Genomic DNA, 41,450 nt, shown 5'->3' with positions numbered 1-41,450 from the left:
CGCTCGGGCCGGTGCCCAGCCGCAGGGTCAGGTCGGCGCCCGCCCCGGGGCCGCTGCCCCGCAGGCTTCCGCCGCCGCTTCCTCCCCGCCCCTGCCCCAGCGGCCCGGAGCCCCCCAGGCCACGTCCGTGCCGCTGACCAGTGGGCCCGGTGGCGGGCAGTCCTCGTGGGCGCAGCAGGTGCACCAGCTGGCGGGGGCGGGCGACGAGCAGCCCGTCGCGCCCTGGAAGCCGCCGGTCGAGGACCCGTTCCAGGCGGCGGCGCGACGGCAGGCGGCGGCCCGCCCGGCCGGTCTCGGCAAACGGCTGGCCGCGCGGCTCGTCGACTCGGTCGTCGTCGCGGGCGTGACCGCGGTGGCCGCCGTACCGCTCGGTGCCAAGGCGGTCGACCACATCAACGACAAGATCGACGCGGCCAAGCTCTCCGGCCGCACGGTCACCGTCTGGCTGCTGGACGGCACCACGGGGACGTACCTCGGCATCGTCCTCGCCGTACTGCTGCTCTTCGGTGTCGTCTACGAGGTCCTGCCCACGGCCAAGTGGGGCCGCACCCTGGGCAAGAAGCTGTGCGGTCTGGAGGTACGGGACATCGAGGCCCACGAGCCCCCGGCCTTCGGCCCGGCCCTGCGCCGCTGGCTCGTCTACAGCGTCCCCGGCCTGGTCGGTGTCGGTCTCGTGGGCGTGGTGTGGTGCCTGTTCGACCGGCCGTGGCACCAGTGCTGGCACGACAAGGCGGCGCACACGTTCGTGGCCGGCTGACCGGAGCGACGCGGACCGCACCCGGCCGGGCGGTCGAGGTCATCCGTACGGCCCGCCCCGGGTGCGGGGCGGGTCCGCTCGCGGTGCACTCGGCGCATGAGCACCGAACCGCCCCCCGGCTCCGGACCGCAGCCACCGCCCCCCGGCGGGCAGCCGCCACCCCCGGGCGGCGGCCCCGAGGGCGGAGGGCCGTACGGCGGAGGTCAGGAAGGCGGCGGCCCGTACGGCCCCGGTGGTCCCCATGACGGTGGAGGCGGCCCGTACGGACCCGGTGGGCCCTACGGCGGCGGCCCGTACCCCGGCGACCCCCTCGCCGGCATGCCCCCGCTCGCCGACAGCGGCAGGCGCACCCTCGCCCGGATCATCGACCTGATCCTGGTGGGGATCGTCGTCGCGCTGATCACCTGGGCGCTGCGGATCAACGAGTACGCGGTGAACGCCGAGAACGTGCAGGTCGGCAAGTCCGTGGCGCAGTCGGTCGTCGGAGTGGTGCTCTACACGGCCTACGACACCTTCATGATCGCCAGAACCGGGCAGACCCTCGGCAAGAAGTGGCTCGGCCTGCGCGTGGCCAACCTGGCCGGCGGCTCCACCCCGTCCGTCCCGATCTCGCTGGCACGCGCCGCGGTGCTGTGGGTCCCGTGCTGGTTCTGCTGCGCCTGCCTCTGGCTGGTGATCTGCGGCGGCTGGAGCTTCTTCGACCGCCCCTACAAGCAGGGTCTGCACGACAAGACGGCCAGGACGGTGGTGGTCAGCACCGGCTGACCGCGCGTCCGGGGACGGGAGGGGTCGGGAGGGGTCAGGAAGCCGTCCGTCCCCGCACCGGCTCCACCCCCGCCGAGACCGGCTCCCGCCGTACCCGCACCGGAGGCGTCACCCGTCCGGCGGCCGGCTCCACCGTGCGCGCCTTCGTCAGCGGCACCGTCATGGCGACCAGGAGGCCCAGCGCGAGCGCAGATACGGCGATGACCACGACTCCGGGGCCCGAATTCGTCCGGGACAGCAGCAACATGGCGAGCGTCGAGAAGATCACGGTGCAGGAGCCGTAGGCGAGCTGTGCGGTGGTCGGACGAGGCATGGCAATCGGTCCTCGGAAGTGGGGGTCTCCCCCCTGTGCCTCTCGCTCGGGGGAGGGTGCGGACAGGGATCTGCGGGTGTGACAAGGATGTCGGCCTGGTTTTCCACCGGCTTCCGGGCGTTCCGCCGGTCGACTCTACCGCCTGTGTGCCCGAGCGGAACCACAGGTAAGCGTGACCTGACCCAGGGTGCCGGTGCACAGGGGGCGCACGGAGTCATGAGGTCCACGAAGTGGACGGATTCGCGCGCCCGTTCGGGGTCCGTTCCGCTCGTACGGTCCCGCCGGCCCGCCGCCGTCCCCATGTCCGTAAAGCGAACGCGTGCTCCATATAGTGCAGTTGACCTGTCCAAGTCAAGGTCTGTATTTTCTCGTCAACCTCTAGTCAAATGACGTCACTTGACTACACGCGTTGCTCGCGCGCGGACATTTCCTTGCTACCAGGTTCCCTTCCGCGTGCCCGAACGCGTCAGGGAAGGACATCAAGTGACCAGTAGACCCTGGACGTTCAGAACAGCCGCGATCGGTGTCGCGATCGCGACGGCCACCGCCACGTTCTCGACGTTCGCCGTCGCGGAGGCCGCCCCGACGGCCGGCTCCGCCTCCGTGGACCGGCACGACCCACAGCCGGTCGAGCAGCACGCGCACGACCTGGACGGCCCGCTGAGCCAGACTCAGAAGGCCCAGCGCCAGGAAGCCCTGAACCAGGTCCTCGCCGGCAAGGCCGAGGTCCAGAAGCGGCACGGTTCGAAGGTCGTCGAGCTCAAGGGCAAGAAGGGCGACACCAAGTACGTCGAGCTGGGCCGCGAGAAGACCGACAGGATCTTCACCATCCTGGTCGAGTTCGGCGACAAGACCGACCCGCGGTACGGCGGCACGCCCGGCCCGCTGCACAACCAGATAGCCGAGCCGGACCGCAAGAAGGACAACAGCACGGACTGGAAGGAGGACTACAACCGGCAGCACTACGAGGACCTGTACTTCGGCACCGGCAAGAACGTCGAGTCGGTCAAGAAGTACTTCGAGACCCAGTCCTCGGGTCGCTACTCGATCGAGGGCGAGGTCTCCGACTGGGTGAAGGTCCCCTACAACGAGGCCCGTTACGGCTCCAACAAGTGTGTCCCCGACAACTGCGCCTGGTACGTGGTGCAGGACGGCGTCAACGCCTGGGTCGACCAGCAGAAGGCGGCCGGCCGGACCGACGCCCAGATCAGGGCCGACCTCGCCCAGTACGACCAGTGGGACCGCTACGACCACGACGGCGACGGAAACTTCAACGAGCCGGACGGCTACATCGACCACTTCCAGATCGTGCACGCCGGTGAGGACGAGTCCGCCGGCGGCGGCGCCCAGGGCGAGGACGCGATCTGGGCCCACCGCTGGTACGCCTTCGGCACCGACGCCGGCGCCACCGGCCCCGAGTTCAACAAGCTCGGCGGCGCGCAGATCGGCGACACCGGCATCTGGGTCGGCGACTACACCATCCAGCCGGAGAACGGCGGCCTCGGCGTCTTCGCCCATGAGTACGCCCACGACCTCGGCCTGCCGGACGCGTACGACACCGCGGGCGGCGAGAACTCCTCCGGCTTCTGGACGCTGATGTCCTCCGGTTCCTGGCTCGGGCGCGGCAAGGACGCCATCGGCGACCTGCCCGGCGACATGAGCGCCTGGGACAAGCTGCAGCTGGGCTGGCTGAACTACGACATCGCCAAGGCCGGCGTGAAGTCCGCGCACAAGCTGGGTCTGGCCGAGTACAACACCAAGCACCGGCAGGCCGTGGTGGTCACCCTGCCCGACAAGCCGGTCACCACCGAGGTCGTCACCCCGGCCCAGGGCACCATGCAGTGGTGGAGCGGCAGCGCCAACAACCTGAGGAACACGCTGACCCGGTCCGTGGACCTCACCGGCAAGTCGTCGGCCGGCCTCACCCTCGACGGGTGGTACGACATCGAGGCCAACTACGACTTCCTCTACGCCGAGGTCTCCACCGACGGCGGCGCCAACTTCACCGCGCTGGACGGCACGGTGGACGGCCGGCCGATCCCGCGCGACGGCAGCGACAAGCCGGTGCTGACCGGCTCGGTCGACGGCTGGAAGAAGCTGTCGTACTCCCTGGACGACTACGCCGGCCAGAAGATCCAGTTCCGCTTCCGCTACCAGACCGACGGCGGTGTGGCGCTGAAGGGCTTCGCGGCCGACCGGATCACCCTGACCGCGGACGGCGCGGTGCTCTTCGCGGACGACGCCGAGAGCGCGGACGCGGCGTGGACGGCGAACGGCTTCTCCCGGATCGGCGCGTCCTTCACCAAGGACTACAAGCAGTACTACATCGCCGAGAACCGGCAGTACGTGTCGTACGACACCTCGCTGAAGACGGGCCCGTACAACTTCGGCTTCCTCGGCACCGACCGTCCGGACTGGGTGGAGCACTTCCAGTACCAGAACGGCCTGCTGATCTGGAAGTGGGACACCTCCCAGGTCGACAACAACACCAGCAGGCACCCGGGCGTCGGTCTGGCCCTGCCGGTCGACTCGCACCCGGCCGCGCTGAAGTGGTCCGACGGCACGCTGATGCGCAACCGCATCCAGGCCTACGACGCGACGTTCAGCACGTACGGCACGGACGGCATGACGCTGCACAAGTCGGGCGTGAAGACGAAGATCAAGTCCTCGAAGGGGGTCTCGGTCTTCAACGACCACACCAACACCTACTGGGACCCCGCGAACCCGGGCGGCAGTGTCAGGGTCACTGACACCAACACCAAGATCAAGATCACCAAGGAGGCCAAGGACGGCTCCACGATCGAGATCGAGGTCGGCCGCGCGGTGAAGTAGCCAGTATCTTCGCAGGTCAGACGCGTATCGGCGGCAACCCCTTGGCGGGTTGCCGCCGATCGTGTTTAGGTGCCTGCTATGGCTTCCTTATTGACACCGACCAGAACGGGGGATGTGACCGCATGGCCGCAGGAGGTTTCTGCAAGCTGCCGAACGGCACCGTGGTGGTGGCGCTGAACCTGCCCAGTCCCGCCCCCGACGGTGTCGGCGGCGTCCGCGTACTGGTCCACGCCCGCAACCGCGCCCGCGCCCTGACCCGCCTGCGCAACCTGGGCCTGCGCGCGATCTACCTGCGCGGCAACGCGGCCCCACCCACCCCGGACGAGATCACCGCGGTCCTCCACCACCCCGACGGCCTGATATGGCGCACGTCCCCCGACAACGCTGTCGACGCCCTGGAACTGTGGCACCCGATCAGAACCCTGCTGCGCCGCGAGACGGCGCCACGCGCGTAGCGCCTGGCGGCGGCGCGCGTGCCTGGCGGCGGCGCGTATGCCTGGCTGGGGCACGGGTCTGGCCGGGGCGCGGGTCTGAGGGCGGTCGTGTGTGTGGCGACGGCGCCTGCCTGGTGGGGGAGGGTGTGTCCGGCGGGGGTGGGTCCGATGGCGGCGGATGCGTGTCCGGCGGGGGCCTGTGACTGGTGGCGGTGTGTGTCCAGCAGGGGCGGGTGGGTGGTGGCGGTGCGTGTCCGGCGGGGGCCTGTGGGTGGTGGCGGTGCGTGTCCGGCGGGGGCCTGTGACTGGCGGCGGATGCGTGTCCGGCGGGGGCCTGTGACTGGTGGCGGTGCGTGTCCAGCAGAGGCGGGCGGGTGGTGGCGGTGCGTGTTCGGCGGGGGCGGGCGAGTGGTGGCGGCGCGGGTCCGGTGGCGCGGGTCCGGTGGCGGCGGGTGTGTGGCGCGGTGGCGTGGGCCTGGTGGTCGTGTCCGTCGGGCGGTGGAGACGGTGGTGATCGCGGAGGTGGCGGCGGCCGGGTGCCTGTTCACGCGCGCAGCCGTGCCCGAGCTCTGGCCCGGCTGCGCAACCTGGGGCTGCGCGCGTAGTGGTGGTGATCATGGGAGGCGGGCACGCCGGTGGTGTAGTGGGTGGCTGTGCCGCCGGGGACCCGCGGGGTCAGGCGACGACCGGCTTGCCGGTGAGTTCCACGCCTGCCTGGCGCAGCTCCTCCAGGGCCCGGTCGGTGGTGGCCGCGCTCACGCCGGCGGTGAGGTCGAGGAGGACCTGGGCGCGGAAGCCCTCCTTGACGGCGTCCAGGGCGGTGGCGCGGACGCAGTGGTCCGTGGCGATGCCGACCACGTCCACCTCGTCGACCTCGCGGGCCTTGAGCCAGTCGGCCAGGGAAACGCCGTTCTCGTCCGTGCCCTCGAAGCCGCTGTAGGCCGCCGAGTAGGCACCCTTGTCGAAGACGGCGTCGACCGCACCGGAGGCCACGGCGGGGGCGAAGTTCGGGTGGAAGCCCACACCCTCCGTGCCCGCGACGCAGTGCGCGGGCCAGGAGCGGACGTAGTCGGGGTTGTCGGCGAAGTGCCCGCCGGGCGCGATGTGGTGGTCACGGGTGGCCACCACGTGTCGGTAGCCGGCGGATGCCTGTCCGATCAGCTCGGTGATCGCGGCGGCGACGTCGGCGCCCCCGGTCACCCCGAGGCTGCCCCCCTCGCAGAAGTCGTTCTGCACATCAACGACGATCAAGGCGCGGCGCATGGTCGGTGTCCTTCGGGTATCGGGTCGGCGGCGGGTATCGGGCCGGCGGCGTGGAAACTCTCGGCGGTGTGTCGAAGCGGGGGCACTCGTTTTAGTTACCCGAGCCCTCGTGGACGTACTCCGTCGGAAGGACGGGTTCCCCCCGGGAGAGCTGCGTCGCGGACAGCGGCAGACCGGCGCGGGCGGCCGCGTGCCGGTCCCGGGCCACGTCCAGCGGCTCGCGGGCGACCACCTCGCCGCCCTTGACCAGCTCGACCAGCAGCTGCTGGTCGGCCAGCGCGTCCGGCACCGGCCCGGTGCCCACCACCTCGGCCTCCGCGACCCCGCCCGCGTCCAGCCGGCGCGCCGCCCACTTGCGGCCGCCGACGGAGGTCTTGCCGCCGGTGGACTTCTTCGCCACCGGCACCAGCGGCGCCTCCGGATCGGCGCTCTCGGCGCGGGCGACCAGCTTGTAGACCATGGAGGCCGTCGGATGGCCTGAGCCGGTCACCAGCTGGGTGCCGACCCCGTAGGCGTCCACCGGCGCCGCCGCGAGCGAGGCGATGGCGTACTCGTCCAGGTCCGAGGTGACGATGATCTTCGTGTCCCGGGCGCCCAGCTCGTCCAGCTGACGGCGCACCCGGTGCGCGACCAGCAGCAGGTCGCCGGAGTCGATGCGCACCGAGCCCAGCTCGGGTCCGGCGATCTCCACGGCCGTACGGACCGCCTCCGCCACGTCGTACGTGTCCACCAGCAGCGTCGTGTCCCGGCCCAACGAGTCGACCTGCGCCCGGAAGGCGTCCCGTTCGCTGTCGTGCAGCAGGGTGAAGGCGTGGGCGGAGGTGCCGACGGTGGGGATGTGGTACCGGAAGCCGGCGGCCAGGTCCGAGGTGGAGGTGAAGCCGCCGATGTAGGCGGCCCGCGCGGCGGCCACCGCGGCCAGCTCGTGGGTGCGGCGGGCGCCCATCTCGATCAGCGGGCGCCCGCCGGCGGCCGAGGACATCCGGGAGGCGGCGGCCGCGATCGCGGAGTCGTGGTTGAGGATCGACAGGATCACGGTCTCCAGCAGCACGCACTCGCCGAACGACCCCTCCACCCGCATGACCGGCGAGCCCGGGAAGTAGACCTCGCCCTCGGGGTAGCCCCAGATGTCACCGCTGAACCGGTAGTCGGCGAGCCACTCCAGCGTCGCCTCGTCGACGGCCTCACGCTCCCGCAGGAAGCGGAGCACGCCCTCGTCGAAGCGGAAGTTCTCCACCGCGTCCAGCACCCGCCCGGTGCCGCCCACGACACCGTAGCGGCGGCCGTCGGGCAGCCGCCGGGCGAAGACCTCGAAGACGCTGCGCCGCTCGGCGGTCCCGGCCTTCAGGGACGCCTGCAGCATGGTCAGCTCGTAGTGGTCGGTGAAGAGCGCCGTCGAGGGCACGTTCACCGGCAGCCCAAGGTCCGCGACATCCACCAGAGCTCTCTCCTGCACGTGTCTTTCGGGGTGGTCCCGGCGGCGGCCGGGTGTCCGGGGACGTCCCCCGGGGGATACAGCACGACGAAGAATCGTACTCTCATTTCGTCATTCTGACGATTTGAGGGCCCGTGGGGTGGATCACGGCGGTGCCCGTTTGTGCGGGTACCCCCTCGGGATGGCAGCATGGGCCGTGTGACGGCAGCCGCACCCATCGAGATCGAGAAGACAGAGTCGGCGGAGGAGGTCTTCGCCGTACCCGAGCCCGACGTCCCCTGGGTGACGATCGTCCACAACGACCCCGTCAATCTCATGAGCTACGTCACGTACGTCTTCCAGACGTACTTCGGCTACTCCAAGGACAAGGCCACCAAGCTCATGCTCGACGTCCACCACAAGGGCCGGGCGGTCGTCTCCAGCGGAAGCCGCGAGGAGATGGAACGGGACGTGCAGGCCATGCACGGCTACGGTCTGTGGGCCACCCTCCAGCAGGATCGGAAGTAGCGAACCCCCTCCATGGCAGGACACTTCGAACCGCTCCCCGGCGGTGGCGCGGCCATCGCCCTCGACGACGTCGAGATCTCCATCATCCGTTCGCTGGCCGTGCAGCTCCTGGAGCTCATCGGCCCAGGCCCCGCCGCGGACGCCCCCGGCGACCCGCTCGCCGGACTGTTCGCCGAGGGCCCGAGCGAGCCGCCCTCCGACCCGGTCCTCAAACGGCTCTTCCCGAACGCCTACTGCGACCCCGAGGAGTCCCCCGGCACCCCGCAGGACGCCGCCGAGCAGCGCGCGCACTCGGCCGAGTTCCGTCGCTACACCGAGAACGACCTGCGCGCCGGCAAGCGGGAGAACGCCCTCGCGGTGATCCACTCGCTCAACGCGCTCGCGCCCGCCGGCGAGGGCGGGGCGGTGCTGGAGCTGTCCGTGGAGGACTCCAGGCGGTGGCTGGGCGCGCTCAACGACCTGCGCCTGGCGATCGGCTCCCGGCTGGAGATCGCCGACGAGGACGACACCGACGACTTCTACGACCTGCCGGACGAGGACCCGCGCAAGCCGATGGTGATGGCCTACCTGTGGCTGGGCGCACTCCAGGAGAGCCTCGTCTCCACCCTTATGCCGTAATCCCTCCGGAACCTCCCGGAACCCTCCGGACTCCCCTGGAGCCCCGGAACATCTCCCGCGCGCTCTCCCGGACATTTCCCAGGCCCGTTCCGGGCGCCTCCCGGATCCCTTCCGGGCATCTCCCGGTTTGTGCGGATTTGGTGTTCGCTCAGCGGACGCTCAAATCCGGATAACGATCCGGTTACCGCGATGGCCGGTTATGGCTCCTCCGCGTGCGGTTTGTCCGCTTCTTCCTGTGGGATGCATCACTCAGCTCTCCGGCGATCAGCGTTGCGACCGTGGTACATCTTCACGACCGCCCGGCGAACACCACCCGCGTTCGACCAGGCGCGCCATCGAGTCGGCAACCGCCGGCCAGGCACAACTCCATCAATCCTGGGGGGGATTCGAGACCCGACCCGCGGCCCACACGGCCCGGGCCGACATGGAGAAAGGCGCACAGCCCATGACCTCACCGCAGGTCACCGAAGCCCCTGAAGAGGGGTACGAGCGTGGACTCGGCACCCGCCAGATCCAGATGATCGCCATCGGCGGCGCCATCGGCGTCGGCCTCTTCCTGGGAGCCGGGGCGAACATCGCCAAGGCCGGACCCAGCCTCATCGTCATGTACGGCCTCGCCGGCGTGATCATCTTCTTCATCATGCGGGCGCTCGGCGAGCTCCTGCTCTACCGCCCGGTCTCAGGATCCTTCGCGGAGTACTCCCGGGAGTTCCTCGGCCCGTTCTTCGGCTACTTCACCGCCTGGACGTACTGGCTGATGTGGGTGGTGATCGCCATGGCCGAGCTGACGGCCGCCGCGATCTACATCCACTACTGGTTCCCGGCCATACCGCAATGGGTCACCGCCCTGGTCTTCCTGATCATGCTCTTCGGGGCCAACCTGATCTCCGTCAAGCTGTTCGGCGAGATCGAGTTCTGGTTCTCGATGGTCAAGGTCACCGCCATCATCGGCATGATCGTCATCGGCCTCGGCGTGCTCACCTTCGGCTTCAGCGCCGCCGGTGACACCGCCGCCGTCTCCAACCTCTGGCAGTTCGACGGCTTCTTCCCCAAGGGCATCGGCTCCTCCCTGATGACCCTGCAGGGCGTGATGTTCGCCTACCTCGCCGTCGAACTGGTCGGCGTCACCGCCGGCGAGTCGAAGAACCCGGAGAAGACCCTCCCCAAGGCCATCAACACCCTGCCCTGGCGCATCGCCCTGTTCTACGTCGGCGCCCTCACCGTCATCCTGTGCGTGGTGAAGTGGACCGAGTTCGGCCCGGGCGTCAGCCCCTTCGTGAAGGCGTTCGCGGTCATCGGCATCCCGGCCGGCGCGGGCATCGTCAACTTCGTGGTGCTCACCGCGGCCCTGTCCTCCTGCAACTCCGGCATGTACTCCACCGGCCGCATGCTGCGCACTCTCGCGGACAACGGCGAGGCCCCCCGGGTCTTCCGCCGGCTGTCGGCCTCCAGGACCCCGGCGCTCGGCATCGGCATCTCCGTCGCCTTCATGGGCATCGGCGTGGTGCTGAACTACATCGTCCCGGAGAAGGCCTTCGGCTACGTCACCTCCGTCGCCACCGCGGCCGGCATCTGGACCTGGCTGATGATCCTGATCAGCCACATCCTGTACCGGCGTGGCGTCGAGGCGGGCCGGCTGCGCGCCTCCTCCTTCCCGGCGCCGGGCGGCTCGGTCTGCTCCTACATCGCCATCGCGTTCCTGCTCCTCGTCACCTGCATGATCGCCTACGACCCCGAGGCCCGCGTCTGCCTGTACGTGATGGCGGGCTGGGTCGTCGCCCTCAGCGTCGGCTGGGCGGTCCTCAAGGCCCGCAACCCGCAGGTCACCGAGCGCCGCGAGCCGCAGCTCGAAAAGGCCGGAAAGGCCGGCTGACCCGGCGGCGCTCCCCGGACCGGACGTCCGGCGGGGGCGGGAACACTCCTGGCGCCCGTTCCCGCCCCCGCCCAGGACGTCCACCATGTGGACCGCCCCGTACCACCCCTCGGTACGGGGCGGTCGTCTGTCTATGCTGGCCGACATGCTGACCATCACCCAGGCCCTCCACGACCAGATCGTCGCCCACGCCCGCAAGGACCACCCGGACGAGGCGTGCGGCGTCGTCGCCGGCCCCGTGGGCTCCGACCGGCCCGAGCGGTTCATCCCCATGGTCAACGCGGCCCGCTCGCCCACCTTCTACGAATTCGGCTCCCAGGACCTGCTCAAGCTGTACCGGGAGATGGACGACCGCGACGAGGAGCCGGTCATCATCTACCACTCCCACACCGCGACCGAGGCCTACCCCTCCCGCACCGACGTCGCCTACGCCAACGAGCCGGGCGCCCACTACGTCCTGGTGTCCACGGCCGACATCGACGGTCTCGGCGAGTTCCAGTTCCGCTCGTTCCGCATCGTGGAAGGTGAGATCACCGAGGAGGAGGTCAAGGTGGTGGAGGCCTACTGACGGGCGTACTGACGGGCGTACTGACGGGCGTACTGACGGGCTCACTGCCCGGCGTGAACCGGCCCGCAACGGCCCGCAACGGCGCGCACATCTCGCACATCTCGCAGCGTGGATGAGTATCGTCCGAGGGGCGAGATCGCATTCCAGGTCCCGGACCGGGAATCGATACGATGACCCCATGGTTTGCAACGACGTGAGCGATCAGACGCCGGGCACGCTGCTCGTGGCGCGGCTGCACGTCGACCTGTGCAGGCTGAACAGCGCCATCTGTTGACGTCCCCTGCCGCCGTGCGGCCGTGAGCCGCGGCGCTCCCCCAGTGCCGAAAGCCGGGGGAGAACCCCATCGCGCGCCCCCCGAACCGAACGACACCCTTTCCGACAGGAGTCCGCAACCATGGCCATCGAGGTCCGCATCCCCACCATCCTCCGCCAGTACACCGACGGCCAGAAGGCCGTGGAAGGCAATGGGGAGACCCTCACCGAACTCTTCGCCGACCTCGAGACCCGGCACCCCGGCATCCAGGCCCGCATCGTGGAGGGCGAGCAGCTGCGCCGCTTCGTCAACGTCTACCTCAACGACGAGGACGTCCGCTTCCTGGACGGCATCTCCACCAAGCTCGCCGACGGCGACAACGTCACGATCCTGCCGGCCGTCGCCGGCGGCATGCGCTGATCGGTCGCTGGTCAGCGATGCGCTACGACTCCCCGCTGGCCGCGGTGGGCAACACCCCTCTGGTGTGCCTGCCGCGGCTGTCGCCGTCCGCCGACGTCCGTATCTGGGCGAAGCTGGAGGACCGCAACCCGACCGGCTCGATCAAGGACCGCCCCGCCCTGCACATGATCGAGCAGGCGGAGAAGGACGGCCGCCTCACCCCCGGCTGCACGATCCTCGAGCCGACCTCCGGCAACACCGGCATCTCCCTGGCCATGGCCGCCAAGCTCAAGGGCTACCGCATGGTCTGCGTGATGCCCGAGAACACCTCCCAGGAGCGCCGCGACCTGCTCGGCATGTGGGGCGCGGAGATCATCTCCTCACCGGCCGCGGGCGGCTCCAACACCGCCGTACGCGTGGCCAAGGAGCTGGCTGCCGAGCACCCGGACTGGGTGATGCTCTACCAGTACGGCAACCCGGGCAACGCCGGCGCCCACTACGCCACCACCGCCCCCGAGATCCTCGCCGACCTGCCCTCCATCACCCACTTCGTCGCGGGCCTGGGCACCACCGGCACCCTCATGGGCGTCGGCCGCTACCTGCGCGAGCACAAGCCGGACATACAGGTCGTCGCCGCCGAACCGCGCTACGACGACCTGGTCTACGGTCTGCGCAACCTCGACGAGGGCTTCGTCCCCGAGCTGTACGACGCCTCCGTCCTGACCACCCGCTACTCGGTCGGCTCCGCCGACGCGGTCACCCGCACCCGGGAACTCCTCCAGCAGGAGGGCATCTTCGCGGGCGTCTCCACCGGCGCCGCCCTGCACGCGGCCATCGGCGTCGGCAGGAAGGCACTGAAGGCGGGCCAGAGCGCCGACATCGTGTTCATCGTCGCCGACGGCGGCTGGAAGTACCTCTCCACCGGCGTCTACACGGCGGCCACCACCGAGGAGGCCATCGAGAAGGTCCAGGGACAGCTCTGGGCATAGCCCTGCGGACTCCGGCCGATTCGATTTCGTGACCGCGCCGAAGTTAAGCGGGGGCAGACAGGGGCAAGAAGGGCAGGGAACGGCACCTCGGGCCTGAAAGGCGACCGTCCCCATGCGCCGTACGACGCTCCACCGCACCACCGTCACCGCCGCGGCGGTGACGGTGCTCCTGGCAGGCTGCGGCGCGGGGCACGACGGTGCGGGCCCCGGGAGGGACGGTGCCGGCTCCCCGCCGGCCTCCGACTCGGCCTCTGCCTCGAAACCCGCGCCCGGCCGCACGGACCGCACCGACTGCACGGGCCGCACGGATCACGCCGAACTCACCGCCGCCGACTCCGGGCGGACCCTCTGCCTGGGGGCCGGCGGCCAGGTGCGGCTCACCCTCGACGGCACCGAGGACCGCCCCTGGACACCGGTGAAGTCCACCGGTACCGCCCTGCGGGCCACCAACGCCGGCATCGTGATCCTGCCGGGCGACGCCGTCGCCGCCTTCGACGCGGTCGCGCCCGGAACGGCCCGGCTCACCTCCACCCGCCCCCTGTGCGCGGCCGGCCCCGGCCGGCCCGGGTGCAAGGGCATCCAGGAGTGGACGGTCACGGTGAAGGTGGCGAGGGCGTGAACCGCACCCGGCGCGGACCTCCGCTCAGCCGGCCAGATACCGCACCTGGTCCCACAGCACCGGGTCGACGACCCCCACCCGGCGCCGGAAGTCCCACACCGGCACCTCCCGGACCTCGCCGGTCTCCAGGAAGCCGGCCCGCCCCTGCGCGTCCCCCACCGAGCCCGGCGGCAGGGGAATCACCCCGGTCCGCTCGTCGCGGTACTTGCTGGTGATCTCCGCGACCCTGACGTGCTTGCCGTGCACCGACAGCACCAGACAGGGCCGGTCCCTCGACCCCGGCCCCTCGTCGCAGGGCACGCCGACCCACCAGATCTCCGCCGGCTGCGGACGCGCCACGACGGTCCGGCCGTTCCGGCCGGGCCCGCCGTTGCGGCCGCCCGGGCGTCCGGGCAGCCGCATCCGCCGACGCGCGGGCCGCCCGCTCCGCCCCCAGCCGTCGACGACCGTGGCGACGAGCGCGAGCAGCACCACCGCCGCGAGCGCCGGCCACCAGGACGTGTCCATAAGGACGACGTTACCGGCGCGCGACTCTCTGTGCGCGCCCTCATCCGGACCCCATGTGCCCCACATCCAGCCGAACCGGTGACACCGCAGGTGAGTTCGCCCACAACAGCCCTTGCCGGAGGAGCGACTGAACGTTTTGCGCCTTACCCTCGACGGACCGCACGACCCCCGTCACTTTCTGTTCGCTGTTCCCCGCCAGCGGAGGTTTCTGCTCCATGAAGCTCACCGTCGTCGGCTGCTCGGGGTCGTTCCCGTCCGCGGAATCGGCCTGCTCGAGCTACCTCGTCGAGGCCGACGGCTACCGGCTGCTCCTCGACATGGGCAACGGCGCCCTGGGCGAGCTGCAGCGCCACTGCGGTCTCTACGACCTCGACGCCATCTTCCTGAGCCATCTGCACGCCGACCACTGCATCGACATGCTCGGCTACTTCGTCGCGCGCTACTACCGGTACGACGGAGGCCGCTGCGACCCCATCCCGGTCTACGGGCCCGAAGGCACCGAACACCGGCTCACCACCGCCTACGCCGACACCCCCACCGCCTCCTCCATGAGCGAGGTGTTCGACTTCCACACGGTGAAACCCGGCACCTTCGAGATCGGCCCCTTCATCGTGCACACCGACCTGGTGGCCCACCCCGTGGAGGCGTACGGCATCCGCGTCGAACACGGGGGCAGGGTGCTGACGTACTCCGGGGACACCGGGGTCAGCGACGCACTGGACGAACTCGCCCGCGACGCCGACCTGTTCCTGTGCGAAGCCGCCTTCACGGACGGCAAGGAGGACATCCCCGACCTCCACCTCAACGGGCGCGAGGCAGGCGAGACCGCCACCCGCGCCCGCGCCCGCCGCCTGGTTCTCACCCACATCCCCCCGTGGACCGACCCCCAGGTCAACCTGGCCGACGCCCGCGCGGTCTACACCGGCCCGGTGGAACTGGCGGCACCGGGCGTGACGTACGAGATCTGAGCCCGACGCGCGCGACGGCCCCGGAGCTTCTCCGCTCCGGGGCCGTCTCGCGGGTGCTGCCGGGGCCTACTTGGCCTCGGCCTTCTGCAGCTCGGCGAGCTCCTCGTCCGACTCACGCCCCGGCGTGGGCAGATTGAACCTGGTGATCGCGAAGCGGAAGACCGCGTAGTAGACCGCGGCGAAGCACAGACCCACCAGGAACAGGCCCCACGGGTTGCTCGCGATGCCCAGGTTCAGTCCGAAGTCGATCGCGCCCGCCGAGAAGCCGAAGCCGTCCTTCATGCCCAGCGCCCAGGTCAGCGCCATCGAGACACCGGTGAGCACCGCGTGGACGGCGTACAGCACCGGCGCGATGAACATGAACGTGAACTCGATCGGCTCGGTCACACCCGTGACGAACGACGTCAGCGCGACCGAGAACATCATGCCGCCGACCACCTTGCGGCGCTCCGGACGGGCGCAGTGCACTATGGCCAGGCACGCCGCCGGCAGACCGAACATCATGATCGGGAAGAAGCCGGTCATGAACTGGCCCGCCGTCGGGTCGCCGGCCAGGAAGCGGGCGATGTCGCCGTTCTTGCCCTGGTACTCGCCCGCCTGCAACCACGGGAACGAGTTCAGCAGGTGGTGCATGCCGACCGGGATCAGCGCACGGTTGGCGACACCGAAGATGCCGGCGCCGACGGCGCCCGAACCGACCAGCCACTCACTGAAGTTGTGCAGGACCATGCCGAGCACCGGCCAGATGTAGCCGAAGACGATGCCGATGACCAGGCCCGCGAAGGAGGAGAGGATCGGCACCAGACGGCGGCCGCCGAAGAAGCCCGCCCAGTCCGGCAGCCTGGTGCGGTGGAAGCGCTGGTACAGCAGGGCGACCACGAGGCCCATCACCACGCCGCCGAGGACCCCGGCGTCCACCGGCTCGTCCATCATGACGACCTTGCCGTCGACGGCCTGGGCCACCTTCGGCAGGCTCTTGTCCGTGAACGTGGCCAGCACGTTCTTGAAGACCAGATAGCCCACGACCGCCGCGAGGGCGGTGGAGCCGTCGGACTTCTTCGCGAAGCCGATCGCGATGCCCACGGCGAACAGCAGCGCCATGTTGTCGAGGATCGCGTTGCCGCCGGCCGCCATGAAACCCGCGATCCTGGTGAAGAACGCGGGGAGGGACGGATGTCCCAGCATGTCCTCGTGGCCGAAGCGCACCAGAAGGGCGGCGGCGGGCAGTACCGCCACCGGCAGCATGAGACTGCGGCCGATGCGCTGCAGCGCAGCCATCACGCCGGCGCCCTTCTTCTTCTCGGCCGCGGGAGCGGCGTTGGCTGTGGTCACAGGTCCCTCCAGTGGCGCGGCGCCGCCCGGACGAACAAGAAGGAAAGAAGAAGGCGGCTTTGTGGTCTACACCACTCAGTGGTGTAGACCTGTTGTAGCACGACGGAGCCGACGCGAGGAACCCGCCAACGGTCCCGCCTTCCCCCGGACCCGGCGAAGCACCCCCGGTTCCCGGTGTTTGGCCCCCGCCTCCGGCGTGGTGTAGACCAGTCCACAGACGGTTCGGTACCGACCAGGGAGAAGGATCATGGCCACCAAGGCTGAGAAAATCGTCGCCGGGCTCGGCGGCCTCGACAACATCGAAGAAGTCGAAGGCTGCATCACCCGCCTCCGCACCGAGGTCAACGACCCCTCACTGGTCGACGAGACCGCCCTCAAGGCCGCCGGCGCCCACGGCGTCGTCAAGATGGGCACCGCCATCCAGGTCGTCATCGGAACCGACGCCGACCCCATCGCGGCGGAAATCGAAGACATGATGTGAGCCCCCACCGTCAGTCGCCCGGAAGGGGCACTTCCCACCGCGGAAGAAGCCCCTTCCCCAGGGGGACTAGGCTCGACGCCATGTCTCGAATCGACGGCCGCACCCCCGAACAACTCCGCCCGGTCACCATCGAACGCGGCTGGAGCAAACACGCCGAGGGCTCCGTCCTCGTCTCCTTCGGCGACACCAAGGTCCTCTGCACCGCCTCCGTCACCGAAGGCGTCCCGCGCTGGCGCAAGGGCGGCGGCGAAGGCTGGGTCACCGCCGAGTACGCCATGCTCCCCCGCGCCACCAACACCCGCGGCGACCGCGAATCCGTCAAGGGCAGGATCGGCGGCCGCACCCACGAGATCTCCCGCCTCATCGGCCGCTCCCTGCGCTCGGTCGTCGACTACAAGGCCCTCGGGGAGAACACCATCGTCCTGGACTGCGACGTCCTCCAGGCCGACGGCGGCACCCGCACCGCGGCCATCACCGGCGCGTACGTCGCCCTGGCCGACGCCGTGACCTGGGCCCAGTCCAAGAAGCTGATCAGGCCCGGCCGCCAGCCGCTCACGGGCACGGTCAGCGCGGTATCGGTCGGCATCGTCGGCGGCGTCCCCCTCCTGGACCTCTGCTACGAGGAAGACGTACGCGCCGACACCGACATGAACGTCGTCTGCACCGGCGACGGCCGCTTCGTCGAGGTCCAGGGCACGGCAGAGGCCGAGCCCTTCGCCCGCGACGAACTGAACGCCCTCCTCGACCTCGCCGTCGCCGGCTGCACCGAACTCACGACCCTCCAGCAGACGGCCCTGGCGGAGTGAAGGAGCGAGCCGAAACATGACCCGCCTGATCCTCGCCACCCGCAACGCCGGAAAGATCACCGAACTCCGGGCGATCCTCGCCGACGCCGGCCTGCCCCACGAGCTGGTCGGCACCGACGCCTACCCGGAGATCCCCGACGTCAAGGAAACCGGCGTCACGTTCGCCGAGAACGCCCTCCTGAAGGCCCACACCCTCGCCCGGGCCACCGGCCTCCCCGCCATCGCCGACGACTCCGGCCTCTGCGTCGACGTCCTCGGCGGCGCCCCCGGCATCTTCTCCGCCCGCTGGTCCGGCCACCACGGCGACGACCAGGCCAACCTGGACCTGCTCCTGGCCCAACTGTCGGACATCACCGAGGAACACCGGGCGGCCCACTTCGCCTGCGCGGCGGCCCTCGCCCTGCCGGACGGCACGGAACGGGTGGTCGAGGGCCAACTCCGAGGCACCCTCCGCCACACCCCCGCGGGCACGAACGGCTTCGGCTACGACCCGATCCTCCAGCCGGACGGCGAGACCCGCACCTGCGCGGAACTGACCCCCGACGAGAAGAACGCGATCAGCCACCGCGGCAAGGCGTTCCGGGCACTGGTGCCGGTGGTACGGGAGTTGTTGGGCTGAGCGCATAGAAGCGGCCTGCGTATCGATCCTTCGATTCGCAGGCCGTTCGTGTGCGGCGGAAGGGATTCGAACCCTCAAGCCCGATCAAGGGCCACAGATCCTAAGTCTGCCGCGTCGCCATTGCGCCACCGCCGCTAGCCGCCTGCCATCGTACCGGGAGCCGCCTGCCCCCTTCTGCCTCCCCTGCATCAGGTGCTGGTGATTACGTGACAGTAGGGGCAGAGCGGCTCAAGCGGTAGCAGCTCCTCCTCAGATCCCCAGATCCCTGATGATCTTGGCCACGTGGCCGGTCGCCTTCACGTTGTAGAGGGCGCGTTCGACCTTGCCCTCTCCGTCGACGACGATCGTGGAGCGGATGACGCCGACGACCGTCTTGCCGTAGAGCTTCTTCTCGCCGTAGGCGCCGTAGGACTCCAGGACCTTCTTGTCGGGGTCGGCCAGGAGTGTGACCTTCAGGGACTCCTTCTCGCGGAACTTGGCCAGCTTCTCCGGCTTGTCGGGGGAGATGCCGATCACGTCGTAGCCGGCGTCCGCCAGCAGGTCCAGGTTGTCGGTGAAGTCGCAGGCCTGCTTGGTGCAGCCGGGGGTGAGGGCGGCCGGGTAGAAGTAGACGATGACCTTGCGGCCCGCGTAGTCGGCCAGCGACACCTCCTTGCCGTCGGCGTCGGGGAGGGTGAAGGCGGGGGCGACGTCTCCGGGCTGGAGTCGCTCGGTCATGGAAGGTCGTCTCCTCGTACGTGCCAATACCGTGTCGCTCCGAGGGTAACCGGGGGTGCCGACGGCGCGGTCGGAGCGAGAGCTGACAGACTGTGCCGAACAGGCATCAGTGGACTTCGGAGGCGGTACGGTGGCGGACACCGCGGACACCAGAACCCCGGCTGAGATCGAGGCGGACATCAGGCGCCGCCGCGAGGCGCTGGCCGAGACGCTCGACGAGATCGGGATGCGGGTGCACCCGAAGACCATCGTCGGGGACGCCAAGGCCAAGGTCGCCTCCCATGTCGACCACACGCTCGGACGGGCCTACGTGCAGGTCAACCGGGTCGTGAGCGATGTGCGGGCGCAGTTCGTGGACGAGCAGGGCGCCCCGCGTCTGGAGCGGGTCGTGCCGGTCGCGCTGGTCGCCGTCGGGCTGGTCGGGCTGCTCGCTCTGGGTGCCCGCAGGCGCCGGGGCTGAGCCGCTCGGCGACCCACCGCGTGCGGACGCGGCGGGGGCAGGTAGGTTTTCAGACGTGAGCGCCAAGAGAAATGAGCACAGCAGCCACCACGACAAGCTGCCCATCCGGATGCTGCACGACCGGGTGCTCGTCCGGCAGGACACGAGCGAGGGCGAGCGGCGTTCGGGCGGCGGCATCCTGATTCCCGCGACGGCGGCGGTGGGACGCCGGCTGGCCTGGGCGGAGGTCGTGGCGGTCGGGCAGAACGTGCGGACCGTGGAACCGGGGGACCGTGTGCTGTTCGACCCGGAGGACCGTGCCGAGGTGGAGGTGCGCGGAGTCGGGTACGTGCTCATGCGCGAGCGTGATCTGCACGCGGTGGCCGCGGACCGGTTCGAGGGGTCGGAGGACTCCACCGGCCTGTACCTGTAGAAGTAGCCCCCAAGGGGCTGGTGACCCTTGTCACCAGCCCCTTTGCCGTTTCTGTTCCTTTGCTAGCCTCGTGCCGCAGCCCGACGAGACGCGTCGTACCGGGATGTAGGCAAAGACGACGCACCCCTCTTTCCGTCCGTACGTCGTCTCGGAGGTGCTCGTCATGGCCTGGGTTCTGCTCGTCGTCGCCGGTCTGCTGGAGGTGGGCTGGGCGATCGGGTTGAAGTACACCGACGGGTTCACCCGGCTCGTGCCCAGTGTGCTCACCGGTGCCGGGATCGTCGCGAGCATGGTCCTGCTGTCGTACGCCGCCCGTTCCCTGCCCATCGGTACCGCCTACGGCGTGTGGGTGGGCATCGGAGCGGGCGGTGCGGCGGTGGTCGGCATGGTGGTGCTGGGGGAGCCGGCGACCGCCGCCCGGATCTTCTTCGTGTGTCTGCTGCTGGTGGCGGTGGTGGGGCTCAAGATGACGTCCGGCCACTGAACAGGTCGGCCGTCGTGCCGCCGTCGCCGGAGGTGCCGGCCGACGTGCCCCCGCCGCTGCCCTGGCCGCCGCTGTTCCAGCCGGGTGTGCCTCCGGTGCCGCTGTCGCCGGGCGGGGTGCCCCCGGTGTCCGAGCCGGTGTCGCCGGTGGGCGGGGTGCCGCCGGTGTCGCCGGTGGTGCCTTCCGTGGTGTCGCCGGTGGTGCCGTCCGTGGTCTGACCCCCGGTCTGCCCCTGGTCCTGGCCCTGCCCCTGGGTGTCCTGGTCGCCGGTGTCCGTGCCGTCGTCGTCGCCGCCGTCGTCCTCGCTGTCGGTGTCCGGGGTCTCGGTGGGGGCGGAGGGCGGCTCCTCGATCCGGTCGGCGCCCGGCTGGAGCTGGAGGTCGAAGTCGGTGACCGGCTTGTTCTTCAGGGCGTCCCTGGTGAACTGGGCCCAGATCTGGGCGGGCGGCCCGCCGCCGTTGACGCGGGCCAGACCCAGGGCGCCGTAGAGCGGCTTGTGGTGGGCGGTGACCGGGTCCTGGCCCATGACGGACACGACGGTGGCGAGGTCGGGGGTGTAGCCGGCGAACCAGGCGGCCTTGTCCTCCTCGGCGGTGCCGGTCTTGCCGGCGGCCGGGCGGCCTGCGGCCTGGGCGGCGGTGGCGGTGCCGTTCTCGACGACGCTCCGCAGGATCGCGGTGGTGGTGTCGGCGGCCTGGCGGCCGATCTGCTGGGACTCGGTGCGCCGGGGCAGCTCGACGGTGTCGGTGCCGTTCCTGGTGATCTTCTTGATCATTGTGTACGGGCCGTGCTTGCCGTGGTTGGCGAGCGTGGCGTAGGCCTGGGCCATGTCCAGGACGCTGGCGTTGGCCACTCCGAGCGCGATGGACGGGGTGGCGGTCAGGGACGGGGTGTCGGCCGGTACGCCGAGGGCGACGGCGGTGTCCTTGACCTTCTCGCTGCCGACGTCCACGGCCAGCTGGGCGTACACCGCGTTGACGGACTTGTCGGTGGCCTCGCGGACGGTGATGTGGCCGTAGGAGTGCTGGTCCTCGTTCTCGGGGGCGTAGTAGCCGCTCCAGCCCTCGACGGGGCGCTTGTTGGTGCCGTCGTAGTAGGTGTTCGGGGTGATCAGGCGGCCGTCGCGGGTCTGGGAGACGTTCTGGACGGCGGCGGTGAACACGAACGGCTTGAAGATGGAGCCGACCTGGAAGTCCCGGCGGGTGGCGTTGTTGGTGTACTGCTTCACGTAGTCGATGCCGCCGTACATGGCGACGAGTTCGCCGGTTCTGGGGTCGATCGCGGCGCCGCCGGCCCGGACGTAGGTGTCGACCTCGCGGTTCTTCTTGTCGAGCTTGCTCATCAGCTGGTCGTCGACCGCCTTGACGAGGGCGTCCTGCTTGTTCTTCCGCAGGGTCGTGGTGATGCGGTAGCCGCCCGTGGCGAGCTGGTCCTCGTCGAGGATCTCGTTCTTGGCCAGGTAGTCCTTGACCGCGCGGACGATGTAGCCGCGCTGTCCGGCCATGCCGACGGGGGCGATGGCCTCCTTCGGCATGGGGAACTTCATGCCGGCCCGCTCCGCGGGGCTGAGCCAGCCCTTGGTGACCATGCCGTCCAGGACGTAGTTCCAGCGGGCCGTCGCGGCGGGCCTGTTCTCCGGGTGGGCGACGACGTCGTACTGGCTGGGGGCGTTGACCAGTGCGGCCAGGTAGGCGGCGCGGGCCGGGTCGAGGTCCTGGGCCTTGACACCGTAGTAGGCCTGGGCGGCGGCCTGGATGCCGTAGGCGTTGCGGCCGAAGTAGCTGGTGTTGAGGTAGCCCTCGAGGATCTTGTCCTTGGGCTGGCTGCGGTCCAGCTTGATCGCGATGAAGAACTCCTTCACCTTGCGGGTGACGGTCTGTTCCTGGCCCAGGTAGTAGTTCTTCACGTACTGCTGGGTGATCGTGGAGCCGGACTGCCGGCCCTTGCCGGTGGCGGTGTTCCAGGCGGCGCGCAGCATGGCCTGGGGGTCGACGGCGGACTCGGTGTAGAAGTCGCGGTCCTCGGCGGCGAGTACGGCGTGCTGGGCGTCCTTGGAGATCTGGGCGAGGCCGACGTTCTCCCGGTTGACCTCGCCGTCGCGGGCGATCTCGGTGCCGTCGGCGTACAGGTAGACGTTGGCCTGCTTGACGGCCAGGGCGTTGGCGGGCGGGATCTTCACCAGGGAGTAGCCGAGGAAGAACGCTCCGATGCCCAGCAGGGCGACGGTGAGGAAGCCGCCGAGCACCATGCGCCAGGTCGGGACGGCCCGGCGCCATCCGGTGCGCCGGGGCCGGCCGGCCTTCTCGCCCTCCGCCTCGGGCGCCGCCGGTGGCTGGTCCGGCTGCGGCTGCGGTTGCGGCTTCGGCTCGTGGCTCATCTCGCGTGTGGACTCCTGTTTCGCGTCGTACGTTCCCGTACGCCCTCATGCGCGCTTCGCGCCCCCAGATGAAGACTCTCGCACCAGACGTTCCGTTCCCGGTCAAGCACATTTGTCCGGGCCGGAAAATGCGTGGCACATCACGTCCCGGGCGTAATAGGCTCGCGCGCTTTCGTTGTCGTGGGTCTGGAAGGCGGGTGGACGTGGGCGCTGGGCGGTTGTACGCGGCCGTCGCGGCGGGGGGATTCCGACGGTACGCGACGTACCGGACGGCGACGGTGGCCGGGGTGTTCACGAACACCGTGTTCGGACTGATCCTCGTGTACACGTACCTGGCGCTGTGGGACGCCCGGCCGCACCTGGGGGGCTACGACCCGGCGCAGGCGGTGACGTACGTGTGGCTGGGGCAGGCGTTCCTGGCGGCGTTGGCGATCGGCGGGGGCGGCGTCGAGGAAGAGCTGATGGAACGCATCCGTACGGGTGATGTCGCGATCGACCTGTACCGGCCGGTGGACCTGCAGCTGTGGTGGCTGGCGGCCGACGTGGGCCGGGCGCTGTTCCAGCTGGTGGGGCGCGGGGTGGTGCCGTTCGTGTTCGGGGCGCTGTTCTTCCCGGTGTCCCTGCCGGTGGATCCGCTGGCCTGGGTGGCGTTCCTGGGCACGGTGGTGCTGGCGATGCTGGTGGGCTTCGGGATCCGGTTCCTGGTGGCGCTGAGCGCGTTCTGGCTGATGGACGGTACGGGCGTGCTGCAGATGGCCCGGCTGGCCGGGTTCTTCTGCTCGGGGATGCTGCTGCCGCTGAACGTCTTCCCGGGCGCGCTCGGCGAGGTGGTCCGGGTGCTGCCGTGGTCCTCGCTGCTCCAGGCCCCCGCCGACGTCCTGCTGGGGCACGCGGACCCGCTGGGCACGTACGCCTTCCAGGGGACGTGGGCGGTGGCGCTGCTGGCGGCCGGCCGGCTGGTGCAGCTGGCGGCGACGCGGCGGGTGGTGGTGCAGGGTGGCTGAGCTCTCCGAGCAGGCGGAGTTCTCCGGGCAGGCGGGGCTCTCCGGGCAGGCGGGGCTCTCCGGGCAGGCGGGGCTCTCCGGGCAGGCCGGGCTCGCCGGACCTGCGGCGGGCAGTCGGCTGCTGGACGGGCTGCGGGCCTACCGGCTGATCGCCGGCATGTGGATCCGCTCCACGATGGCCTACCGCGCCTCCTTCGTCATGACCACGTTCGGGAACTTCGTGTCGAGCGGGCTGGACTTCGTGGCGATCCTGCTGATGTTCTCCCGCGTGGACGCGCTCGGCGGCTATCCGCTGCCCGAGATCGCCCTGCTGTACGGGTTGTCCAACGCCGCCTTCGGTCTGGCCGACCTGGCGATCGGTTCGATGGACCGGCTGGGGCGGCGGGTGCGCGACGGCACCCTCGACATCCTGCTGGTGCGGCCCGCGCCGGTGCTCGCCCAGGTGGCCGCCGACCGGTTCGCGCTGCGCCGGCTGGGCCGGGTGATACAGGGGTCGCTGGTGCTGGGCTGGGCGCTGACGCGGCTCGACGTCGACTGGACGCCGCTGAAGCTGCTGCTGATGCCGGTGACGGTGGTCAGCGGCTGCGGGATCTTCTGCGCGGTGTTCGTGGCGGGGGCGGCCTTCCAGTTCTGGGCGCAGGACGCCTCGGAGGTGCAGAACGCCTTCACCTACGGCGGGACCACGCTGCTGCAGTACCCGCCGACGGTGTTCGGGAAGGAACTGGTGCGCGGGGTGACGTTCATCCTGCCGCTGGCCTTCGTCAACTGGCTGCCCGCGCTGTACGTGCTCGGGCGGCCGTATCCGCTCGACCTGCCCCGGTGGACGGCGTTCACGCCGCCGCTGGTCGCGGTGGTGTGCTGTGCGCTGGCGGGGGCGGCGTGGCGGGTGGGGTTGCGGTCGTATCGGAGTACGGGCAACTGAAGGGGCGTACGGCACATGGCGGTGGACGGTGCGGGCGGCACGGACGGCGTGGGCGGCATGGACGGCGCGGGTGGCGGTTTCATCGAGGTCGACCGGGTGGAGAAGGTCTTCGAGGTGCGCAGGAAGACCGGCTTCCTGCGACGTGAGCGGCGGCAGGTGCGGGCGGTCGACGGGATCTCGTTCGGCGTGGCGCGCGGCGAGATGGTCGGCTACATCGGCCCGAACGGCGCGGGCAAGTCGACGACGATCAAGATGCTCACGGGCATCCTGACACCCAGCGGCGGCCGGCTGCGGGTCGCCGGCATCGACCCCTCCCGTGAGCGGACCCGGCTCGCGCAGCGCATCGGGGTGGTGTTCGGGCAGCGTACGACCCTGTGGTGGGACCTGCCGCTGATCGACTCCTACCGGCTGATGCACCGCATGTACCGCATCCCCGACGCCCGTTACCGCGCCAACCTCGACCGCTGCGTGGAACTCCTCGAACTGGGCGCCCTGCTGGACGTCCCCGTACGGCAGCTGTCTCTCGGCCAGCGGATGCGCGGGGACATCGCGGCGGCCCTGCTGCACGACCCGGAGGTCCTCTACCTCGACGAGCCGACCATCGGCCTGGACGTCGTCAGCAAGGCCAAGGTCCGCGGGTTCCTGCGGGATCTGAACGCCGAGCGCGGTACGACGGTGCTGCTGACCACGCACGACCTGCAGGACATCGAGCAGCTGTGCTCACGGGTGATGGTCATCGACCACGGGCGCCTGGTGTACGACGGTCCGCTCGCCGGCCTGCACGAGGCGGGGGAGAGCGAGCGCACCTTGGTGGTGGACCTGGAGCGGGAGCTGCCGCCGATCGAGCTGCCGTCGGCGCGTGTGGTGCGGGTCGAGGGGCCTCGGCAGTGGCTGGCCTTCCCGGCGGGCGAGTCGGCGGCCGCGCTGGTGGCCCGGATCGCGGCCGAGTACCCGCTGGTCGACCTGTCGGTACGGGAGCCGGACATCGAGGCGGTCATCGGGAGGATGTACGCCGAGAAAGCGGTCTCGTAGGCTGCTGCCCATGACGGAGGACCTCCCGGAGCTTCGCGCTTCCGACGCCGATCGTGAACGAGTCGCCGAACACCTGAGGGACGCCCTGGCGGAGGGCCGTCTCGACATGACGGAGTTCGAGGAGCGGCTGGAGGCGGCGTACAAGGCGCGTACGTACGGCGAACTCGCGCCGCTCACCCGGGACCTGCCCGTGCCCGGGGTGAGCGCCCCGGCCGTGAACATGGTCAAGCAGCCGGAGCGGGGCGGTGGTTGGGCGGGCCGGGTGGTCGGCGGGGAGGGAACCTCGTCGTGGGCCGTCGCCGTCATGGGCGGCTTCGAACGCAAGGGCGGCTGGACCGTGCCCAAGCGGTTCAACTGCTTCGCCTTCTGGGGCGGCGGCAACATCGACCTGCGCGAGGCGAACTTCGCCGACCGCGAGGTCGAGATCAACTGCGTGGCGATCATGGGCGGCGTGGACGTGACCGTGCCGCCCGGCGTCGAGGTCGTGGTGCGCGGTGTCGGCATCATGGGCGGCTTCGACCACCAGGAGGACGGCGCCCCGGCCGAACCGGGCGCGCCCCGCGTGATCGTGACGGGCGTGGCCTTCTGGGGCGGTGTGGGAATCCGACGCAAGGTCACGGAGGCGGAACGCCGCCGCCTGAAGGAACAACGCCGCCAGGAAAAGCTGGAACGCAAGGCCAGGCGCCGAGAGCTGTCGTAGTCGCGGGCGCCGGCGCACGTCACAGCTGCGCCGGCGCAGCCCCCTTCAGCTCCCGGAGGTCGAACACCTCCGCCATCTTCCGGTACCCCTGGTCACTGGGGTGCAGGTGGTCCCCGGAGTCGTAGACGGGCCGCAGCCGCCGCGGCGCGTACGGGTCCCGCAGCGCCCGGTCGAAGTCGACGACGGCGTCGAACACCCGCCCGCCCCGGATCTCGGCGTTGACCTGCTGCCGTACCGCCTCCCGCGCCGCCGTGTACCACCGATGCCCCTCGAACGGCATCAGCGTCGCCCCCACGACCTTCAGTCCCCGCGCGTGAGCCTGCCCCACCAGCGCCCGCAGCCCCTCGGTGATCTTCTCCGGGTCGGCGAGGTGCGGGTTGCGCAGGATGTCGTTGACCCCGAGGTCGATCACCACGACCTCGACCCCGGTCCGTTCCAGCACATCCCGCTCGAACCGGCTCACCCCGCTCGGATTGTCCGCGGGCCGCCCCAGTCCGCTCGCCAGTACCTGGTTGCCGCTGATGCCCTCGTTCACGACGCTGTAGCGCGGCACGTCGTCCCGCCCCTCGACGGCCGCGGCCCGCAGCCGCCCGGACAGCACGTCGGTCCAGCGCCGGTTGGCGCCGACGGTCGAGGTGATGCCGTCGGTGAGCGAGTCCCCGAAAACGACGACCGTCCCCTCGGCCTCGTCGCTGAGCACATCCAGCGCGGTCAGATAGCGCCAGACCGTCGTCCGCTCGGTGTACGGCGCCCCGGTCACGTCCTCGGTGCGGTCCCCGGCGGCGACGTAGGAGATCTGCCGTGCGTGCGGGTGGTAGGTGACCGGGCCCGACGGAGTGGGGGAGTACGTGGTCACCAGCACGTCGCTCCCGCGCGGCACGGCGATGCGCACCGCGTCGCTCATCACCTGCCCGCCGGGTGGCACCACGACCGAGGTGGCGCCGGAGAAGGTGAGCCGCCGCATGGTGCCCGCCGCGGCGGCCGCGCCGCCGTCACCGGCGGCGACCGCGATCGAGGCGTGGGTGAGGTGCAGCGGCGACTGGCCGTAGAGGTTGGACAGTGTGATCCGGGCACTCGTACCCGCGACGCTCGCGTGCACGACGTTGCGCACCGAGCGGCCCGCCATGCCGTGGATCTCCGTACCGGGTTCCGCGGCGGCCGGGGAGGTGGCCCAGGCGCCGACCCAGGTGCCGGTGGAGACGGGGGCGGCGGAGTTGCCCGGGGCGCGGCCCGGGGCGAGGGAGTCGGCGGGGCGGCGGGTGTCGTGGGTGGCTCCGGCGTATACGGCGGCGGACACGGCGACGATCAGTGCGACGATCGCGGTCAGCAGGGCACAGCCGTGACGCTTGGTCATGCGGGCGGTGTTCTCCTCGGGTTCCTGGGGTTCCTCCGCCGGGGGAGCCCGAGGCTCCGACCCGACGAGCACATGATCCTTCATGGGCTCGGGAAGAGTGGACGGGACCCTGCCGACGACCCCCTCCCGACAGACGCCGGGAACTCTCGTTCCGTTCCGGGAGTCGGTCAGGAAGGGACAATTGTGTGCGGGATCACCGAACGGGTGGAGTGGATGGAACAGACGACACAGGCCGGCCCGGAAACGATGGAAGCCGTCTCCCGCCGCTCGATGAGCGTGTTCAGCCCCGCCGACGAGGAGCGGGCCCGCGGGGTCCGCCGTATGAAACTGACCGCCACCGGGCTCCTGCTGTTCGTCGCGGTGGTGTACGTCCTCGCCACGTGGGCCGAGCACGCGGGCGCCGGAGCCTGGACGGCCTACGTGGCGGCCGCCGCCGAGGCCGGCATGGTGGGCGCGCTCGCCGACTGGTTCGCGGTCACCGCCCTCTTCCGCCACCCGCTCGGCCTGCCCATCCCGCACACCGCGATCATCCCGAACAAGAAGGACCAGCTCGGCGTCTCACTCGGTGAGTTCGTCGGCGAGAACTTCCTCTCCGAGGACGTCGTACGCCAGCGGCTGCGCGCCGTCGGCATCGGCAGCCGGCTGGGTGCCTGGCTCGCCCGGCCGGAACACGCCGACCGGGTGACGGCGGAACTGGCCACCGCGCTGCGCGGCGCCCTGACCGTCCTGCGCGACTCCGACGTGCAGGCCGTGGTCGGCGAGGCGATCACCCGCAGAGCCAACATGCAGGAGATCGCGCCCGGCATCGGCAAGCTGCTGGAGAAGGTCGTCGCCGACGGCGGCCACAAACGGGTCGTCGACCTGGTCGTCACCCGCGCGCACGACTGGCTGGTGCTGCACGGCGACTCCGTGATGGGCGCCGTACAGGGCGGCGCGCCCGGCTGGACCCCGAGGTTCGTCGACAGGAAGGTCGGCGAGCGGGTCTACAAGGAGCTGCTGCGGTTCGTCACCGAGATGCGGGACATGCCCACTCACCCCGCGCGCGGAGCCCTGGACCGCTTCCTCACCGACTTCGCCTCCGACCTGCAGTCCGACACCGACACACGCGCGCGTGTGGAGCGGCTCAAGGGCGAGGTGCTGGGCCGCGGCGAGGTCCAGGACCTGATCGCCTCCGCCTGGGGCGCCGTACGATCCATGATCGTTTCCGCGGCGGAGGACGAGCACAGCGAGCTGCGCCTGCGGGTGCGGGCCTCGCTGCTGTCCCTGGGCGCCCGGATGGCCGAGGACCCCAAGGCCCAGGGCAAGGTCGACGGCTGGCTCGAGGGCGTGGCGGTGTACGTGGTGACGACGTACCGCAAGGAGATCACCTCCCTGATCACCGACACGATCGCCGGCTGGGACGCCGGGCACACCACCCGCAAGATCGAGGCCAATATCGGCCGCGACCTGCAGTTCATCCGCATCAACGGCACGGTGGTGGGCTCCCTGGCAGGCCTGGTGATCTTCACGGTGTCGCGGGCGCTGGGGGCGTAGCGGGCCGCGCGTGATCCCGTGGCTCCGGGGGGAACACGGAGGGGGTTCGCCCGACGTGGAGGGAGCCCATGACCACCGCAGAGGCCGGGACCGGCCGTACCGTGACCACCGACATCCCCGCCAGGCTCGACCGCCTCCCCTGGTCGCGCTGGCACTGGTCGATCGTCCTCGGTCTGGGCACCGTGTGGATCCTGGACGGCCTGGAGGTCACGGTCGTCGGCAACATCGCCAGCCGTCTGTCGGAGCCCGGCAGCGGCCTCGCGATCAGCTCCGGCCAGGTCACGGGCGTCGCGGCGGCCCTGTATGTGGCGGGCGCCTGCGGCGGCGCCCTGTTCTGGGGCCGTATGACCGACCACTACGGCCGCAAGAAACTCTTCCTGATCACCCTCGCGGTGTATCTCGCGGCCACCGCCCTGACCGCGGTCTCCTTCGAGGCCTGGTGGTTCTTCCTCTGCCGCTTCCTGACCGGCTTCGGCATCGGCGGCGAGTACGCGGCCATCAACTCCGCGATCGACGAGCTGATCCCCGCGAAGCACCGCGGCCGCATCGACCTGATCATCAACGGCAGCTTCTGGCTGGGCGCGGTCGGCGGCTCCCTGCTGTCGATCCTCGCCCTGAACACCGGCATCCTGGCCGCCGACGTGGGCTGGCGCGTGACGTTCGCGCTCGGCGCGGTCCTCGCCCTGGTGATCCTCCTCGTACGCCGTCACGTCCCGGAGAGCCCGCGCTGGCTGCTGATCCACGGCAGGGACCGCGAGGCGGAGGACATCGTCACCGGCATCGAACGCCGGGTCGAGCACGAGAAGGGCGAACCGCTCCCCGAGCCGCACGGCGAGATCACCATCCACCAGCGCGGCAGCGTGAGCTTCGCCGAGATCGCCCACACGGTCTTCGCCCGCTACCGCAGGCGCGCGACCCTCGGCTTCTCCCTCTTCATCGGCCAGGCCTTCCTCTACAACGCCATCACCTTCGGCTTCGGCGCGATCCTGGTCAGGTTCTTCAGCATCCCCGCCGACCACACCGGCTACTACTTCGCCGTTATCGCGGCCGGCAACTTCCTGGGCCCGCTGCTGCTGGGCCACCTCTTCGACACGGTCGGCCGCCGGGTGATGATCTCCTCCACCTACCTGCTGTCCGGCCTGCTGCTGTTCGGCACGGCCTGGCTGTTCGGCCGGGGCGCGCTGAGCGCCGGCACGCTGACGGCCTGCTGGTGCGCGGTGCTGTTCTTCGCCTCGGCCGGCGCCTCCAGCGCCTACCTGACCGTCTCCGAGGTCTTCCCCATGGAGACCCGGGCGATGTCCATCGCCTTCTTCTACGCCCTCGGCACCGCGGCCGGCGGCATCAGCGGTCCGCTGGTCTTCGCCGACCTCACGAACACCGGCCAGGTCGGCGACACGGTCCTCGCCTTCCAGATCGGCGCGGGTCTGATGTGCGCGGCGGGCCTGGTCGCCGCCTTCCTGGCGGTCAACGCCGAGCAGCGCTCCCTGGAGGACATCGCCGAACCGCTGTCGCAGGTGGCGCAGAAGGCGAGGACGGCGACCGAGGGCACCAAGGGCCGGCCCGGCGACGTCACGCCCCCGTCGTCGAGCCCGGCCTGACGGTCACCAGGACGGTCACCGTGGCCCAGAGCGATTGAACACGCCGGTGAGCATCGCGAGCTGAACGGTGGCCCGGCGGGTGACGGCGGGGGCGGTGGACATGTGCCCGCACATGATCCGCGGGGACCACGGCTCGGCGGCCGCCGCCCACGCGGCCCGCATGCCGGTCATGCCGCTGGAACGGGAGGGCGGCCAGGCCCGGTTCATCGTCCACGGCCTGCCCCGGCCCCGCCGGCGCCACCCTCGAGCCGGTACCGAACTGGCTGCACCGGGCGCGGGTACGGCGCGCCCAGCACCTGCTGGAGACGACGCCGTACCCGGTGGAGCGCATCGCCGCCCAGGCCGGCTTCGGCTCCCCGACGGTGTTCCGCGAGCGCTTCCGCAGGGTGCGCTTCCGCAGGGGGGTGGGGACGAGCCCGAGGGCGTACCGGAAGGCGTTCCGGGCGACGCGGACCTGAGAGAGGGGGACGCGGGAGAAGGGGGCCTGGGAGAGGCCGCGCCGATCGGCGACGGTCAGGGCAGGGTCACTCCTTGCCGCGGGCCACGACGACGGGGCAGTGGGAGTGGTGCAGCACGGCCTGGCTGACCGAGCCGAGCAGCAGCCCGGCGAAACCGCCGCGACCCCGGGCGCCGACCACCATCAGCTGGGCGGACCGGCTCGCCTCGATCAAGGCCTCACGGGTCCCGCCCCGCACCACCTTGTGCTCCACCTGCACGCCCGGGTACCGCTCCTGGTGGCCGGCGAGCGCCTCGGCCGACAGACGCTCCTCCTCATCGGCGAGCGCGCCGGGCGGGTTCGCGTACGGCGCCGACGCGTCCTGCGGCGCGGGCAGGGAGGCGTTCCACGTCGTCCAGGCGTGCAGCGCCACCAACGGCGCCTTCCTCAGCTCGGCCTCGGCGAAGGCGAAGTCCACCGCCTCCTCGCCCGCGGCCGAGCCGTCCACACCCAGCACGATCGGACCGTCGGCCGCCGGCTGCCCGCGCACCACCAGCACCGGGCACCGGCCGTGCGCCGCCAGGTGGACCGCCGTCGAGCCCACCAGCAGCCCGACGAACCCGCCCATCCCCCGGGACCCGACCACCACCAGCTCCGCGGCGCGCGACTGCGCCTCCAGCACGGTCAACGGTTCGCCCGTCACCACGGCATGGGAGACATCCACCTCCGGTGCCACGGCCCGCGCCCGCTCCACCGCCTCGGCCACCAGCTGGTCGGCCATGTTCCGGAGCCCGCCCTCCGGCGGACCCAGCGGCGACGGCCCCAAGGGCACACGCATCAGGGGCCACAGGAACGCGTGCACCACCCGCAGCCCGGCTCCGCGCAACCGCGCCTCCCGAGCCGCCGCCTCCACCGCGGCGAGACTCGACGCCGACCCGTCCACACCCACGACCACCAGACCGGGCACCATGCCTCCTCAACCTGAACGTTCTTGCCTCCGCCCCAGGGTCGCTCAGGCAACACCTTGCTGCCAGGGCCCAAGAGCCCCGCGGCCGTGGGCCGTCCGGCACACAGGTACGGCACCCGGCACCCGGCATTGAGGAGCTGCTGGTGAGACGCAGATCACACGCCTGGGTTCCGCGGGCCTGTCACATCCGCCGGCCCGGCTCCGTCGTACAGGTGCAAGCACGAACGGAAGCAGCAGGACCCGCTCGAAGGAGCCGAAGATGGAACCCCTGGAAGCCCGTCTCAACCTGCGCGACAACGCCGTCGCGGCCAAGTTCCTCCACCACCTCGTCTCCGCGCACAAACCCCTGTTGGACTCGGGACTCCCGATGTCGACGCAGGAACTGGTGAAGATCCGCGCCAGCCAGATCAACGGCTGCGCCTTCTGCACCGACATGCACACCAAGGAGGCCGCCCACGCCGGCGAGACGGCCGTGCGCCTCAACCTGGTCGCGACCTGGCGCGAGGCCAGGGTCTTCACCGAGGCCGAGCGCGCCGCCCTCGAACTGGCCGAGCAGGGCACCCGCATCGCCGACGCCGCCGGCGGAGTGAGCGACGAGGCCTGGTCCAGCGCCGCCAAGCACTACGACGAGGACCAACTGGCCGCCCTGGTCTCCCTCATCGCCCTGATCAACGCCTTCAACCGCCTGAACGTCATCGTCCAGCAGCCGGGGGGCGACTACGAGCCGGGCATGTTCGGCTGACGGCTCCGGTCCGGACCGCACACGCGACGGCCCAGCCCGGGAACGGGCTGGGCCGTCGGTTTTCCGGACGTCCCGCGTCCGGATCCGAGCCGAAACTTGAGCCGAGGCTTGTCAATTTTCATCCTCCGGGTTATAGAAGAAGTAGTAGGGCATGGCACAGCAGCGGCACATGAAAGGGGTGAGCTGTGATGCTCATGCGCTCCGATCCGTTCCGTGAACTCGACCGCCTGGCACAGCAGGTCTTCGGCCCCACCCGCCCGGGTGCGATGGCGATGGACGCCTACCGCGCGGGAGACGACTTCATCGTCCACTTCGACCTCCCGGGGGTCGACCCGGAGACCATCGACCTCGACGTCGAGCGGAACGTCCTCAACATCCACGCCGAACGCAGGTCCCCGGCCCCCGAGGGTGCCGAAATGATCGTCGCCGAACGGCCCACGGGTATCTTCTCCCGTCAGCTCTTCCTCGGCGAGAACCTCGACACGGACCGCATCGACGCCTCCTACGAGGCCGGCGTCCTCACCCTGCGCATCCCGGTCGCCGAACAGGCCAAGCCACGCAAGATCCAGATCACCGGAAGCAGCGACCGCAGGCAGCTCAGCGGCTGAAGCGGCCTGCCGAACGCGTCCCGTGGGCCCGGTACCCCGCCCACGGGGCGCGATGACGTGTGACGACGTACGACGACGTGTGACGTCGTATGACGAGGTATCCGGACGGACCCACGACCCACGCGGAGGAGGACCGCAGGATGATCACGCCTACGGTACGAGGCGAGACCACAACGCGGAACACGAGCACCCGCAACGAAGCGGCCGACCAGAGGAAATGGAGGGAACTGACCGAGCAGGTGCAGGAAGCCGGCCAGTACACGACGAGAGCGGAGGCGGAACGCGTCATCCGCATCGTCCTGTCGGCCCTCGGCGGCCACGTCACCGGCGACGAGCGCGTGGACCTGGCCCGCGCCCTCCCCCGGGAAGCGGCCGAGGTGATCGCCTCCCAGATCCCGGTCACCCGTCCCCTGACGGCCCCGGAGTTCGTCGACGCGGCGGCAGCCCGTATCGACGGCTCCACCCCGGCCACGGCCCGCTGGGACGTCAGCTCGGTCCTCAGCGTCCTGGCCGACCTGCTGGACCAGGATCTGCTGACTCGCATCCTGGGCCAACTCCCGCCGGGCTACGCCCTGTTGTTCGGCCGAGCGGAACTGGCCCCGGCACAGTGACGCACGGCCGGCCCGCGTGACGCACGACGCGTGACGTACGACGCACGACGTACGGCCACCGCCGCAGGTTCCGCCGCGGCGGTGGCCGTACGCATGTCCCGCCACGGGATGCCGGGGCGATGTTCACGTTCCCGCTCACGAAACCACCCGCGAGCGGACCCGCGTGTACACCGCTCAGCGGTTCGTTCAGGGCCGGGAGGCCTGGTGGCCGGGGGTGGGCCGGGCGCGGGCGATGAGCAGGGCGACGTCGTCGTGGTCGTCGGGGTGGCGCAGGGCGTGCAGGAGCCGGTCGCAGGTCTCCTCCAGGGGGCGCTCCGGGTCGTCGAGGAGGCCGAGGAGGGTGTTCAGCCGCTGGTCGATGGGCTGGTCGCGGGTCTCGACCAGGCCGTCGGTGTAGAGGACCAGCTGGTCACCGGGGTCCAGGTCGAAGGCGGCGGTCCGGAACGGGACGCCGCCGACCCCGAGGGGTGTGCCGGTGGGCAGGTCGAGCAGTCGGGGGGCGCGGCCGGGGCGGACCAGGGCGGGGGGCAGGTGGCCGGCGAGAGAGATGCGGCACTGCGCGCGGTGCGGGTCGTAGACGGCGTAGGCGCAGGTGGTGATGGCCTCCTCCAGGCGGGTGGTGGTGTGGTCGAGGCGTTCGAGGACCTCCGCGGGAGCGAGGTCGAGGTCGGCGAAGGCACGGGTGGCGGTGCGCAACTGGCCCATGGTGGCGGCGGCGTTGATGCCGCTGCCCATGACGTCGCCGACCACGAGGGCGGTCCTGTCGCCGGCCAGGGGGATGGCGTCGAACCAGTCGCCGCCGACCTCGACGGCGGCCGCGGCGGGCTGGTAGCGGCTGGCGACCTCCAGGCCCACCAGGTGCGGCGGGTGCTGGGGGAGCAGGTGGCGCTGGAGGGCGAGGGCCGCGTGCCGCTGGCTGCGGTACCAGCGGGCGTTGTCGATGGACAGGGCGGCGCGGGCGGCCAGCTCGCCGGCCAGGACTTCGTCGTCGTGGGTGAACGGTTCGGGGGTGCGGGTGCGCTTGAGGCCGAGGACCCCGAGGATCTCGCCGCGGGCGGTCAGCGGCACGGCCAGGTAGGAGTGGAGCCCGGCGCGGGCCAGAAGCTCGACCGCCTGGGGGCAGCGGGCGATGCGCGGCAGGTCGCGGCGGTCCACGCGGGGCACCCGGAGCGGGCGGCGGAGGTTCACGCACTGGGCGGCCAGGCGGTCGGTGTCGTAGACGGCGAGTTCGCCGGGCGAGTCGGCGGCGCGGGCAGCGAGCGGGCAGGCCGCGGTCACGGCGAGGGAGCAGAACAGCGCGGGCCCTTCGTGGGTCTCCGCCGCGTGGCCCTGCAGGACGCTGTCGAGCACGTCCACCTCGGCCACGTCGGCGACGTCCGGCACGCACACCTCGGCCAGCTCGCGGGCGGTCTGCTCGAGGTCGAGCGTGGTCCCGATGCGCAGGGAGGCGTCGGCGATGAGCGTCAGGCGCCGCCGGGCCCGGGCCGCCTCGTTCTCCGCCCGGCGCCGCTCGGTGACGTCCACGATCGAGGCGGCCACCCCCAGCACCCGCCCGCCGGGGTCCTCCAGCCGGTAGCGGGAGACCGACCAGGCACGCTCGCGGCCGGGGTCGGCCGCGGTGCGGCCGACGGCGGGCTGGTCCAGCTGCGGCACTCCGGTCTCCAGCACCTGGCGGATCGCGGCCTCGACATCGGTGTTCAGGTGCGGCAGGACCTCGCGGGGGCGCTGGCCGATGTGGTCGGCGGCAGGCAGGCCGTTGATCCGCTCCAACGTCGGATTGACGGTCACGAACCGCAGGTCGGTGTCCAGAACGGCCAGCCCGATCGGGGACTGCTCGATCAGGCGCACCGACAGCGCCAGCCCCCGCTCCACCTCCCGCAGGGTGGCCTGGTCGGTGGCGATGCCCAGGGCGTACAGGCCCCCCCGGACATCCTCCAGCCGCATGTTGCGGAACTCCACCACCCGGGTGTGGCCGTCCTTGCACCGAATGGGGAAACCGCCGGCCCAGCTCTCGCCGCTCGCCATGACCCGGGCGAACAGTTCGAGCACCTGCTCCAGGTGCTTCTCCTCGAGCAGCAGCCGGGCCGCGTACTGGCCCAGCGCCTCCTGGGCGGTGTAGCCGAACAGGACCTCGGCCTGCGGGCTCCACAGCACGATCCGCCCGTCCGCGTCGAGGACGACGGCCGCGACACCCAGCACGTCCAGCAACCCGCCCGGAGCGGAGGAGACGTCCCCCGCCTGCCCCGCCCGGCTGTGGACAGCCCCGAAAACCATCTCCGCGCTCATCCCGGACACCCCTTTCGCCGGCCGCCAAGCCGCGCGCCCCGGGTCCGCCCGCACCGGTCCTCCGCAGCTCTGAGGGCTCCCGGACCGGCCGGTCATGCATCCCCGGAGGTCCGGGTTCACCCCTACATCCCATCGGAGCACTGCGCCGCCACCCCCGCACCTGGGCACCAGGCACGAACCGCACCGGGGGAAGGACGCGCTCTGGCCGATCCCCGGTGAAAAGCCGACGACCGGGACCCGGTGGGGCGTGCCACAGCCACCGCAGGTGCTTTCACCGTCGGAGAGGTCCGCCGGTCTCGGCTTGACGGTCTCGGCCCTGGCAGTCTCGGCCCGGTTCGGCTCCCGGCCGCGGTCATGCGGAGCGCGCGAGGCGGAATCCCACGTCGTCGATGCGGAAGGTCGGATGGCTGCGGCGCCGTACCGAGGCGCGGCAGCTCCAGTGCTCGTCGGACCATCCGCCTCCGCGCAGCACCCGGTAGGTGCCGTACACGTCGGGGTCGTAGAAGTCCCAGCACCAGTCCCAGACGTTGCCGAGCATGTCGTACAGGCCCCAGGCGTTGGGCCGTTTGCCGCCCACCGGGTGGATGCGCTCACCGGAGTTGTCCCGGTACCAGGCGATCTCGTCGAGCGGGCCGTGGCGCGGGCCGGTGGTGCCGGCCCGGCACGCGTACTCCCACTCGGCCTCGGTCGGCAGCCGGTACCCGTCGGCGGAGGCGTCCCACTCGACCGCCCCGCCGTCCTCGTCGCACCGGGGATAGGCGGGCGTCAGCCCCTCACGCAGGGAAAGGGCGTTGCAGAACCGCACCGCGTCCCACCAGGACACACCCTCGACGGGCAGCCGGTCCCCTCGGGCGGCACTCGGCCACCGGCCGGTGACCTCCGCGTACGACGACTGCGTGACCGGGACCGCCGACATCCGGAACGCCGCGACCTCGACCACCCAACTGCGCTGCGTCCGCCGGTCCGACAGCGTCACCCGCCCCGCTGGAACAGCGACCATCCCGTTTCCCGCCCCCGCATCCATGACGGACGACCCTACCGTTCGGACCGGCCGAGGCCGTGGGGAGCCGGAACCGGACGCCCTCGCGCCGACGCGGCTCACGGATGACGCACCGATCGGCCGAGAGCACCTCCGTTTCCAGGGGCCCCGGGCTCAGCGGCGCAGGACGGTCTCCCGCCGCATGTGCGACAGCTTCTCGGGGTTGCGCACGGCGTAGAGCCCGGTGATGAGGCCGTCGTCGATGCGCACCGCCACGACGGTGTCGAGCGCGCCGTCGAGCCGGACCACCAGCGCCGGGTGGCCATTGACCTGTGCCGGCCGCAGCGACACCGCGGCGGCGACCTTGCCCAGCCCGCCGACCAACAGACGGGCCACCTTGTCGGCCCCCACGACGGGCCGAGGGACGGCCTGCTTGACCCCGCCACCGTCACCCAGGAGGACGACATCCGGCGCGAGGATGTCGAGCAGGCTCTGCAGGTCGCCCGTCTCGACCGCCCGCTGGAACGCGTCGAGCGCGTTCCGGGTCTCGGCCGGGGAGACGACCCCGCGCGGCCGGCGCGCCGCGACGTGGGCCCGTGCCCGGTGCGCGATCTGGCGGACCGCGGCCGGGCTCTTGTCGACGGCCTCGGCGATCTCGTCGTACCCGAGGTCGAACACCTCGCGCAGCACGAACACCGCCCGCTCGGTCGGCATGAGCGTCTCCAGCACCAGCAGCATCGCCATCGAGACGCTGTCGGCCAGCTCGACGTCCTCGGCCACGTCCGGGGTGGTCAGCAGCGGCGCGGGCAGCCAGGGGCCGAAGTAGGACTCCCGGCGGCGGCCGAGCGTACGCAGCCGGCTCAGTGCCTGGCGCGTGGTGATCCGAACCAGGTACGCACGCTGGTCCCGCACCGTGCCGAGCTCGACACCCGCCCACCGCAGCCAGGTCTCCTGCAGCACGTCCTCCGCGTCGGCGGCCGAGCCGAGCATCTCGTAGGCGACGGTGAACAGCAGGTTGCGATGGGCGACGAACGCCTCGGTGGCCCGGTCCATGCGCCCGCCGCGCTCGCTGTGCTCGCTCTTCACCGGTTGCTCCCGCCTGTCCGCTCCCACCGATCCCACGCGCACAAGACGCCGGGCCTCGCGACTTTGTGACACCTGCGAGACGTGGTGTACATCACACGGCCACTGCGTCACAGGGAGCGGGCCACCGGCATCTCGTGTTCGTCCAGCGCACCACCACAAGGGGAGGACGAAGAAAACCATGGACACACGATTCGACCTGTTCGGCAACGAGATCGCCGCCAAGTTCGCCAAGCGGTTCGCAGGCGCCGGCCTGGTGGTCCACCAGTCGTCGCTGCCGAAGTCCACGCAGGAGCTGGTGTCGTTGCGCGCCAGCCAGATCAACGGCTGCGGTCACTGCATCGACATGCACACCAAGGAGGCCGCGGCCGCCGGGGAGACCGCGGTCCGCCTCCACCTGGTCGCCGCCTGGCGGGAGTCCACCGTGTTCACCGAGGCCGAGCGGGCCGCGCTGGCACTCGCCGAAGAGGGCACCCGGCTCGCCGACGCCCACCAGGGCGTGTCCGACGAGACCTGGGCCCAGGTGCGCAAGCACTACGACGACGACCAGACCGCCGCGCTGGTCTGCCTGGTCGCCCTGATCAACGCGGCCAACCGGCTCGCCGTGATCACGCACCAGAAGGGAGGCTCCTACGAGCCCGGCATGTTCGCCGCCGCGTTCGACTGACCGACTGACCGACTGACCGGCAGACCGACGAACGCATCCGGCCCCGGCCCGGGATCACCCGATCCGGACCGGGGCCGCGCAGGTCCAAGCCCCGTACCGCGCCACCGCGCGCCTCGATGATCCGCCCCGCTCCGCCGATCTGTGCTACGATCCCCCAAGTTGCAGTTGTGGTACCCATGAACCTATGTGCGCCTGACGGGAATGCTTCTCCTTCGGGCGCATTATTTGTTTTCCGGCATCTCCGGATGGGGCCTCTGCCTACAGAAGGAGAAGGACATGGCACAGGGAACCGTGAAGTGGTTCAACGCCGAAAAGGGTTTCGGCTTCATCCAGCAGGACGGCGGCGGACCGGACGTCTTCGCCCACTACTCGAACATCGCGACCCAGGGCTTCCGTGAGCTCCAGGAGGGCCAGCGGGTCTCCTTCGACGTCACGCAGGGCCAGAAGGGCCCGCAGGCGGAGAACATCGTCCCCGCCTGATCGCCGGACGCGTATCCACTCACCGGGGTCCGCACCGTCATGGTGCGGACCCCGGTTTGTGCTGTTTTCAGGAAGGCAGACACCCGCATGTCCCGCATGCCCCGCAGACCCCAGAAGCCGAACCGGCGCGCCTCGTCACCCCCACCGTCCGCCTCGTCGCCAAGAGAGTTCCGGCTGCCGGAGAACACGACACCCGCACTTCCCGCCGTCGAGGACTTCGCCGGTCTGGACATGCCCGAGGCGCTGCTGAAGACCCTCGCCGCGCAGGGCGTGACCACCCCCTTCCCCATCCAGGCCGCCACCCTGCCCAACTCGATCGCCGGCCGTGACCTGCTGGGACGGGGGCGCACCGGCTCCGGCAAGACCCTCGCGTTCGGGCTGGCGCTCCTGGCCCGCACAGCCGGACTGCGTGCGGAGCCCAAGGCACCCCTCGCCCTGGTGCTGGTGCCCACCCGTGAACTCGCCCAGCAGGTGACGGACGCACTGACCCCCTACGCGACGGCGGTGAACCTCCGGCTGACCACCGTGGTCGGCGGGCTGTCCATCACCAAGCAGGCCGGTGCGCTCCGGCGCGGCGCGGAGGTCGTCGTGGCGACTCCCGGCAGGCTCAACGACCTCGTGGAACGCGGGGACTGCGTACTCGGCGGCGTACGCATCACGGTGCTGGACGAAGCCGACCAGATGACCGACATGGGCTTCCTGCCGCAGATCACCAAGCTGATCCAGCAAGTGCGGCCCGACGGACAGCGCATGCTCTTCTCGGCCACCCTGGACCGCAACATCGACCGCCTGGTGCAGCGGTTCCTGACCGACCCCGTGGTGCACTCCGTGGACCCGTCCGCGGGAGCGGTGACCACCATGGAGCACCACGTGCTCCACGTCCAGGACGAGACCGACAAGAAGGCCGTCACCACGCGCATCGCCGCCCGTGACGGCCGGGTCATCCTCTTCCTCGACACCAAGAGGTCCGCCGACCGGCTCGCCAAGCGGCTCCTGGCCGTCGGTGTCCGCGCGGCGGCACTGCACGGGGGCCGCACCCAGCCGCAGCGGAACCGCACCCTGGAACAGTTCAAGAACGGCCAGGTCACCGCCCTGGTGGCGACGAACGTCGCGGCCCGGGGCATCCACATCGACGACCTCGACCTCGTCGTGAACGTCGATCCCCCCACCGACCACAAGGACTACCTCCACCGGGGCGGCCGCACCGCGCGCGCCGGCGGCTCCGGCAGCGTGGTCACACTGGTCCTGCCCACCCAGAAACGGGACATCACCCGGCTCATGTCGGACGCGGGCATCCGCCCCCGGACGGCCCGCATCACGTCGAGCGACGCGGAACTGACCACCGTCACCGGCGCCCGCGAGCCGTCCGGCGTGCCCGTCACCATCGAGATCCCCCGGCCCACGACACCGACGGCGTCCCGCCCGGACCGGAAGACCGGAACCAAGCCCGGCAGCCGATCCGGCCGCCGACGCCGAAGCGGCGGCGGGGCCGAAGCGGCGACAGGCGCTGCCACCAGGACGGGAAGCCGGAGCTCCGACCGCCGGGCCGTGGCCGGGGCGGCAGCCTCTGGTGGCACCTCCGCGACCGGCGGGCGCGGCTCCGCCCGCGGTTCCGCCCGCCGGGCGGGATCCGGCGGGGCCGCGGGCGGGCCAGGGAGTC

Annotated in this window: 43 protein-coding genes, 1 tRNA gene, 1 pseudogene and 1 riboswitch; of the genes and pseudogenes, 32 read left to right on the top strand and 13 right to left on the bottom strand. The window is 71.0% G+C overall.

The features are described from left to right. Both DEP02_RS06845 and DEP02_RS06840 read left to right on the top strand, forming a co-directional pair. Window positions 1–757 (top strand): RDD family protein (locus DEP02_RS06845; protein ID WP_232838987.1); only part of this gene is annotated, 757 nt, incomplete at its 5' end. 96 nt (window positions 758–853) lie between these two features. Then, window positions 854–1,522 carry an RDD family protein gene (locus DEP02_RS06840; protein ID WP_112466433.1) on the top strand — a complete coding sequence of 223 codons (669 nt, stop codon included), beginning with the start codon at window positions 854–856 and terminating at the stop codon, window positions 1,520–1,522. A gap of 34 nt (window positions 1,523–1,556) precedes the next feature. Here DEP02_RS06840 and DEP02_RS06835 read toward each other — a convergent pair whose 3' ends face one another. Beyond that, the gene (locus DEP02_RS06835; RefSeq protein ID WP_198668322.1) at window positions 1,557–1,835 is read right to left on the bottom strand and encodes a hypothetical protein; all 279 of its coding nucleotides are present in this window, start codon (window positions 1,833–1,835) and stop codon (window positions 1,557–1,559) included. A 483-nt stretch (window positions 1,836–2,318) separates the two neighbouring features. Here DEP02_RS06835 and DEP02_RS06830 point away from each other — a divergent pair, with 483 nt between their 5' ends. Beyond that, on the top strand, window positions 2,319–4,667 hold the full coding sequence (locus DEP02_RS06830) for an immune inhibitor A domain-containing protein (RefSeq protein WP_112466431.1): 2,349 nt from the start codon (window positions 2,319–2,321) through the stop codon (window positions 4,665–4,667). A 122-nt stretch (window positions 4,668–4,789) separates the two neighbouring features. Next, window positions 4,790–5,122 carry a hypothetical protein gene (locus tag DEP02_RS06825; protein ID WP_112466430.1) on the top strand — a complete coding sequence of 111 codons (333 nt, stop codon included), beginning with the start codon at window positions 4,790–4,792 and terminating at the stop codon, window positions 5,120–5,122. Between the two features lie 654 nt (window positions 5,123–5,776). Here the strand turns inward: DEP02_RS06825 and DEP02_RS06820 are convergent. Next, on the bottom strand, window positions 5,777–6,364 hold the full coding sequence (locus tag DEP02_RS06820) for a nicotinamidase (RefSeq protein ID WP_112466429.1): 588 nt from the start codon (window positions 6,362–6,364) through the stop codon (window positions 5,777–5,779). Between the two features lie 91 nt (window positions 6,365–6,455). After that, complete coding sequence (locus tag DEP02_RS06815; protein WP_112466428.1) at window positions 6,456–7,802, bottom strand: nicotinate phosphoribosyltransferase; 1,347 nt, start codon at window positions 7,800–7,802, stop codon at window positions 6,456–6,458. A gap of 186 nt (window positions 7,803–7,988) precedes the next feature. On the opposite strand from DEP02_RS06815, the gene clpS reads away from it, so the two are divergent. The 8 genes from clpS to DEP02_RS06775 all read left to right on the top strand — a co-directional run bounded on the left by clpS (window position 7,989) and on the right by DEP02_RS06775 (window position 13,625). After that, window positions 7,989–8,306 carry an ATP-dependent Clp protease adapter ClpS gene (clpS, locus tag DEP02_RS06810; RefSeq protein WP_112466427.1) on the top strand — a complete coding sequence of 106 codons (318 nt, stop codon included), beginning with the start codon at window positions 7,989–7,991 and terminating at the stop codon, window positions 8,304–8,306. 12 nt (window positions 8,307–8,318) lie between these two features. Then, a complete protein-coding gene (locus DEP02_RS06805) occupies window positions 8,319–8,924 on the top strand; it encodes a DUF2017 domain-containing protein (protein WP_112466426.1) in 606 nt (201 codons plus the stop codon). Between the two features lie 445 nt (window positions 8,925–9,369). Beyond that, window positions 9,370–10,797 (top strand): amino acid permease, encoded by a 1,428-nt coding sequence (locus DEP02_RS06800; RefSeq protein WP_112466425.1) that lies wholly within the window; start codon window positions 9,370–9,372, stop codon window positions 10,795–10,797. A 145-nt stretch (window positions 10,798–10,942) separates the two neighbouring features. Beyond that, window positions 10,943–11,365 carry a M67 family metallopeptidase gene (locus DEP02_RS06795; RefSeq protein ID WP_112466445.1) on the top strand — a complete coding sequence of 141 codons (423 nt, stop codon included), beginning with the start codon at window positions 10,943–10,945 and terminating at the stop codon, window positions 11,363–11,365. Between the two features lie 178 nt (window positions 11,366–11,543). Next, window positions 11,544–11,639, top strand: coding sequence for a putative leader peptide (locus tag DEP02_RS35440; RefSeq protein WP_332871930.1), 96 nt, complete (start codon window positions 11,544–11,546; stop codon window positions 11,637–11,639). A 120-nt stretch (window positions 11,640–11,759) separates the two neighbouring features. After that, window positions 11,760–12,038, top strand: coding sequence for a MoaD/ThiS family protein (locus DEP02_RS06785; RefSeq protein ID WP_112466423.1), 279 nt, complete (start codon window positions 11,760–11,762; stop codon window positions 12,036–12,038). Window positions 12,039–12,055: 17 nt separating this feature from the next. Beyond that, window positions 12,056–13,006 carry a PLP-dependent cysteine synthase family protein gene (locus DEP02_RS06780; protein WP_112466422.1) on the top strand — a complete coding sequence of 317 codons (951 nt, stop codon included), beginning with the start codon at window positions 12,056–12,058 and terminating at the stop codon, window positions 13,004–13,006. 112 nt (window positions 13,007–13,118) lie between these two features. After that, entirely contained in the window at window positions 13,119–13,625 is a 507-nt protein-coding gene (locus DEP02_RS06775; protein ID WP_112466421.1) for a hypothetical protein, read from the top strand. 24 nt (window positions 13,626–13,649) lie between these two features. Here the strand turns inward: DEP02_RS06775 and DEP02_RS06770 are convergent, their stop codons facing one another. Beyond that, the gene (locus tag DEP02_RS06770; RefSeq protein WP_112466420.1) at window positions 13,650–14,132 is read right to left on the bottom strand and encodes a type II toxin-antitoxin system PemK/MazF family toxin; all 483 of its coding nucleotides are present in this window, start codon (window positions 14,130–14,132) and stop codon (window positions 13,650–13,652) included. 215 nt (window positions 14,133–14,347) lie between these two features. Between DEP02_RS06770 and DEP02_RS06765 the strand changes: the two genes are divergently transcribed. Beyond that, entirely contained in the window at window positions 14,348–15,100 is a 753-nt protein-coding gene (locus DEP02_RS06765; RefSeq protein WP_112466419.1) for an MBL fold metallo-hydrolase, read from the top strand. Between the two features lie 66 nt (window positions 15,101–15,166). Here DEP02_RS06765 and DEP02_RS06760 read toward each other — a convergent pair whose 3' ends face one another. After that, window positions 15,167–16,432: a PTS transporter subunit EIIC gene (locus DEP02_RS06760; RefSeq protein WP_112466418.1), complete on the bottom strand. Its 1,266-nt coding sequence runs from the start codon at window positions 16,430–16,432 to the stop codon at window positions 15,167–15,169. A 247-nt stretch (window positions 16,433–16,679) separates the two neighbouring features. On the opposite strand from DEP02_RS06760, the gene DEP02_RS06755 reads away from it, so the two are divergent. The 3 genes from DEP02_RS06755 to rdgB all read left to right on the top strand — a co-directional run bounded on the left by DEP02_RS06755 (window position 16,680) and on the right by rdgB (window position 18,338). Then, a complete protein-coding gene (locus DEP02_RS06755; RefSeq protein ID WP_112466417.1) occupies window positions 16,680–16,913 on the top strand; it encodes a PTS sugar transporter subunit IIB in 234 nt (77 codons plus the stop codon). An 80-nt stretch (window positions 16,914–16,993) separates the two neighbouring features. Next, window positions 16,994–17,719: a ribonuclease PH gene (gene rph / locus DEP02_RS06750; protein WP_112466416.1), complete on the top strand. Its 726-nt coding sequence runs from the start codon at window positions 16,994–16,996 to the stop codon at window positions 17,717–17,719. A 16-nt stretch (window positions 17,720–17,735) separates the two neighbouring features. Beyond that, entirely contained in the window at window positions 17,736–18,338 is a 603-nt protein-coding gene (gene rdgB, locus DEP02_RS06745; protein ID WP_112466415.1) for an RdgB/HAM1 family non-canonical purine NTP pyrophosphatase, read from the top strand. A gap of 51 nt (window positions 18,339–18,389) precedes the next feature. On the opposite strand, the gene DEP02_RS06740 is transcribed toward rdgB, so the two are convergent. Beyond that, window positions 18,390–18,473, bottom strand: a tRNA-Leu gene (locus DEP02_RS06740). Between the two features lie 114 nt (window positions 18,474–18,587). After that, the gene (bcp, locus tag DEP02_RS06735) at window positions 18,588–19,055 is read right to left on the bottom strand and encodes a thioredoxin-dependent thiol peroxidase (RefSeq protein ID WP_112466414.1); all 468 of its coding nucleotides are present in this window, start codon (window positions 19,053–19,055) and stop codon (window positions 18,588–18,590) included. A gap of 130 nt (window positions 19,056–19,185) precedes the next feature. On the opposite strand from bcp, the gene DEP02_RS06730 reads away from it, so the two are divergent. The 3 genes from DEP02_RS06730 to sugE all read left to right on the top strand — a co-directional run bounded on the left by DEP02_RS06730 (window position 19,186) and on the right by sugE (window position 20,411). Continuing rightward, window positions 19,186–19,515, top strand: coding sequence for a DUF3618 domain-containing protein (locus DEP02_RS06730; RefSeq protein ID WP_112466444.1), 330 nt, complete (start codon window positions 19,186–19,188; stop codon window positions 19,513–19,515). A gap of 55 nt (window positions 19,516–19,570) precedes the next feature. After that, window positions 19,571–19,927 (top strand): GroES family chaperonin, encoded by a 357-nt coding sequence (locus DEP02_RS06725; RefSeq protein ID WP_112466413.1) that lies wholly within the window; start codon window positions 19,571–19,573, stop codon window positions 19,925–19,927. A 60-nt stretch (window positions 19,928–19,987) separates the two neighbouring features. After that, window positions 19,988–20,052: riboswitch (guanidine-III (ykkC-III) riboswitch) on the top strand. A 38-nt stretch (window positions 20,053–20,090) separates the two neighbouring features. Then, window positions 20,091–20,411, top strand: a complete 321-nt coding sequence (gene sugE, locus DEP02_RS06720; protein ID WP_112466412.1) for a quaternary ammonium compound efflux SMR transporter SugE — start codon at window positions 20,091–20,093, stop codon at window positions 20,409–20,411. Here the strand turns inward: sugE and DEP02_RS06715 are convergent. Further along, a complete protein-coding gene (locus DEP02_RS06715; RefSeq protein WP_112466411.1) occupies window positions 20,389–22,788 on the bottom strand; it encodes a transglycosylase domain-containing protein in 2,400 nt (799 codons plus the stop codon). The genes sugE and DEP02_RS06715 overlap by 23 nt on opposite strands. Before the next feature lie 203 nt (window positions 22,789–22,991). Between DEP02_RS06715 and DEP02_RS06710 the strand changes: the two genes are divergently transcribed. The 4 genes from DEP02_RS06710 (at window position 22,992) to DEP02_RS06695 (ending at window position 26,446) form a co-directional block, all read left to right on the top strand. Further along, on the top strand, window positions 22,992–23,792 hold the full coding sequence (locus tag DEP02_RS06710; protein WP_198668321.1) for an ABC transporter permease: 801 nt from the start codon (window positions 22,992–22,994) through the stop codon (window positions 23,790–23,792). A gap of 118 nt (window positions 23,793–23,910) precedes the next feature. After that, window positions 23,911–24,714, top strand: coding sequence for an ABC transporter permease (locus DEP02_RS06705; RefSeq protein WP_232838988.1), 804 nt, complete (start codon window positions 23,911–23,913; stop codon window positions 24,712–24,714). Window positions 24,715–24,729: 15 nt separating this feature from the next. Continuing rightward, complete coding sequence (locus DEP02_RS06700; protein ID WP_112466409.1) at window positions 24,730–25,746, top strand: ABC transporter ATP-binding protein; 1,017 nt, start codon at window positions 24,730–24,732, stop codon at window positions 25,744–25,746. A gap of 10 nt (window positions 25,747–25,756) precedes the next feature. Further along, the gene (locus DEP02_RS06695) at window positions 25,757–26,446 is read left to right on the top strand and encodes a DUF1707 SHOCT-like domain-containing protein (protein ID WP_112466408.1); all 690 of its coding nucleotides are present in this window, start codon (window positions 25,757–25,759) and stop codon (window positions 26,444–26,446) included. Between the two features lie 19 nt (window positions 26,447–26,465). Here the strand turns inward: DEP02_RS06695 and DEP02_RS06690 are convergent, their stop codons facing one another. Beyond that, window positions 26,466–27,800, bottom strand: a complete 1,335-nt coding sequence (locus DEP02_RS06690) for an SGNH/GDSL hydrolase family protein (protein ID WP_112466442.1) — start codon at window positions 27,798–27,800, stop codon at window positions 26,466–26,468. A 213-nt stretch (window positions 27,801–28,013) separates the two neighbouring features. On the opposite strand from DEP02_RS06690, the gene DEP02_RS06685 reads away from it, so the two are divergent. From DEP02_RS06685 to DEP02_RS06675, 3 genes and pseudogenes are all read left to right on the top strand, one after another. After that, window positions 28,014–29,333: a DUF445 domain-containing protein gene (locus DEP02_RS06685; RefSeq protein WP_198668320.1), complete on the top strand. Its 1,320-nt coding sequence runs from the start codon at window positions 28,014–28,016 to the stop codon at window positions 29,331–29,333. A gap of 68 nt (window positions 29,334–29,401) precedes the next feature. After that, window positions 29,402–30,931, top strand: a complete 1,530-nt coding sequence (locus DEP02_RS06680) for an MFS transporter (protein WP_112466407.1) — start codon at window positions 29,402–29,404, stop codon at window positions 30,929–30,931. 103 nt (window positions 30,932–31,034) lie between these two features. Then, window positions 31,035–31,389, top strand: a pseudogene (locus DEP02_RS06675) (helix-turn-helix domain-containing protein); the annotation flags it as partial. 66 nt (window positions 31,390–31,455) lie between these two features. Here the strand turns inward: DEP02_RS06675 and DEP02_RS06670 are convergent. After that, complete coding sequence (locus DEP02_RS06670) at window positions 31,456–32,337, bottom strand: universal stress protein (RefSeq protein ID WP_438947733.1); 882 nt, start codon at window positions 32,335–32,337, stop codon at window positions 31,456–31,458. A gap of 265 nt (window positions 32,338–32,602) precedes the next feature. Between DEP02_RS06670 and DEP02_RS06665 the strand changes: the two genes are divergently transcribed. The 3 genes from DEP02_RS06665 (at window position 32,603) to DEP02_RS06655 (ending at window position 34,295) form a co-directional block, all read left to right on the top strand. Then, window positions 32,603–33,076 carry a carboxymuconolactone decarboxylase family protein gene (locus DEP02_RS06665; protein WP_112466439.1) on the top strand — a complete coding sequence of 158 codons (474 nt, stop codon included), beginning with the start codon at window positions 32,603–32,605 and terminating at the stop codon, window positions 33,074–33,076. Window positions 33,077–33,264: 188 nt separating this feature from the next. Continuing rightward, window positions 33,265–33,684, top strand: coding sequence for an Hsp20/alpha crystallin family protein (locus tag DEP02_RS06660; protein ID WP_112466438.1), 420 nt, complete (start codon window positions 33,265–33,267; stop codon window positions 33,682–33,684). 140 nt (window positions 33,685–33,824) lie between these two features. Then, window positions 33,825–34,295 carry a DUF2267 domain-containing protein gene (locus DEP02_RS06655; protein WP_112466437.1) on the top strand — a complete coding sequence of 157 codons (471 nt, stop codon included), beginning with the start codon at window positions 33,825–33,827 and terminating at the stop codon, window positions 34,293–34,295. Window positions 34,296–34,481: 186 nt separating this feature from the next. Here the strand turns inward: DEP02_RS06655 and DEP02_RS06650 are convergent, their stop codons facing one another. From DEP02_RS06650 to DEP02_RS06640, 3 genes are all read right to left on the bottom strand, one after another. Continuing rightward, a complete protein-coding gene (locus DEP02_RS06650; protein ID WP_438947732.1) occupies window positions 34,482–36,581 on the bottom strand; it encodes a SpoIIE family protein phosphatase in 2,100 nt (699 codons plus the stop codon). Window positions 36,582–36,933: 352 nt separating this feature from the next. After that, a complete protein-coding gene (locus DEP02_RS06645; protein WP_112466405.1) occupies window positions 36,934–37,605 on the bottom strand; it encodes a formylglycine-generating enzyme family protein in 672 nt (223 codons plus the stop codon). Window positions 37,606–37,734: 129 nt separating this feature from the next. Further along, on the bottom strand, window positions 37,735–38,613 hold the full coding sequence (locus tag DEP02_RS06640) for an RNA polymerase sigma-70 factor (protein WP_112466436.1): 879 nt from the start codon (window positions 38,611–38,613) through the stop codon (window positions 37,735–37,737). A 211-nt stretch (window positions 38,614–38,824) separates the two neighbouring features. On the opposite strand from DEP02_RS06640, the gene DEP02_RS06635 reads away from it, so the two are divergent. From DEP02_RS06635 to DEP02_RS06625, 3 genes are all read left to right on the top strand, one after another. Further along, window positions 38,825–39,310 carry a carboxymuconolactone decarboxylase family protein gene (locus DEP02_RS06635; protein ID WP_112466404.1) on the top strand — a complete coding sequence of 162 codons (486 nt, stop codon included), beginning with the start codon at window positions 38,825–38,827 and terminating at the stop codon, window positions 39,308–39,310. 276 nt (window positions 39,311–39,586) lie between these two features. Further along, window positions 39,587–39,790: a cold-shock protein gene (locus tag DEP02_RS06630; RefSeq protein WP_023544341.1), complete on the top strand. Its 204-nt coding sequence runs from the start codon at window positions 39,587–39,589 to the stop codon at window positions 39,788–39,790. 96 nt (window positions 39,791–39,886) lie between these two features. After that, window positions 39,887–41,450: DEAD/DEAH box helicase (locus tag DEP02_RS06625; RefSeq protein ID WP_112466435.1), on the top strand; the 1,564-nt coding region annotated here is incomplete at its 3' end.

Source organism: Streptomyces triticisoli (assembly GCF_003270085.1).
In the GTDB taxonomy this organism is placed as follows: Bacteria; Actinomycetota; Actinomycetes; order Streptomycetales; family Streptomycetaceae; genus Streptomyces; species Streptomyces triticisoli.
The sequence above is the reverse complement of the archived record's forward strand: the minus strand, read 5'-3'. Positions and strand labels throughout refer to the sequence as shown.

What these genes read in the sequence shown, in the direction of transcription:
- DEP02_RS06840 (WP_112466433.1), top strand. Translation starts at nt 854, where the DNA reads ATGAGCACCGAACCGCCCCCCGGCTCCGGACCGCAGCCACCGCCCCCC.
- DEP02_RS06835 (WP_198668322.1), bottom strand. Translation starts at nt 1,835, where the DNA reads ATGCCTCGTCCGACCACCGCACAGCTCGCCTACGGCTCCTGCACCGTG.
- DEP02_RS06825 (WP_112466430.1), top strand. Translation starts at nt 4,790, where the DNA reads ATGGCCGCAGGAGGTTTCTGCAAGCTGCCGAACGGCACCGTGGTGGTG.
- DEP02_RS06820 (WP_112466429.1), bottom strand. Translation starts at nt 6,364, where the DNA reads ATGCGCCGCGCCTTGATCGTCGTTGATGTGCAGAACGACTTCTGCGAG.
- clpS (WP_112466427.1), top strand. Translation starts at nt 7,989, where the DNA reads ATGGGCCGTGTGACGGCAGCCGCACCCATCGAGATCGAGAAGACAGAG.
- DEP02_RS06805 (WP_112466426.1), top strand. Translation starts at nt 8,319, where the DNA reads ATGGCAGGACACTTCGAACCGCTCCCCGGCGGTGGCGCGGCCATCGCC.
- DEP02_RS06800 (WP_112466425.1), top strand. Translation starts at nt 9,370, where the DNA reads ATGACCTCACCGCAGGTCACCGAAGCCCCTGAAGAGGGGTACGAGCGT.
- DEP02_RS06795 (WP_112466445.1), top strand. Translation starts at nt 10,943, where the DNA reads ATGCTGACCATCACCCAGGCCCTCCACGACCAGATCGTCGCCCACGCC.
- DEP02_RS35440 (WP_332871930.1), top strand. Translation starts at nt 11,544, where the DNA reads ATGGTTTGCAACGACGTGAGCGATCAGACGCCGGGCACGCTGCTCGTG.
- DEP02_RS06785 (WP_112466423.1), top strand. Translation starts at nt 11,760, where the DNA reads ATGGCCATCGAGGTCCGCATCCCCACCATCCTCCGCCAGTACACCGAC.
- DEP02_RS06780 (WP_112466422.1), top strand. Translation starts at nt 12,056, where the DNA reads ATGCGCTACGACTCCCCGCTGGCCGCGGTGGGCAACACCCCTCTGGTG.
- DEP02_RS06775 (WP_112466421.1), top strand. Translation starts at nt 13,119, where the DNA reads ATGCGCCGTACGACGCTCCACCGCACCACCGTCACCGCCGCGGCGGTG.
- DEP02_RS06770 (WP_112466420.1), bottom strand. Translation starts at nt 14,132, where the DNA reads ATGGACACGTCCTGGTGGCCGGCGCTCGCGGCGGTGGTGCTGCTCGCG.
- DEP02_RS06765 (WP_112466419.1), top strand. Translation starts at nt 14,348, where the DNA reads ATGAAGCTCACCGTCGTCGGCTGCTCGGGGTCGTTCCCGTCCGCGGAA.
- DEP02_RS06755 (WP_112466417.1), top strand. Translation starts at nt 16,680, where the DNA reads ATGGCCACCAAGGCTGAGAAAATCGTCGCCGGGCTCGGCGGCCTCGAC.
- rph (WP_112466416.1), top strand. Translation starts at nt 16,994, where the DNA reads ATGTCTCGAATCGACGGCCGCACCCCCGAACAACTCCGCCCGGTCACC.
- rdgB (WP_112466415.1), top strand. Translation starts at nt 17,736, where the DNA reads ATGACCCGCCTGATCCTCGCCACCCGCAACGCCGGAAAGATCACCGAA.
- bcp (WP_112466414.1), bottom strand. Translation starts at nt 19,055, where the DNA reads ATGACCGAGCGACTCCAGCCCGGAGACGTCGCCCCCGCCTTCACCCTC.
- sugE (WP_112466412.1), top strand. Translation starts at nt 20,091, where the DNA reads ATGGCCTGGGTTCTGCTCGTCGTCGCCGGTCTGCTGGAGGTGGGCTGG.
- DEP02_RS06715 (WP_112466411.1), bottom strand. Translation starts at nt 22,788, where the DNA reads ATGAGCCACGAGCCGAAGCCGCAACCGCAGCCGCAGCCGGACCAGCCA.
- DEP02_RS06700 (WP_112466409.1), top strand. Translation starts at nt 24,730, where the DNA reads ATGGCGGTGGACGGTGCGGGCGGCACGGACGGCGTGGGCGGCATGGAC.
- DEP02_RS06695 (WP_112466408.1), top strand. Translation starts at nt 25,757, where the DNA reads ATGACGGAGGACCTCCCGGAGCTTCGCGCTTCCGACGCCGATCGTGAA.
- DEP02_RS06690 (WP_112466442.1), bottom strand. Translation starts at nt 27,800, where the DNA reads ATGACCAAGCGTCACGGCTGTGCCCTGCTGACCGCGATCGTCGCACTG.
- DEP02_RS06685 (WP_198668320.1), top strand. Translation starts at nt 28,014, where the DNA reads ATGGAACAGACGACACAGGCCGGCCCGGAAACGATGGAAGCCGTCTCC.
- DEP02_RS06680 (WP_112466407.1), top strand. Translation starts at nt 29,402, where the DNA reads ATGACCACCGCAGAGGCCGGGACCGGCCGTACCGTGACCACCGACATC.
- DEP02_RS06670 (WP_438947733.1), bottom strand. Translation starts at nt 32,337, where the DNA reads ATGGTGCCCGGTCTGGTGGTCGTGGGTGTGGACGGGTCGGCGTCGAGT.
- DEP02_RS06660 (WP_112466438.1), top strand. Translation starts at nt 33,265, where the DNA reads ATGCTCATGCGCTCCGATCCGTTCCGTGAACTCGACCGCCTGGCACAG.
- DEP02_RS06655 (WP_112466437.1), top strand. Translation starts at nt 33,825, where the DNA reads ATGATCACGCCTACGGTACGAGGCGAGACCACAACGCGGAACACGAGC.
- DEP02_RS06650 (WP_438947732.1), bottom strand. Translation starts at nt 36,581, where the DNA reads ATGAGCGCGGAGATGGTTTTCGGGGCTGTCCACAGCCGGGCGGGGCAG.
- DEP02_RS06645 (WP_112466405.1), bottom strand. Translation starts at nt 37,605, where the DNA reads ATGGATGCGGGGGCGGGAAACGGGATGGTCGCTGTTCCAGCGGGGCGG.
- DEP02_RS06640 (WP_112466436.1), bottom strand. Translation starts at nt 38,613, where the DNA reads ATGGACCGGGCCACCGAGGCGTTCGTCGCCCATCGCAACCTGCTGTTC.
- DEP02_RS06635 (WP_112466404.1), top strand. Translation starts at nt 38,825, where the DNA reads ATGGACACACGATTCGACCTGTTCGGCAACGAGATCGCCGCCAAGTTC.
- DEP02_RS06630 (WP_023544341.1), top strand. Translation starts at nt 39,587, where the DNA reads ATGGCACAGGGAACCGTGAAGTGGTTCAACGCCGAAAAGGGTTTCGGC.